The sequence below is a fragment of the Bifidobacterium sp. LH_417 genome, from assembly GCF_056357035.1.
Genome location: NZ_JBKEVI010000009.1, coordinates 57,672 through 107,193, shown reverse-complemented (window position 1 = coordinate 107,193; position 49,522 = coordinate 57,672). Strand labels below are relative to the sequence as shown.

Below are 49,522 nucleotides of genomic sequence, written 5' to 3'. Positions count from 1 at the left end.
CATTTCTTTGGTCGGAAAACAGAATACGCGGGAACGCCCCTTACGCTTACGGAATCAACGGCTCAACGACGAACTGGCTCAACGACGAACCGACACCCACGAAAACAGCAATAGCGCCACATAAAGAGCCAGAACACGGCAGAGGCGTTGTTAGGCGAAGGCGAACGACAGTGAGCCAGAGGATTGTGGCACGAAGTGCCCCCGCGGGCTGAGCCGTGAAGAAAACGGCAGAGGCGTTTTTAGGCGAAGGCGAACGACAGTGAGCCAGAGGATTGCGGCACGAAGTGCCCCCGCTGGGACTTGAACCCAGGACAAACACCTTATAAGGGTGCTGCTCTAACCGACTGAGCTACGGGGGCAACCTTCACGATTGTACCGGCGGCAAGGACTGCACGCGCCGGTCATACGCGACACGCCGACACCTCCCCCACGGCAAACAAAACTGTTCGCTTTTACATCACATCTACCATTATTAATGTGCGATTGCATACTTAACTTCACATCAAACCAAGAAGCCGCACAATACCGCCCAATAAAGTAACGCCCACGTGAACTCGATTGAAAATCGTTGATTTCCAATATGTTGAACGCTCACAACGTGCTAATCTGTATCGCAGATACCCACCACAGTATCCACACAGTCCACGTAATCACCACCCAAAACAAAACAACATAGTACTGCTGAAGCGAACATTATTCATGTTCACTTCAACTGCCGGAAGGGAATAGTCATGGCAGAAAACCCCAAGGAAATCACCGTCAACTTCGACATGTTCGACAAGACCCCGGAGGAGAAGACCGCCGAAGCCAACAAGGTCGCCAAGTCGTTCGGCATCAGCGACGCGGCACTGGCCGAGGTCGAGGAGTACAAGGCCAAGCTCACCCGCTACAACGCCTGGGACCTGCCGTTCATGGGCTACGTGAACGAGGACGGCTACGGCTACGCCTACGTGCCGGACGCCGCCATCGTGCGCGAACCCTACTGGGACGCCCACCGGGCGTTCCTCGCCCTGCCGGAGGACGTGCAGGTCGCGTTCGCGATCCGCATGCTGTTCACCCACCGCCCCGTCGACCGCTACGGTGCCAGCATGTTCCTCCACTACCAGCACGGTTTCAAGGTGAACTTCATCGGCGAAGGCGCCAACAAGTACTGATCGGCCGGATACCGGAGCGCAACCGGACGCTCGATCATCCTCCATATCGCAACGTCGGCGCGACGCAACGGGGCGTCCGCACAGACAACACCGAAAGGCCGTGAACACGGGCATCGCCCGGTTCACGGCCTTGTGCGTCATACGCGGCCGGACCACGACGTCCGGCCGACGCCCGACCAACGGTCATAGGCCGGGATGCGGCGCCCCTTCCCGCGCCACATCCTCCCAATCGACCTTGAGTCTGCGATCGCGCCCGTACAGCAGTCGCGCGTAATCCGCGTACCCCGGCTCCCACTCATGCAGGGAAGCCGCCACATGCACGCGGAACGTGTCATCGCACGGCGTATGCGCCTCATACAACGTCGGCCACGGCATGCGCCACACGCCCCGCACCTCGGCCAGCCGACCGATGACCGAGCCGCCGCATGCCCCATCGAACCGAGCCGCCGCCGCACGATTCCTCACCTCGAAAATGCCGCCACGCGCCAGATCCTCGACCACGAGCATCCCCTCGGCGGCGCACGCGCGACGCACCCAGAACCACGAGGCGAAATTCGACGCCGAAGTCTCGCACAGATCACGGTACTCGCGCTCCCCCACGCCATCGCGATCCTCACGCTCGTATGCGGCCGCCACCGCATATGGGGTCAAGCCGGAAACATCGAGATGATAATCGAACGCGAACCACTGCGCGAACGCCTCCTCCAGATGATCGTGAAACGCCCGCGAGCGCGTGCGGAACGGATTGAGGTTCACCTGAATGAAGAACTCCCGTCGCGCATCCCCGTACGTCACCACATCGCCTTCACGGAACATGGCGACCACCCGGTCCGTCGGCAACGTCGCCACCCCGGTATCGTCGCGATCGAGCTCGTCGACCGTCATCACATCGTTCATCGTCATGATATCCCCCTTCATCGGGTCCCCGTGGAGAGCACCGTCGCCCTCCTCGTGCGCCCAACGATAAGGGGCGTCGCAAGCCCACGCAAATCCTTCCGCGCAGCCGGGGATGATGGTGGATAACCCGGTGGACGGGCATCGGGTTATCCACCATCAGCGATGGAAAATCGGGGAAAAATCGGGGAAAGTCAAGGAAAGATCGATTGGGAAGGTCGAGGAAGAATCGGGGAAGATCAAGGAGAGATCGGGAAAGTCGGAGAGAAGCCAGAAAAGGAGAACCGACCAAGAACCGACAGGCAGCCGAACGGCGGAAGCCCACCCACCAAGGTCTCCAACGTGGCAGAACACGACGGAATGCGGCAGAACACGGCAGAACACGACAGAATGCCGCAGAACACGGCAGAGAACACGGTAGAATCCCATCCGGACCAGACGCATCCCAACCATTTGCACAACACGAAGGGACACCGGGACATGACGAACATGAACGACGCCACGAACGGAAGCCGGGGCGTCATCCAGACGCCGCGCGGCGTCGCCGCAACCCTCGCGCAGGCGTTCGTCTACGGCATGTTCCCCCTGTATTGGGCGGCGCTCGCGACCGTTCCCTCGATGAACGTAATGCTCTATCGCATCGTCACCGCCGCCATCGTCATGACGCTGTTCATGGTCGTCACGCGCCGCTGGCACGGATTCGTCCAGGCGGTGCACGCCATGTGGCGACGCCCCCGCGTCTTCTGGATGGAGGTGGCGGCGGCAGTGCTCGTCACCATCGACTGGGTCGTGTACATCCGGCTCGTCGCCGTAGGACGTACCTCCGAGGCGAGCGCCGCGAACTTCCTCATGCCACTCATCAACATGGCGCTCGCATTGGTCATCCTGCACGAACGCACCACGCGGCTCGGCATCGTCTCCATGGCGGTCGCACTCGTCGGCGGAGCGCTCTACGTGCTCGACACCGGCGCGTTCCCCGGCCTCGCCCTGCTGATGACGTTCAGCTACTCGGGATACTGCCTGATCAAACGCTTCATCCCGCTCGACCCGTTCCAATCATTGACGTTCGAGACGGGCGTGCTCGCACCGTTCGCCTTCGCGGCGCTCGCCGCGCAACCCCGGTTCGGTGTGCCCGACGGCGAGACGTGGTGGGTGTGGGCGCTGCTCGCCGGCTGCGGGCTGCTCACCGCGATACCGCTGGTTCTCACCTCATATGGCGTGCGCCACGCGGCGTTCCTCACGTTGAGTTTCACCCAATACATCACACCGACCATCCAGCTCATCCTCGGCATCGTCGTGCTCGGCGAACACGTGCCCGCCCACCGGTTCGTCTCATTCTCGGTGATCTGGCTCGCGCTCGTCATCTACACCTTCGACCTGGCACGCCGGCATCTGGAACGTCCGAAGCGTCCGTGACGCCGGCAAACGCCAATTGCTCCGGCATCGACGTCAATCACGCTGACGGCGAATCCACGAATCCGATCCACGAATCTGGAGATTATCCACCGGTTCCTCCACAGTTCCCCACCAAATCGGCAGGGGACGCACGAACTCTCCGGAAACCTTCTACGCTCATGCCATGGAGACCTTCGGATACAACACGTTCTACACGTTGAACGAGGCACGGGAACTGGCCGCACGTCGCCATGCGGAATGCCGCGCCGCGCTGCTCGACGCCTGCCGGCGGCGCAACCGGCGCACCTCCGGCAGGAACCCGCAGCCGCTTATCAGTCATGGCACACTATTGCAACTGGTCGGTATGGCCGCCACCATGAACACCTCTCCCGCCTACGATGACGACGCCATCCACGTCACCGTGCATGACATGAAGGACCTGCGAAGAACACCGGGGCTCCGATTCCACCATTGGAGTCACAGCAGCGAGATCATGCATGCGGACGAACTGGTGGCCGGAGTGACCCCTCAGCAGGCCATATGCCAGATGGCCCAGTACACCGATCTGCGCAGTCTGGTCATCGCCATGGATTGGCTGACCTGCGCCAATCCCGACCTACGTGCCTGCACCCATCAGGAATTAGTGGACTTCGTCGACGGCTGCGGACGGTTCACCGGAGCACGCCTCTGCCGGGCCGCGGTCGCACTCAGCCGCCCGGGTACGGATTCGCCGCAGGAAACCATACTCCGTCTCGAATGCAACGACTACGGGCTGCCGGAGCCGCAAGTCAACTATCCGATTCCCGACATGCTGAGAGGCACCGGGATACTGAAGGTCGATCTGGCGTTCCCGGAGGATCACGTGGTGGTGGAGTACGACGGCCGCTACCACTACACCTTGGATCGGTGGGAGGGAGATTTGGAAAAGCGCAATCGCCTGCGCGCACTGGGGTATGAGCCGTTCGTGGCCACCCGGAGGACCTTCGCCACACAGGCCAATCTCCAAGAGTTTCTATCCATGGTGGCGACGGCAATCATGCGATACCGCATGAGGGATCATTCCTTTGGTTCCTAAAGCATTCCTTTGGGAACCAAATCGAATCCTCCCCAGTTCAAGACCGCGGAACCGGCCGCATTCCGCGGTTCCCGATACGCATTCGCCTCCTATCCCCTGCAGCAGTTACCAAAGCAGTCTCTTCGGAACCAAAGGAATGAGCCGACGGTCTCCCATGAGCAATTCGACATGTACTCGGCACGCAATTCCCCGCGAATGCCCTTGTGGCCTCCCGTGTCGCGGTGAGACTACTTCACTCATCGGCGACCTCCATGCGAAAAATTCAACCTCCCTCATATGCAACCGTTGTCAAAATTTCCATGTAACACAATATTCAATGTGAACGCTCTCAATCGCACAAAGCGACAGAACGTGTCTCAACATGCGCAATCCGTGCTCCGCACGCCACCACTACGTCAGCCGTAAACGTTATGCTTTCCAGTGTCTACAACGTTCGTACACCAATCAAAGGAGAGCACATGACCACGCTGGCCATCGACATCGGAGGAACGAAGATCGCGGGTGCCGTCTGCGATGAAAACGATAGCATCATCCAGCGTTGGCGTGTGCCCACGCCGATGGATGCCGACGCCATCAACCAGCATATCGCCGAGATTTACCGCGAGGCCGTCGCCGCCGGCCACACCGACATCCAGGCGATTGGCATCTCCGCCGCCGGCAACGTGGCCGCGGACCGCAAGACCCTGACCTTCGCCGCGAACATCCCCGCATGGATCGACTACAACCTGTCCGAGCACGTGGGCGAACTCATCGACCACGCCGTGCCGGTCATCGTCGAGAACGACGCGAACTGCGCCGGCTGGGGCGAGTACGTGCACGGCGCCGGCCAGGGGCACCGCAACATGGTGGCGCTCACCGTCGGCACCGGCCTGGGCGGCGCGATCGTCATCAACGGCGAACTGTACCGCGGTTCCTTCGGCATGGCCGCCGAACTCGGCCATCTGCCGATGGTCCCGGACGGCGACCACTGCGGTTGCGGTCTGCGCGGCTGCGCCGAGCGCTACACCTCCGGCACGTCGCTCGAGAACTTCGCCAAGTCCGCCGTGCGCCGCCGCCCGCAGGACGGCAAGCGCCTGATGGAGCTGTGCGGCGGCGACATCACCAAGCTGGAAGGCCCGATGGTCTCCCAGGCGGCGCAGGAGGGCGATGAGCTCGGCCTGTACGCGTTCGGCAAGATCGGCGAATGGCTCGGCCGCACGATGGCCGCCGTCTCCGCCGTGCTCGACCCGGACATCTTCGTGATCGGCGGCGGCGTGGTGGCCGTCGGCGACATCCTGCTCGAACCGGCCCGCTACAACTACGCGCGTTTCCTCGAAGGCAGTGCCTACCGCGCCCACGCGGAAATCGTCGCCGCCACCGCCGGCCAGGATGCCGGCCTCATCGGCGCGGCAAACCTCGCCCTGCGCTGATCATCCCCATCGGCCCCCTCTGGCGAGGGGGTCCGATGGCATCTCGCCGCAAAAACACGAAAGCCCCGTCAATGACGGGGCTTTACTGGCGACCACGACCGGACTTGAACCGGCGACCTCCGCCGTGACAGGGCGGCGCTCTAACCAACTGAGCTACGCGGCCGTTTCGCACTTGCGCTGTGCAAGCACGAGTAGATATATTACCGACATCTGCGGTTCACGCAACCCTCGGCGTGTCGCACCACTATCCCAGCGCCGTCTTCATCACGACGGCGACGGCGATCACCAGCAGAAACCCAAGGGATACCAACGCATAACGCACCATCAGGCGTCGCTCGCGCTTTACCCTGACCATATCCAATCCCCATCCTTCGGAGGGAATCTGCGCTTCGTCGCGCGCCCGGCGCGCGATGTCCGCGTCGATGGCATCGCGTGTCGTCGGCACGATGACACCGCCCGGTAAGGCAAGCGGCGCGATTGAACGAACCGCGCGCGACGTATCCAGTGCGAACGCGACCACCGCGGCATACACCGCCCCTGCGGCGATGTCGCGCGACAGAACGCCCACGGCGATCAGCCCCAGCAGCCCGTATGCGAGCAGCGCCCACTGCATGCGACGCAACATGCGGATACGCGGTTCGGTCGGACCATGGTGGAACATCACGCACCACACGCCCACAACGCCCAGCGGGACGCACGCCAATGCGATGGCGACAGGAAACCCGCCCCCACCGATGCGCACGAACACGCCGGCCGCGACCATCACCACGTCGGACACGATCAGCAGAACCGCCACGGCGAACACGAGCACGCCCATCGCCAATATGCGACGCCGTTCCGATGACGGCCGAATCGGCGGCTGGGTCCACCACCAGTCGATTGTGCCCAGTTGCGGTCCGCGGCGCAGATACGCGACGGCCACACGGTCGCCGGCCGTCGCATCGCGGATTACGGCGGAAGCCCGATGCCATCCGATCAGATACGTCAGTGCGGCCACGCCGACGACGAACGCGCCGCCGGCAAGCCACGGATAGGCGCGCCCTGCCCATGCCGCAACCATCGATGACGACGCGTCAGCGGCACCACCACGCACACCAGCCGCGACCGCGCCACCCAACAGCACGAGAAACACGGATGTCCAAGACAGCGCCCGGATGCGGATACGACGTGCCGCCGCACGGTCGGCGACCGTCACCGGACCATCGACAAGTCCATCATCGCCCCACGCTTCGCCGCGACCGAATCCATCGCCACCGCCGAACCCGCTTTCGGCACCGTCCCCTTCACCGAACGCCGCCCGCCGTACATGCCCCATGCTTCCCCATCATCGCATCGGGAGTGCCGCGACGGCACGGCACGACGTGAACAGTGGCTGAACTTTCCTACGGCCATCCCACGGCCATTCCGCTTTCATTCCGCTTTCATTCCGCCGCCGTCTTGCATCCCCTATCCCACGCGCCCCGCAACGCACGCCACCACGCATTGGCCCACGGCGAGCGCGGTGAACAACATGAACGGCACGGTCCACGAGCCGGTCGTCTCGATCAGCGCACCGAAGGCGAACGGACCAACGGATGCGATGAGATAGCCGAGTGACTGGGCCATACCGGACAAGGCGACCGTCTCGGCCGACGAACGCCCACGCAGGGAGATCAGCGTGAGCGCAACGACCAGCGACGCACCTTGGCCGATGCCGCCGATCACGCTCCACGCGGGCGACCACGCCGGCATCAGCATCCAGACGAATCCGGCGACCACCATCGGCAGGCTGGCGGCGAGCGCCGCACACACCTGGTCGCCGCGCACATGCATCAGTGCGGGGATCAGCAGACCGGAGAGAATGCCGAGCGATTGGAAGACGAACAGCTGCACGCCGGCCTGCGAGTCCGTGAATCCGGCGGAGACGGCGACGGACGGCAGCCAGTTCGACATCGTGTAGAACGCGGCGGACTGCAATCCCATGAACAGCGTGACCCACCAGGTCATCGGGCGGCGCCACAACGGGGGACGCGAGGTCACGTCAGGCGCTGCGGTCGCGGCGGCATCCTCAGTCGCGGCGGCATCCCCGGTCGCGGCGGCATCCTCAGTCGCGGCGGCAGCGCGCCGTGCGACGCTCCCCCGCACCCCGACCCCGCAGCCGGAATCAGACGTCCTGCGGCCGTGCAGCACGCGGACCGACCACAGGCCGGCGACGACGACCGGCGGCACCGCCCACACGGCGAGCGATCCACGCCAACCACCCAGGGCATCCGCCAGCGAGGCGGACGTGAGTCCCGCGACCGCGGATCCCGATGTGATGCACGCCGAATACACGCCAGTCGCCACGGCGATATGACCGGCGTAGTCGCGTTTGGCGATCACCGGCACGAGCACGTTGCCCGCGGCGATGCCGGCTCCGATGGCCACGGTGCCCACCCAGATTCCGGCCGGGCCGCCGAACGAACGAACGAGATCGCCGGCTGTAATCGTCAGCAACGCCGCGAGGATCGTCGTATCCGCGCCGATTCTCGCCGTGGCGAACCGCACCAGTGGGCTGAACGCCGCGAACATCCACAACGGCATCGCGCCGAGCATGCCGAGCACGGTCTCACCCCAGCCCAAATCGTTGCCGATGCGGGTCAATACCGGTCCGACCGCGACGATCGCCGGCCGCAGGTTCAACGCCACCAGAAAGACCAACGCGGCGAGCAACGGCGTCGATGCCGTCGCCCGCCGCTCCCCATCCTCACTCAATGCACGCATTGTTCCATTGTAGGGACGGTTCCGCGCCGGTCGCAGGCCGATTCCAGAGGTTCCGTCTTCCACCGGCACCGACCAAACCGACTCGACCTACCATCCCCGAGGCAACCCGCCTCTACGCCGTCACCGCCTCCAGTTCGGGCGGGCGACGCGCGGAGAAGCGGAACATGAGCGCAGCGAGGATCGCGCCGCATACGGCCATGCCGGCGATGACCCACATGCTCCACGAGAATCCCAGCAGATAGGCGTCGGACTGCGACGCCCGCGGCACCTGAGACGCCCGCGGCACCTGAGACGCCCCCGAGCCACCGCGTGCGGCCGCGGCCGAGAATTCGGTGATCAGCGTGCTGGCGACGGCGGTGCCGACCGCGCCGGCGAGCTGCTGGATGGTGTTCATCACGGCCGACCCATCCGCGTTGAGGCGCGCGGGCAGTTGGTTCAGCGCGTGCGTCTGGTCGGGCACGAGCACGAATCCGGATGCCGCCATGAACAGCGCGTAGGCGACGGCGACCGCCCACACGTTGCGGTAGGCGACGATGAGGACGACGTCCATCACCGTGACTCCAAGGAATCCGCACAGGATGAACTTCGGCGGGAAATGCCCCTTGAGCGCGCCGCCGATCATCGGGGCGGCGATCGCGCCGACCACCGCGCCGGGCAGCAGGATAAGCGCGGCGACGAGCGAGCCGAAGCCGAAGCCGCGCTGCAGCAGGATCGGCAGCATGAAGTTGAGGCCGAGCACGCCGCCCGAGGCCATGAGCAGGATGAGCATGCCGAGCGTGAATCCGGAATAGCCGAACACACGCACTTCGACGAGTGGGTGTTCCGCCTTCAGCTGTGCAACCGCGAACACGGAGAGTACGGCGACGGATGCCGCGAGCGTCGCCCAGAACCGCCAGTCGCCGTTCCACGCGGCGAAGAAGCTCACCGCGACGATGAGTCCGGCAAGCCCCGCCGCGACGAGCAGCAGCGACGGCACGCTGATGCGCGCCTGTTCCGCGTCGCCCGGATGCCGGATCTCCGGTACGGTGGCGACGCCGAGCGCGAACGCGACGACGAGGAACGGCAGCATCGTGTAGAAGATCCAATGCCAGTCGAGCCATTCCATCACCATGCCGCCGAACACGGGGCCGATGGCGGGCGCGGCGCAGGTGACGAGGCTCACGATGCCGAGCATCGCGCCGCGCTGTTCGAGCGGCGCCTTCTCCAGGATGATCGTGGTGATGAGCGGCAGGGAGATGCCGGTGCCGAGCGCCATGACGAGACGCGCGGCGAGCAGCATCGGGAAGCTCACGGCGAGCGCGCCGATCAGCGTGCCCACGGTGAAGATCGCGACCGCCGTGACGAACAACGTCTTCGTGGCGAAGCGGCGCACCATGAACGGCGAGCTCGGGATCGCGACGGACAGGAGCAGCAGGTAGCCGGTGGTGAGCCACTGCACGGTGGATGCGCCGATCGAGAATTCGGCCATCAATGTCGAGTAGGCGATGTTGAGCGACGTTTCGGACAGGATGCCGAGGAACGTGAGGATGGCGAGCGCGACGACGCAGACGACGAGGCGCGCGGGAACGCCGCGTTTGGCGTTTCGCACGGTCTCGGAGTCACGCTCGGACGCGACGGCCCGCACGGATACGGAGTCCTGCGCGGATTGCGAGGTTTCGACGGACTCCCCCGCCCGTGCCGCTCGCGCGTTCTGCGTATCGTGTCGCGTATCGCGTCCGTTCCGTCCGTCCATGCGTGAGGTTCCTCCGTTCCGTGACGATTGTTGTATATCGAACAAAGGCAATCGTACGGGCGAATGTTACGCGAAACTCATTCGGACGGAAACGGGCGTCCGCCTACTTCTGCGGCACGAGTGCGCCGATGAAGCTGATGCGGCGGTTGAACACGTTGACCAGACGCCCCACAAGCAGCGCCGAGGCCACGGCTCCCAGGCCACTGATGAATCTGCATGATTCCCACTGATGAATCTGCATGATTCCCACTGATGAATCTGCATGATTCCCACTGATGAATCTGCATGATTCCCACTGATGAATCATCATTCAAGGAGGGACGATGATACCGAGGACACTGCCGAAGCAGCTCACTCCGATGCCGTCACGGTCCCCGTCGCATCGGCGACCGGCCCACGTCAAGGCGATGGGCCAACGACGGACCGATGACCTATCCGCCCGGCATCCGCACCCTCAGTGCTGGAAGATCGCCTTGAAGAAATCGATGTCGATGTTGAGCCCGTTGTTCATGGTCTTGCGGATCTGCCGGTACTGGGTGGGTGTGGTCCGCTGCGCGGCCTTGAACTTGCGGAAGAACAGGTCCGTGCTGCCGTATCCGCATCGTTGGGCGACCTCGGCGATGGCGATGTCGCTCAGGCTCAGCAGGTCGCAGGCCTTGGTCATGCGGATCTGGTCGAGATAGTCCCTGACGGTCATGCCGACCTCCAGACGGAATTCGCGCGACAGGTAACTGCGGTCGACGTTCAGCGCCCTGGCGACCTCGGCGACGCCGATGCCTTCCGCATAGTGCGCGGTCATGTATTCGATCGCGTTCCTGATGACGTCACTGGATGGCGCCGCCACCTCCGGCACGCTTTCCTTGAGCAGCTGTTCGCTCAGCAGGTGGAGGAAGTCGTAGGCGATGGAGTGCAGTTTGAGTTCGTCCTCCACCGATCCGCCGGCATAGGAGTAGCACTGCATGATCAGGTTCAGGAACGGCAGGGCCCCGCGCACGCGGAAGGCGTCGCGGCCGGGCCCCAATCCCAGGCTGCGCATGTAGAACTCCACGTCCTCGCCGCCGAATCCCATCCACAGGTACGTCCAGGGATTGGTGGCGGAGGCCTGATAGGACGAGGAGTCGTCGGGACGGATCACGAATCCCTCGTTCTGATGCAGCCGGTAACGGGTGCCCTTCGACCACAGTTCGCCCTCGCCGCTGAGGATGACGTGGATGATGTAGGTGTCGCGCATCGCCGGTCCGAAGGAGTGCGACGGCTGCGTCTGCGACAGGCCGCAGAACGAGAAGCCGAGGCCCCTCATCGGATGACTGGGGTGCAGCATGTAGAACAGCGCCTTCTCCACGATCGCCCTTCCTTCCGGATTGCCGTCGAACAACCTAATATTCTAGGATTCTAGGATGTCCATTGTAGGCCCGGCATGGAGGCGCCCGGGGCGGGGACATGTCCATCGGGAACATGGCTCCGGCCCCGGGCGCGGGCGGCGAACCGGTCGAAAGGCGGGATCGGACCGGGATCGGACCGGGATCAGGCGACGGCATTCCCCTTGCGCGACCTCACGTCATGCACGATCACACCGGCGAGAATCATCAGGAAGACGACCGCGTACACGGGGAACGGGACGGTCAGGGAATCGGTGCGCAGGATGGCCTGGATGCCGTTCATGACGATGGGCGCGGCGAAGTTGCCGATGTTGCAGCCCACGAAGATCAGCGACGTGGCCATCGTGCCGGTTTTGGGACCGGTGATGTCGCCGAGCGTGTTGAAGATGTACGGGAAGCACAGGGACCCCGGGAATCCGGAGAGGAACAGACCGGTCACGGCCAGCGCGAAGCTGTCGCCGGAGAAGCCCATGAGCAGGTCGGAGGCCGCGTAGATGACGAGCCCCAGATACAGCACGTACTTGCCCATGACCTTGTTGAGCAGACCGAACAGGAAGCCGGAGATGATGCCCAGCATCGGCATGAGGGACAGCAGGAAGCTGGAGTTGTAGTCGGAACCCATGATGCGGGCGGCGATCGAGGGGAATCGGACGGTCATGGACAGGGAGTTGAGCACCTGGATGACGGCGAACATCATCAGCGCGTACACGAACGGGTTCATTTTCTCGTCGGCGTCCACGGCGTCGCCGGCGGCGCCGGCCGAGGTGGAGGCACCATCATCCCGTCCGCCCGCTTCCGGCACGCTGAACCAGAAGAACAGCATCACGGGGAACGCGAACAGGTAGATGGCGAATGAGAAATGCCAGCCGAGGTTCAGCAGCAGTCCGGCGATGATGGTGAGCACGGTCTGGCCGATGCTTTCCATCGAATTGCGGAAGCCGAGCAGCGTGGCGCGGGTGTCGCCGTCGTACAGCGCGTTAATCAGGCTGACGGCCAGCGAGTTGTACAGACCCAGACCGCAGCCGAGCAGCAGCCGGCTGGCGAAGATGATCGGATACGCGCTGGTGAACATCGGCACGATGCCGGCCGCTCCGGCCAGCAGCAGGCCGAGGCAGATCACGCGCTTCATGCCGAGCATGCGCTCGAACCAGCTGGACAGGAAGATGAATACGACCACGGCCAGGCTCGGCAGCGTGGAGAGGATCTCGTTCTGCGCGGCGTTGGTGCCCATCGCCTCCTGCATGAACGGCAGGGCGCCGTTGATGGCCGGGGCGCTGGTCAGCAGCAGTGAGATGGATAGGACCGCGGCCTTGACGATCCATGATTGCGCGGTGGACTTGGACATGATGATGGCTCCTTCGCTACGGGAAAATCAATCGGGAAACGGACGAAAACGCGAATCAGACGAAAACGGCGACGGTCAGTCGACGGCGTCAAGCACGAACAGACGTGAGGTGAAGTCGGCGGTGCCGCCGAGCGGGTTGCCGTCGCCTGGCTGTCCGGACGAGGCGTCGGAGCTGACCAGACCGACATTCATCAGTTCGGCGCCGGTGAACATGCCGCCGTCGATGGAACTCGGACCGGTGCAGGAGACGCGGTACACAGTCTTCGGATCCAGACCGCGCGGATACAGGCGCGTGTAGGCGGTGTTCGGATGGGTGAGGATGCGGTAGTCCGCGACGATCGCCGTGCGACGGTCCCCGGAGACCACCATCCATGCGGTCTTGTCGCGCTCCCCTTCGAACGGGGAGACGAGACGGTGGAACGAACCGGTGTGAATCACCTCGCGATACCGCTTGAAGAACGCCGTCTCGTCCTCGACCCGCGCGTATTCGTCCGCGGTGAGCCGGGACAGATCGAGTTCGAAGCCGAACGTGCCGAACATGGCGACGTTCGCACGCGTATCGATCGGGGTGACGCGTCCGGTCTGATGGTTCGGCACGATGGAGACGTGCGCGCCGATCGCCGCGAGCGGGTAGAACAGGCTCGTGCCGTACTGGATCTTCATGCGCTCCACGGCGTCGGAATCATCGCTGGCCCAGATCTGCTGCACGTAGTACAGCATGCCGAGATCGAAACGGCCGCCGCCCGACGCGCACCCTTCGATGATGAGGTCCGGGAACACCCGGAGCAGGCGCTCGTGCAGCGCGTAGACGCCGAGGATGTAGCGGTGGAACACCTCGCCCTGATGCTCCGAACCGCGCGTGACGTCGTACGCCTCCGTGATGTTGCGGTTCATGTCCCACTTGATGTAGGAGATGTTCGCGCCGGACAGCAGCTCGTACATCCGGTCGTAGATCGCGTCCACCACCTGCGGATCGGCGAAGTTGAGCACGTACTGGTTGCGCCCGTGGGACTCATGGCGTCCGGGCGTGCGGATGACCCAATCGGGGTGCGCCCGGTACAGGTCGGAGTCCTTGTTGACCATCTCGGGTTCGAACCACAGGCCGAACTTCATGCCCAGATCGTTGATGCGGCGCGACAGACGGCCCAGTCCCTCGGGCAGGCGCGTCCTGTTCGGCGTCCAGTCGCCCAGACCGGCGGTGTCGTCGTTGCGCTCGCCGAACCAGCCGTCGTCGAGCACGAACAGCTCGACGCCGGCGTCCCTGGCCTTGGCCGCGATCGAGACGAGCTTCTCCTCGTCGAAGTCGAAGTACGTGGCCTCCCAGTTGTTGATGAGGATCGGCCGTTCGCGGTCACGCCACGGCCCGCGCACCAGATGGCGCAGCACCAGACGGTGGAACGCCTGGCTCATGCCGTCGTAGCCGTCGCGGCCGTACGTCAGCACCGCCTCCGGCGATTGGAGGGATTCGCCGACGCCCAGATGCCAGCGGAACGTCAGATCGTCGAAGCCGACCTGGAGACGGGTCACGTCGTACGAATCGACCTGCGCGCCGATCGTGTAGCTGCCCGAGTATACGAAGCCGACGCCGATGACCTCGCCGTGCGCCTCCGTCGTATCCGGGCGCGCGAACGCCGCGACGGGGTTGGCGAAGTGGCCGCTGGCGCCGCGCAGCGATTCGATGGCCTGCGTGCCGTGATGCAGCCGCTGGCGGCGGATGGCGCGTTCGCGCGCCCACGCGCCGGTCAGTTCGGTCATCTCGTAGTCGCTGTCCGGCAGGTCGAGGTTCAGGCTTTCCAGGCGTTCGACGACCACCGGTTCGGTGCCGTCGTTGCGCACGCGCACGGACCTCGCGATGACCGGCAGATCGCGCATGATGGTGTAGTCCAGCGTGACCACGACGCCGGTGGGACCGTCGCGCAGGTCGATCTCCAGCGTCGTCGCCTCGGACTCGTCGTCCACATAGGTGGCGGGCAGTCCTTCCAGAGCCGGTTTGCCGGGGATGATGCGGTGGCCGGCATACCGGAGGTCGGTGATGGTCGACCCGTTGCCCTGACGGATGGAGATCGCCGGACGACGGTAGTCGGACGTCCCGTATTCGGGGAACTCCTGACGCAGATGCTCCAGCGAGTACATCAGGTCGCCCTCGATCGGGCAGGACGACACCGGACGGTGCTGCAGTTCGACGAGATAGCCGAAATCCTCACGATCCGGCACCGCGGCGCCCACGTACAGGTTGAGGAGCTTGCCCTCGTCGTTGGCGGCGAGGATGTAGCTCACCGCGCCGTTGGTCAGGTGGAACTGGTCGCCGTGCACAAGCACCAGCGCCGTGCCACGGGTCATCGCCACGTTGCGTTCCGTTGCGTTGCGTTCCGTCATCGATACCTCTTTCGTAGGGGACTTCGTTGTTCGATGCCCCCATGATATGGATTCGCGGAATGCCGCAGGGCGGCCGGAGGCGACCATTCGTGTCCCGTTTGCGACGATTCGTGCAGCGGGCCGCAACATATGCGTGATAGCGTGGAACATGTTACGGCAAGCGGCATGACGAAGTGACGCGGAAGGGGATAACGCCATGACTTCGACAACGGCAATCACGGAGACCGAAACCAGACGTTTGGAACATTCACCGATCACCTACTATGTCCGACGCCCATCGACGCCGCGCGACACGGACGGCGATCCCGCCGGGCGACGTCTCGCCGGGCAATGGGCGCTGCTGCTGCATGCGGCGTTCGTGGATCATCGGATGTTCGACGACCAGAGCTCCTATTTCGCAGACCGTCTGGGCATGAACGTGATCGCCGTGGACATCATCGGGCACGGCGCATCCATTCCGGAACGCGGAACCAAGGGCGGATTGACCGACATGGCCGGCTGGCTGGAACGCATCCTCGACGACGAACAGGCGCCGAAGGCCCATGTGGTCGGCGTCTCGCTCGGAGCCGTGCTGGCGCAGGATTTCGCCAACGCGCACCCGGAGCGCATGGCGTCGCTGGCGTGCTTCGGCGGATACGACATCAACGATTTCGACGAGAACCTGCAGAAGGCCAATTCCGGCAAGCAGCTCGGCATGATGCTCAAGGCGTTGTTCTCCGTGAAGATGACTCCGAGATAACCGGCCATCCACCGTGGAGGGCGACGCGCTCGATCCGCCGTGCCGATCGCCGTGAACGCAACCCTGCGGGATCGCCACATTCCAGCCCTTCCGATAGCATGGTGGGCGGTGGTTTGGCACGGATACGACCGCTATGCGGACAACACGCCGCGCAGTGGACGGCACCCGGGGGAGACACGCCACGACGCACGTCACCCACGGCGTGGATCACGCCCGGCCGAACCGAAGACAGACTAGCAAACAGCGGAATTCCAACACTCTGTAAGGAGAAGCTGCAACCAATGGCAGAATTCGTGTATCAGATGATCAAGGCGCGCAAGGCGTTCGGCGACCGCGTCATCCTCGACGACGTGACCCTGAGCTTCCTGCCCGGCGCGAAGATCGGCGTGGTCGGCCCGAACGGCATGGGCAAGTCCACGCTGCTCAAGATCATGGCCGGCCTTGAGACCGTGTCCAACGGCGAGGCCACGCTCACCCCGGGCTTCACGGTCGGCATCCTGCAGCAGGAGCCGCCGCTGGACGACACGAAGACCGTGGGCGAGAACATCAAGATGGCGTTCGGCGACATCGCGCAGAAGGTCGACCGCTTCAACAAGATCGGCGAGGAGATGGCGAACCCGGACGCCGACTTCGACGCGCTCATGGAGGAGATGGGCAAGCTCCAGACCGAGATCGACGCCGCGAACGGCTGGGATCTCGACTCGCAGCTCGAGCAGGCGATGGACGCCCTGCAGTGCCCGGATCCGGACACCCCGGTGAACGTGTGCTCCGGTGGCGAGCGCCGCCGCGTGGCCCTGTGCAAGCTCCTGCTCGAAGCCCCCGACCTGCTGCTGCTCGACGAGCCCACCAACCACCTCGACGCCGAGTCGATCCTGTGGCTGGAGCAGTTCCTGCACCAGTACAAGGGCGCCGTCATCGCCGTCACCCACGACCGTTACTTCATGGACAACGTGGCCGAGTGGATCTGCGAGGTGGACCGCGGCCACCTGTACCCGTACAAGGGCAACTACTCCACGTACCTGGAGACCAAGGCGAAGCGTATGGAGATCCAGGGCGCGAAGGACGCGAAGCTCGCCAAGCGCCTGAAGAACGAACTCGACTGGGTGCGCTCCTCGCCGAAGGCCCGTCAGGCCAAGAACAAGGCCCGTCTGGAGCGTTATGACCAGATGGAGCAGGAGGCGCGCAACAACAAGAAGCTCGACTTCTCCGAGATCCAGATTCCGGCCGGCCCGCGCCTGGGCTCCACGGTGCTCGAAGCGACGCACATCCACAAGGCGTTCGGCGACCGCGTGCTCATCGACGATCTGTCCTTCACGCTGCCGCGCAACGGCATCGTCGGCGTGATCGGCCCGAACGGCGTCGGCAAGTCCACGCTGTTCAAGACGATCGTCGGCCTCGAGCCGCTCACCTCCGGCGAGCTGAAAATCGGCGACACGGTGAAGATCAGCTACGTCGACCAGAACCGCGCGGGACTCGACCCGAACAAGAACCTGTGGGAGGCGGTCTCCGGTGGCCTCGACTTCATCGAGGTGGCGGGCGTCGAAGTGCCGACCCGCGCCTACGTGGCGAGCTTCGGTTTCAAGGGCTCCGACCAGCAGAAGCTGACCGGTGTGCTCTCCGGTGGTGAGCGCAACCGACTCAACCTGGCCCTGACCCTGAAGCAGGGCGGCAACCTGCTGCTGCTCGACGAGCCCACGAACGACCTCGACGTCGAGACGCTGGAATCGCTCGAGAACGCGCTGCTCGGCTTCCCGGGCTGCGCCGTCGTGATCTCCCACGACCGTTGGTTCCTCGATCGCGTCGCCACGCACATCCTCGCGTGGGAGGGCGATGACGAGAACCCGGCCAAGTGGTACTGGTTCGAGGGCAACTTCCAGGCGTACCAGGAGAACCGCGTCGCCCGCCTCGGCGAGGACGCGGCCCGCCCGCACCGCCTGCACCGCAAGCTGACCAGGGTCTGATCGTCCCCGCTGCCTGCGCTTTACCAACCGGAAGGGCTCCCCTCTTGGGGAGCCCTTCCGCATTCCGGCGGCATAACCGCATGTTCACATGGCTCACACGCTCGTTACAATCGTCCCCGATGTCCTTAACGCCCGGCCGTTACAGTCGGAGGCATCGGATAATCGAAGAACCATCGAAGTACAAGGGAGACGAGCATGACCGACGACACCATCACACCGCTGGAACATCTGGTGAAGGTGCTCAGGCTGGGCAGGCCCTCCGACTACCGCAACCACACGTATGTGAACGGCGAAAGCCTCTACTTCCCCACCGGTCGCGTGTACGGCGGCCAGGTGATCGCCCAGTCGTTGATGGCGGCGGCGAAGACGGTGCCGGCGAACCGTCTGCCGCATTCGATCCACGGGTATTTCATCGCCCCCGGCGACATCCGTCAGGACCTGCTGTTCGACGTGGAGAAGCTGCGTGACGGACGATCGTTCTCCGCACGCCGCGTGAACGTCACGCAGGCGGAGGGGTCGATTCTCACGGCGATCGCCTCGTTCCAGGTGACGGGTCAGGAGGGTGTCGAATTCTCCGATCCGATGCCGACCGACCTGCCCGATCCGGAGTCGCTCACCAGCGCGAAGGAGCTCATGGAGCCGTTCGCCGGCAAGTCGCCGTTCGCGAACTACTATGTGAGGAAATCCCCATTCGATATCCGGCACATCACGCCGACGATCATGCTTGGTCCGGACAAGGAGTCCGCGGAAGCCGATTCCGGCAAGCAGATGGTGTGGATGCGCGCCGATGGGGAGATCGAGGCACCGCAGCTCATGCATCGTGCGATGCTGGCGCTCGGATGCGATCAGGTGATGATGGAACCGGTGCTGCGTCGCGCCGGACTGTCGATTTCCACGCCGGGCATCGCCTACGCGTCGATCGACCATTCGATGTGGTGGTATCGCGACGTGGACATCTGCCAGTGGCATCTGTACGTGCAGGACACGCCGACCGCCGCGCACGGCCGCGGGCTCGGCACGGCGAAGGTGTATTCGCAGGATGGCGAGCTGGTCGCCGCCATCGCCCAGGAGGCGATGATCCGCGTGCCGCGCGACTAGACACCGCGCGACTGAAAGGAATCGGCCCCTAACAGAAATTCGCCCCCGCTGGCGGGGCTGTCATGCATGGCATGACTGGGGGTGGTCGTTCGGATTGCCAACCGTGACCACCCCCAGTCGGCTATCGCCGACAGCCCCCGCCAGCGGGGGCGCAATCATCAAAGGCTCATGCCTCGCGATGCTCGCCAGATCGCATTGCGCAGCACCTTTCCCAAGCGGGGGCACGATCGTGAAAGGCTCACGCCTCGCGGGAGGCGCTCGCGGCGGCGTATGCGGCCAGCGCGCGCGGCGCGTGGAAGCCACGCTGCTCGAACTCGTCGGCGATCTTCTGGGCAACCTCCTGGGAGCGGCCCTTGTCGACGAGCGCGATGATGGAGCCGCCGAAGCCGCCGCCGGTCATACGGGCGCCGTAGGCGCCGTTGTGGCGGGCCACGTCCACGGCCACGTCGAGCTCCGGCACGGTGACCTCGTAGTCCGCGGCGAGCGAATCGTGGGACGCGTTGAACAGGCGTCCGGCGGATTCGATGTCGCCCTGGGCGAAGGCGCGCACGAAGGAGCGCACGCGCTCGATCTCGGTGACGACGTGGCGCACGCGCTTCTTCATCGTCTCGTCGGGCAGCGCGTCGAGCGTCTCCTTGAGCGCCTGGAACTGGTCGTCGGCCTTGGCGATGCCGTCGGCGGCGACGCGCAGGTTGGCGACGCCGAGGACCTTCGCAGCCTCCTCGCAGGTGGCGCGGCGCTGGGCGTACTGGCCGTCGTTCAACTGGTGCGGGGCCTGGGTGTCGACGACGAGCAGTTCGAGACCGTACTTGTCGAGGTCGAACTCCTGCTGGGAGACGTTCTCCAGCGGCGTGAGCTCGGGACGGCAGTCGAGCAGCAGCGCGTGTCCGGGCGTGCAGCGCATCGAGGCGTTCTGGTCGAGGCCGCCGGTGGAGGCACCGGCCATCTCGTTCTCGGACTTGATGGCGGCGTTGATGAGGGTCACGCGGCCGGCGTCGGAGTCGCCGTAGCCGAGGCCATACACGTCGTCGAGGGCAAGCGCGGTCGAGCAGGTCATGGCGGCGGAGGAGCTCAGGCCGGAGCCGAGCGGCACGCAGGAGACGAACGCGGCGTCGAAGCCCTTGACCTGGGAGAAGCCGGCCTCGCGCAGCGCCCACGCCACGCCCACCGGGTAGGCGGCCCAGCCGTCCACGCCGCGGGCCTTGAGCCCGTCGAGGTCGGCTTCGGCGACCTTGTCCGGGGAGATGGACGAGACGACGCGCACCTTGGTGTCCTCGCGCGGCTTGAGCGCGATGAACGTGCGCTGCGGCAGCGCGATCGGCAGGCACAGGCCCGCGTTGTAGTCGGTGTGCTCGCCGATCAGGTTGACGCGGCCCGGGGCGGCCCACACGCCTTCCGGCGCGGAGCCGTAGGTGTCGACGAACAGCTTCGTCGCCTCGGAGACGCCCTCCTCGTGGGAAATCGGTTCGATGAATTCAACAGCAGCCATTGGTGTTTTTGTCCTTCCTTGGTTTGTGGAACATGTGGAGTGCCCCGGCGACCCCTTCCCCTCCCCGCGGAGGGGGTGCAGGGAGCCGGGGCGGATGGGATCAGTCGGCGATGTCGACGTCGCCGAGCTCGTGGAAGCGCTTCGCGATGAGTTCCGGGGTCGTGTCGGAGATCCAGGCGGCCATGCCGGATTCGGAGCCGGCGAGGTACTTGATCTTGTTGGCGGCGCGGCGGAACGAGAAGAACTGCAGGTTGAGGCGGTAGTTCTCGCGGCGCGGATCGTGGATCGGGGCCTGGTGCCAGGCGGCGATGTACGGCAGGTCCATGCCCTTGCCGTCACCCTTGTCGAAGAACGCGTTGCCGCGCTTGAGCAGGTGCGAGTACATGGAGGCGAGGTCCCAACGCTCCTGGTCGTCGAGCTGGTCGAGGGTGAGCACGTCACGCACCGGCGCCACATGCACTTCGAGGGGCCAGCGGGCGGCGGCCGGCACGTAGGCGACCCAGCTGTGGTTGCGCATGATGACGCGTTCCTCGGCCTCCAGCTCGGCGTTCATCAGGTCCTTGAGCAGGTTGCCACCGGTCTTCTCGTGGTATGCCTCGGTCTGCTTGAGCTCCTGCTCCATCTTCGGGGCGATGAACGGGTAGCAGTAGACCTGGCCGTGCGGGTGGGCGAGGGAGACGCCGATCTCGGCACCGTGGTTCTCGAACGGGAAGATCTGCTCGATGCCGTCCATCTTCGAGATTTCGGCGGTGCGGAACGCCCACGCCTCGACGACGGTGCGCAGACGGCTCACCGGCAGGTCGGCGGGCAGGCCATGCTCGTTCGGGTCGAAGCAGATGACCTCGCAGCGGCCGGCGGCCATCTTCTTCTCCCACAGCGGGTTGCCGTCGACGTAGGTGACGTCTTCGGAACGGCCGGGCACGCGCACCATCGACGGGAATCGGTTCTCGAACACGACGACGTTGTAATCGGTGTCCGGCACCTCGCCGTCCTGGTACGGGTCGCCGGGCTTGCGGGCGGCCAGCGGATTGCCCTTGGCGGTGGCGCCGGGGCCGGCGGTGATCGGGCGGTTCATGCGCGCGGTCGCCATCGGGATCCAATCGCCGGTCAACGGGTCGCGGCGCATCTCGGGGGCCGCGTACGGCACCTCTTCGCCGGCGGCGTTCAGCTGGTTGCTGAAGCGGTAGGCGAGGTCGCGCGGATCCTTGAGCTCGCGGGTCTTCGCACCGGAGACGTATTCGGGATCGTCGTCGAGGTAGAAGAAGTCGCGTCCGTCGGCGAGCGTCGTCGGCGTGATGCGGATGTGCTCCTTCGCGTATGCACCCGGCTCGTAGGCTGCGAATTCGGTCATGGTTATTCCTGCTCACTTTCCTGTACGGGCTCGGTCTGTTCGGCCAGCACGAGCTCTTTGACCAGTTCCTTCGTTTTGGCGGCGGTATCGGGGTCGAGACCGTCGTCGGTGATGACCGTGTCCACCTGGTCGAACCGCGCGAACAGCGACAGTGATGTGCAGCTCCACTTGGTGTGGTCGGTCAAGATGATGGTGCGATCGGCGATGTCCATCATCGCCATATCGGTGGCGGCTTCCAGCGAGTTGGGCATGAGGAAGCCGCGGGGGATCGACACGGAGTGCGTGCCGAGGAAGACGGTGTTGACGCGCAGCGAGGCGACGACCTTGTCGGCGATGGGGCCGACAAGCGAGTTCGACCTCGTGATGACGCCTCCGGTGACGATCACCTCCACGTCCTTCGATTCAAGCGCCTGCACAAGCTCGGCGACGGGAATCGAATTGGTGAGGATGGTGATGCCGGCGGCCTGCTGGCTTTCCAGCAGGTGCTGAGCGAAAACGTAGGCGGTGGTGCCGCCGCCGATGGCGATCACGTCGCCGGGGGCCACGTATTTGACGGCCTCCTGCGCGATGGCGTCCTTGAGACCGATGTCCATCTGCGACTTCACGGAGAACAACGGTTCGCTCAGCAGCGTGCTGGTGGTGACTGCGCCGCCATGGACGCGTTTCAGCAGTCCCTTGTCGGCGAGTTCGGCGATATCGCGGCGGATGGTCATCGCGGAAACGCCGAGTTCCTTGCTGAGGGCCGTGATACGCACGGCACCTCTGGTGCGTAGCCTGCTCAGTATCAGGTGTTGACGTTGTGACGATATCATGTGAACATTATCGCACACAATCGCCCATACATCAAACCGAGTTGTGCGTTTCTCGTCCCATTTCCGTAATTTTGCAAACGTTAGCGCACAAAAAACAACATAGGCCGGTCACATAGCATACGTGACCGGCCTGAAGCGCACACCCGTGGTTCACATAGGAACGTCAGTCGACGTCGACGCCGACGGCTTCGGAGACCGACGAGAACCCGTCGCGGCGCAGCAGCTCGGCGAGACCACGCTTCAGGACCGTGATCTGCTGGGGTCCGCGGTACATGAGCGACGAGATGAACATCACCAGGTCGGCGCCGGCGCGAATCCTCGCGTACGCCTGTTCGGGCGTGAACACGCCGCCGATGCCGGCGATCGCGAACCGGTCGCCGTACTCGCGGCGCACCTTCGCCACCAACGCCTCGCTGGGCGCCGTGCACGGACCGCCGGACAGACCACCCTCCCACTCGTGCGGAATGGCCAAACCGGTGCGGTCCTTGTTGAGATTGGCGAGCGAGACGCCCTGCACGTTGTGCTCGGCGAGCACGTCGAGCAGGTCACGCAATTCCTCCCACGGCTTGTTGAGCGGCATCTTGACGAGCGTCGGCTGCGGTCGGTCGATCTTGTCGAGCGCGGTGAACAGCTTGTCGAGCGCCTCGGGCGAAGCGGTGAACGGTTCGCCCACGTGCGTGTTCGGGCAGGACACGTTCACTTCGACCATCGCGGTACGGCCGGCGGCGCGGCGCATCGAAACGCAATAATCCTCGATGCCCTCGTCAAGGTCGCCGCAGTACCGGTCGTTGGTGCGGGCGATCGACACGGACACCTGCATGTCGTGCGCGTGGGTCCACGCCTTCTCCGCGCGGTCGATGACCTTGTCGGAGCCGATGTTCGCCAGTCCCACGTGCACCATCATCGAATCGTATTCGGGCAGACGATGGAACCACGGCTTCGCGTTGCCGGGGCACGGGCGGGACGTGGTGGAGCCGACCGTCTCGAAGCCGAAACCGGCGTTGTCGAGCAGAACCGGCATATCGCAGTTCTTGTCGAGTCCGGCGGACAGGCCGAACGGATTCGCGAAGTCGACGCCCATCACCGTGGTCTCAAGAATCGGATCGGTGTAGTTGAGCATCGTGCGTTCCGCCCACAGCAGCGGCGGGACATGCTTGACCACGCGGCAGAACGCGATCATACGGTCGTGCGCCTCGTCCGGCGGCACGTTGAACACGAAATTGGGCTTGATGACGTGCTTGTAGCCGAAGGTGAACAGGTCGCAGGTCGCCTTGTTGACCGCGTCATGCCAGAAGCTATCCGAAACGTAACTCATGGTCGTCCAGTCTAGTCGGTTCCCGGCCAGACTGGTAGGCCAGACTGGCCGGCCAGGCTGGTAGGCCCGGCCGGGAGCCCCGGTCAGTAGGCGCCGCGCACGTACTGCGGCTGATAGGGAGCCTCGGTGACGGGCACGCCGAGTTTGGCGGCGGCGCGCAACGGCCAGTACGGGTCGCGCAACGCGGCGCGTCCAATCTCGATCGCATCTGCCTTGCCCTTGGCGAGCACCTTCTCCGCCTGCTTCGGCTTGGTGATGAGTCCCACCGCGGTGACCGGCACTTCGGCGCGCTTGCGCACCTGCGCCGAGAACGGTACCTGGTAGTCGGGCTTGACCGGAACCGTCACACCGGAGACGATGCCGCCGGTGGACACGTCCACCAGATCCACGCCGTGCTCCTTGAGGATCTGCGCGAGCGCGACCGTCTGGTCGAGGTCCCAACCGCCCGCCGCCCAATCGGTGGCGGAGACGCGCACGAGCAACGGCATGTCGTCCGGAATCACGCCGCGAATCGCGTCGGCGACCTCCAGTAGGAAACGAATACGCCCCTCGAAGCCTCGACCGTATTCGTCGTCACGCTCGTTGCTCAGCGGGTCGAGGAACTGGGAGATGAGATAGCCGTGGGCGGCGTGGATCTCGATCGCCTGGAATCCGGCAGCCACGGCACGCCCCGCGGCGGCGGCGAACGCGCCGACCAGTCCGTGGATCTCGTCGATGGAGAGAGCGCGCGGCTTCGCATAGCCGCCGAACGGGATGGCGCTCGGGGCGACGGTCTGCCAGCCGCCCGCTTCGGCCGGCACGGTCTCGCGCTCGTAGCCGACGGTGAACGAGCCGGTCGACCCCTTGCGTCCGGCGTGGTTGAGCTGGATGGCGGCCACGGCACCGGTCTCCTTGATGCCGTCGACGATCCACTTCCACGAATCGATCTGCCAATCGGCCCACAGTCCCACGTCGTTCGGCGAGATACGCCCCTCAGGCGCGACGGCGGTCGCCTCGGCGATGATCATGCCGAAGCCACCCATCGCGCGCGACACGTAATGCTGGTAGTGGAACGGCGTCGGACGGCCGTCCTGTGCAAACGCCGAATAGGTATCCATCGGCGGCAGCCAGATACGGTTGCGGATGGTCAGACCGCGCAGCGTCATCGGACGGAACAGCAGCGGGCCGTTCCCGTCGATGTCGCGCTCGGAGCCGTCGGTCTTCACCGTGGACTTGGCGGTTTTGCCGGACTTACCGGCGGACTTACCGGCGGACTTGCCGGTTTTGCCGAGTTTGCCGGCGGACTTGCCGCTGCCGCCCTTCGATTTCTTGCCCTTCCCCTTGCCGCTGCCGTCCGGCTTTCCGGCAGGATTGCCTGCCGCATCGGAATCTGCCGCTGCGCTGATGTTCGGCACGTCAAGGCCGCGGAAATCGAATCCGCTGGGGCCTTCGACGCTCGCTGCGCCTTCTCCCGCGTCACTGCCGTATGCCGTTGTGTTGTCCGTCATTGCGATCCCCCTGATCCGTGATTGACTTCCCTTGATTATTGTACGAACGCGGCTGAATGAACGCCGAACGCCCACCGTATGGATATACGGTGGGCGTTCGGAAGCAGGAAGCGATCACAAAAACCGGTCACTGCCCCTGTTGGGTGGTGGTGCCTTGCTGGGTCGTCGCATCCTGCTGCGTGGTCGTACCCGTCGTGCCCTGCTGTTGGGTGGTGGCCCCCGTCGTGCCTTGCTGGGTCGTCGTACCCTGCTGCGTGGTGGTGCCGCTCGACCCGGTGTTGCTGTACGTGGTGCCGCCGCCCGTATACTTCGAGCTCGGGTTACCGTAGCTGTTGTCGATCGGGATGCCGGCCGTATCCACGTAGGTCTGCATGAACTGCTTCCATGCGGGCTCCGCGACGTACATGCCGTACCAGGTGGGATGGTAGATGCCGTTGATGGTCTTGTAGTTGAACGACTGCGGCGACTCGGCGTTGCCGACGGCCACGAACGCCGCCACCTGCGGGATGAATCCCGCGGTGAGCATGTACGTGTCCTCGTTGGTGCCGGTCTTCGCGAAGGTCTTGCGCCCGCCGCTCAGCTGGGCGTCCACGGCGTTGCCGCCGGAGCGGACGACGCCCTGGTTGATGGCGTATGCCGCGGTCTCGGCGATCTCCGGATCGATGGCCTGATGGCAGTTCGCGGACGGCACCTTGTAGTTCTTGCCGGCGCGGTCGGTCATCTTGGTGATGGCGATCGGGGTGCACTCCACGCCCTTGGCGGCGATCGTCGCGTACACGTTCGCCATGGTCAGCGGCGAGGCCTGCACGGTGCCGATCACCATCGGCGGCTGGAACGAGTTGGAGTCGTAGACGTCCTCATGGCCCTGGATGGAATTGTGGTAGCCCATCGACTTGGCCGCGTCCGCGATGGAGCACAGGCCGATCTGCTGGGTCATCGAGGCCTGGGTGGTGTTGTGCGAGAGCACGAGGCCCTGCAGCGGGCTTTCGTTCGAGGTGCCGCCGCCCGAGTTCTGCACGTTCCACGTGCCGGCGAACCCATAGCCGTTACAACTGAAGCTGGCGGTGTTGTAGGCGGTGTACGTGCGCAGATACTGGTTGATGGACTTGCCCTGCTGCATCCACGCGACCAGGTTGATCGGCTTCCACGTGGAACCAGGCTGGAAGCCCCAGCCGCCGCCGTCCTGTTCGTCGACCGCATAGTTCACGGCCGTTCGCGTCGAATCGATCTTCGCCAGATCGGTGGCGTCATAGGTGCGGTTGATGCCGAAGCCGAGCACTTCGCCGGTGCCGGGCCTGATCGCGGCGATGGCGATCTCGAAGCCGGTCGGATCGTTCGGAGGCACGGTGTCGCGAGCCGCCTGCATGGCGGCGTTGTTGGCGTTCACGTCCATCGTGGTGACGATGGACAGGCCGCCCTCCTTGAGCAGCTTGTTGCGGTCTTCCTCGGTGGCGCCGAACTCCTTGTTCTTGAGGATCTGACGGGTCACGTAGTCGCAGAAGAACGCGGCGTCGCCGGCCACCTGGCAGCCGGAGTCGATGGACTGCACGTTGAGCGTGTCCTTGAGCGGCGTCTTGTAGGCCTCGTCATGCTGCTTCTGGGTGATGTAGCCTTCCTGCAGCATGAGGTCGAGCACGATGTTGCGCTGCTTCTCGGACTCCTTGAGGTTCTCGTCGCTCGTCGGATCGTACTTCGCGGGGTTCTTCGTGATGGCGGCGATGGTCGCGGCCTGCACGACGTTGAGGTCCTTGGCGGAAGTGTTGAAGTAGCGCTTCGCGGCGCTCTCCACGCCGTACAGGTTGTGGTTGCCGAACTGGGCGATGTTGAGATAGCCCTGGAGAATCTCCAGCTTCGAATACTGCTTCTCCATCTGCACGGCGATGAGCATCTCACGCACCTTGCGCGCGACGGTCTGCTCGGAGGCATGGTACTCGGCGATCGGGTCGTCGTCCTCGCGGGCCTGCATGGCGAGCACGTTCTTCACGTACTGCTGGGTGAGCGTGGAACCGCCCTGCGTATCACCCTTCTTCACGAACGTCTGGAAGAAGGCGCGCATGACGCCCTGCACGTCGACGCCGTGATGCTTGAAGAAGCGGCGGTCCTCACGCGCCACCACGGCCTGCTGCATGACTTTGGAGATGTTCTTGATCGGCACGACGGTGCGGTTGTCGGCGTAGAACTCCGCGATCTTCGTGGTGCCGTCGGAGGCGTACATCACGGATTTCTGCGGCAGGGAGGTCACATCGAAATCGACGCCCTCGACCTTGAGCGACGGCACCACGGCCTTGGCCACCGAATTCGCGGCGAATACGGCGGGGGAAACCAGCGTGGCCACCACCACGCCACCGCCGACGCACAGCATGATATAGGTCAACAGCAAAGTGAGCACACGTCGAACGGTAAGGGACTTCTTTTTCGGCATGCGCCCCATTCTAAGTGGGTGGGTCTACCGGAGTCGTCCTCATGCCACGACACATGGAATCATTCACAGGAACCGCACTCCCTGAACGCCGCCGGGGAGGGCGCCGAAAGGTCAGCGCCGTGAACGGCGGATCAGCATGCCCGGCTGGTAGATGATGATCGAACGCCCCTCACGCGCGATCCACCCGCGGTTCGCGAAGTCCATCAGCGCCTTGTTCACGGTTTCGCGGCTTGAGCCGACGAGCTGCGCCATCTCCTCCTGCGTGAGGTCGTGCGGCACCTTGAGCCCCGCCTCGACCGGCTCGCCGAACCGGGAAGCGAGGTTGATGAGCGTCTTGGCCAGTCGAGCGGGCACGTCCATGAACACGAGGTCGGAGATGTGCTCGTTGTTGGATCGCATGCGGCCGGCCATCACCTGCAGCATGTCGATGGCGACGCGCGGATGCTGGTCGAGCCAATGGAACAGGGCGTCATGTTCGAGCCATACGACGCGCGTGCCGCGGTTCATCGCCAATGCCGAAGCGGTGCGCGGCCCGCCGGTCGGATCGAACACGGGAATCTCGCCGAGCACCTCGCCCGGCGCGTGGATGGACAGCAACTGGATGCGATGGTCATTCGATTCGCGCACGAGCTTGACGCGGCCGTGTTCCAGCAGATACATGCGATGGTCAGTGCCGCCCTGCTCGAAGATGGCCTCGCCTTTGTCGTACACGGCCTGGTTGAGATGCGGAATCAGTTCCTCCGCCTGTTCGGGCGACACCTGCTTGAACAGCGCGGTGTGCAGCAGCACGTTCTCCTCTTCGGGCATCGCGTTCGGCCTCTGCGCCAACTCACATCACCATCCCATCATCATGTCGTCGGATTCCGCCGTCGGCACGCGGATATCCTCGACCATCGTCCGCAACATTGTACCGCACACCTTGCGGCTCACGCATGAACGTACCGTAAGCGGTCACACACGTGCCGATACGACGGGCGCACGCCGTCACGCATACAGTCGGCGCACGCCGTCACGCGCGCGACCGGCGCACACGGCAATAATCGAGCAGATGCGCGACGACTTCGGCACGCATCATGCCGGTCTGGCTTTTGAGCGGGTCGACGCGCTTGACGGCCGACCGGACCGCCTTGTCGCGCATCTTCTCGCGACTCACGTTGAGCACACGCGCCATCTTCGCCGCGTCGATGTCGTACGCCATCGTCACGTGATGAAGTACGGCACCGGACGCGCACGTCACGTCCGACGCCGACGCGCTTCCCCGCGCCGCCTCGCGCGTTTGGACGCGCGGCGCGGGGAAACGACGTTGCGCGGCGCCGCCGATCTTGCCGTGCTGCGACGCGAGATCGTTGAGACCGGAGAAACGCACGTCGAGCCCCAGCCCGCGCAGCGCCTCGACGAGCCACCGGTCGCACAGACGATACGACGATTCGACGGACAGTCCCGCGACGAACGACAACGGCGCATACAGGGAATAGGTGATGGTGTTGCCGGGTTCGATGAACATCGCGCCGCCGCCCGTGCAGCGACGCACCACCGTGATTCCCTCGGCGCGCGCGACGTCCTCGTGGACTTCGTCGCGGATGGACTGGAACCGTCCGACGACCACGCACGGCGCACTCCACTCCCAGATGCGAAGGGTGGGCGGACGCGTTCCCGCGGCGACCTCGCGTGTCCACCGCTCGTCGACCGCCATCTGTTCGGCCGGTTCGCGCGGAATGTCGTGGATGATGTCGAGCCGCGGCCAGAGCGCGGACCAGCGGGCGGCGAAGTCGGCGGACTCGCCGGGAGCGATGACAGGGTCCGCGGCGGCCACCCCCAGCAGCTGCGCGGAAGCCTCCGCCGGTGGGGGCGAGATGGAAAGATCCGCGGCAACGGCCGCAACGGCTGGAGAGTCGACGGCGTCCCCCCTCTCCCCCTGAGCGGAAGATTCCGCAGGCGGGGGCGAGATGACGGCGCGGGCGTAGGCGGCGGCGATGGCGGCGGCATCGGTGCCGACGAGATGGGCGTTCGGGTGGCTGGCGATCGCGTCGCGCACGACGGTCGCCACAGCGGCCGGCGGCATCCGGTCGGGAGGCACTGCGGAAGGAGCCATGATTCGAGAGAGCGACCGTTCGATGTCGCGCAGAAGCGCGTCGGCCTGCGCGTCGGAGCCGGCCTCGATAAAGAAGTCCCCGTCGATGCGCACGCGCGTCTTCCCCGCCGCCGCGACCCGCCCTGATTCGACGGTCACCGCGACCAGTTTGCCGCCAGGCGTCTTGCACTCCCCACGCATCATGTTCTCCATGCCCATGCCGCCACCATAGCAAAACGCCCCGCTCCTCCGTGGAATCCGCCGCTGGGCAAGCGCCAGCGACCGGGAAAACGGAGCAACGGGGCGTCGGGGAAAATCACGCTCACATGCGGGCGAGGATGTCCTTGCCGACCTGGTCGGTGGTGCGGACGGTGGAGCCGAGCTCCTCGATGTCCGCCTCGACGGCCTTGTGAATCCGCTGCGCGGCCTCGTCGAAACCGAGATGCTCGAGCAGCATGGCGGCGGAGAGGATCGCGGCGGTCGGGTTGGCCTTGTTCTGGCCGGCGATGTCCGGCGCGGAGCCGTGGATCGGCTCGAACATGGACGGGTATTCGTCGGAGGCGTTGATGCAGCCGGAGGCGGAGTAGCCCACGCCGCCCACGACGGCGCCGGCCTCGTCGGTGAGGATGTCGCCGAAGAGGTTGTCGGTGAGGATCACGTCGAACTTCGACGGGTCGGACACGAGGAAGATCGTGGCCGCGTCGATGTGCGAGTAGTCGTGCGTGACCTCCGGGTACTCCTCGCCGACCTTGTCGACGATGCGCTGCCACATGTCGCCGGCGTTGACGAGCACGTTCTTCTTGTGGACGAGCGTGACGTGCTTGCGGCGCTTCATGGCGAGCTTGAACGCGTAGCGCACGACGCGCTCCACACCGTACGCGGTGTTGATGGACACCTCGGTGGCCACCTCGTTCGGGGTGTTGCGACGGACTGCGCCGCCGGCGCCGCAGTACAGACCTTCGGTGCCCTCGCGCACGACGACGAAGTCGATGTCGCCGGGGTTCGCGAGCGGCGAGGTGACGCCCTTGTACAGCTTGGACGGGCGCAGGTTCACGTACTGGTCAAGGTCGAAGCGGAGCTTGAGGAGCAGGCCGCGCTCCAGGATGCCGGCCTTGATGCGCGGATCGCCGACGGCGCCGAGCAGGATCGCGTCGGTCTTCTTGATGCGCTCCTCCTCGTCCTCGGGCAGGATGGAACCGTCGCGCAGGTAGCGCTCGGCACCAAGGTCGAAGGGCTCGTAGTCGAATTCGGCCACGCCTTCGGCCGCCTTCTCAAGCGCCTTCTGCGCCCACGGGGTAACTTCCTTGCCGATGCCGTCGCCGGGGATCACGGCGATTGTGTACTTCTTCGTTGCGGTGTTTTCGCTCATGGCACGAGACGTTACTCGCGGCCGCCCGGCACCCACGGCGGCCGTTCAGCAATTGGACACGACTGCGGACAGTATGTTGGCACAACCGGAATGGAAAAGGAACGAGGCACGAAGCCGAAGGAAAGAGACGAGATAGTGAACAGGGGGTGAACATAGGCAAGGGGGCACGTTGATTCTTGGCTGGCAATAAGCCCGGTGATAGGCTGAAAACAGCCTCCCGGTGGTTGGAGCGTCATCATCGCCTGATGACGTGGCGAGGAGGATAACGAAAGGAACGCTCATGAGCGACCCCAACGCCAGCGGCGGCGACACAAACCCCACGGACAACGGACAAGTCCCCTTCGATCAGATTCCGAACACTCCGTCCTACGGGCAGCAGTACGGCCCGTCCTACGGGCAGCAGTACGGCCAGCAGTACGGCCAGCAGGCTTATGCCCCGCAGTACGGCGGATACGACCAGCAGACGCCGCCCGCCCAGGCGATGCCGGCACCGTGGCAGCCTGATGGCGCACAACAGGCGCCAGGAGGCTCCCAATCCGGCGCCCCCACCGACCCGAACGGATCATCACAGCAGCCCCCGTCCGACGGGGGTGCGACCGGTGCCGCGCCCGGCCCCGTCCCCGGCGCCCCCGTCCCCGGCGCACCCGCATACCCCGGGCAGCCGCCGGTTCCGGGAGCGCCCGCATACCCGGGTGGACCCGTTCCCGGTGCGCCCGGCCCCGTTCCCGGTGCACCGGCTGCTCCCGGCGCTCCCGCATACCCGGGTGCTCCCATGTACCCCGGCCAGCCCCCGAAGAAGAAGGGACTGTCGAAGGGCGCGCTGATCGGCATCATCGTGGGCGCGATCGCCGCGGTGGTCGCGATCGTGCTCATCGTCGTGTTCGTCGTCGTCCAGCCCGGCAAACTCACGTCGGACGATTATCTCGACGGTCAGAAGCAAACGACCACGATGTACACGAAGTACAGCAACGTCAGCTCGAAGATGTCGAAGGCGTTGGCGACCACGTACGACAGCAAGTCCACGTTCGATAAGGACGATGCCGCGAAGATCAAGGAGTACATCAAACAGTACGAGGACGCAAACAAGGAGTTCACCGACCTGAAGGTCTACAAGAAGGACGACAAGGTCAAGGAATCGTATGACAAGTACGAGAAGAAGGCGAAGAAGTTCGTCACGTTCGCCAACAACATGGCGGATACGGCCATCGCGATGAGCGCCGTCACCAAGGCATGCGATTCGACGCCGACCGCCTCCTTCACGGACGACGACTACTACAGCCAGTACAACTCGTATGTCAAGGGATGCACGACGGCGCTCGACGAGCTCGGCAACTCCAAGATCAAGCCGATCGCCGAATACGGCACCACCATGAAGGACTATCTGACCAAGCTCGGCGACATCATGTCGAAGATGGAAGCGCTCGGCAGCGCCGACTCCATCTTTATGGACGACGCCAAGTACCAGCAGTACAGCGATCTGACGGATGAACTGTATGCTCTGGACAGCCCGTACAACGCCTCGTCCGATCTCAACGATGGTCTGAACGACATCGAGAAGGAGGTCACGCCGACCGAGGAGCTCAACGACCTGTCCGATCTCGTGCAGGACGGCTTCCGCGACAGGATCTAGCGCGGGAGCCGCCCTGCGCAGCGGGATTGAGGATGGTTCCCTATATCAGACGTTGGGGGTGGGCGCATTCCAGCGAATGCACCCACCCCCAACTCTATTGGTCACGTTCCCTCACGGATTTCACCGAACCGACCACGATCTATGCATTGCTCGGAGACTGGCCCCGAGTCACCGTATAGTCGCCGTCATCAGTCATGTACAGCATCCACGACATGTGCGTGTGGTCGAGGTGACCGGTATCTTCCGAGGCCGGCAGCAGGTCGAACGATCCGACCGACTTGCCCTTGCGATCCACGATGATCTTCTCGTCCGTGGTCTGCACGTAGATCTCGTCGGTCAGATAGTTGACGCCTTTGAACGAGCCGCTGCTGAGCAGCAGTCTCCCCCACTGGTCCTTGTCGAGCACTTCAGTGGATTTGAGGTCGTCGTCGATGAGGAAGATTCGTTTGGCGTAGTCATCGCCGAAATCGACGGCTTGCACGTAGACCGTTCCGTCCGAGAACTGGTCCAGATCCAGTTGGGAGTCCTCGCTCACGCCGACGATCGATGCCACCGACTTCGCGGCACCGGTCGAATCGACCATCCAGCCGTTGAACAGCCAATGATCGTCGCCAACGCGGCGGATCGTATCCGCGCCGCAACCGTACGACCTCCCGCAATACGTTTCGGGCACGTCGACGAGCTTCTTGTTCCCGTCGATGGAATACAACTGGTAGGTTTTCGTGCTGACGGTCGTTCCCGGCCGCTTGACCGTGGCCAGATACGTGTCGTACACGGACACGTCCTTCACCTCGGTCTCGGTCATGTCGACCGACTGGTATCCGCCGCTGTCGCTGGTGACCGCGCCTTCATCCTTGAACGTCTGCAACGTCGTCGCCGTCTTCCTGCCATGGGTCAACGCCATCACCTGCGCATGGTCGATGCGCTCCCTGTCCTCTCTGCCGTTCACGGTGAACGTCTCCTCCGTGTGCCATGTCTTCTGCACCGCCACGCGTGTGTCCGAGGCCCCGATCACGGCGTACTGATAGTCCTGATCGCGGTCGGCGAGATTGTCCTCCTCGGTCTTCAGATCGATGCGTTTGCCGAGTTCGCCGGTCTTCACATCCACTTCATGCGCGTACAGGTGCACGGTTTCGGGAGTGGTGCCGACGGCTTTCGTCTTGACCGCGTAGATCACGAACACCGCCGGATTGTCGCCGTATGTGGCGGCGACAATCGGCGTGGTCTCCGCTTTCTCACCGGATTCCAGCATCGAAACGTGGACCACTTCCGAGGCGTTCAGCGCGGGAGTCCATAATCCGAACGAGTATTCGCCTTCATCCCCGGCCTGACTGCCGTTCGACGCGGTCTCGCCGTCGGTGGCGTAGCCGTCGTCCGCGCAGCTGATCAGGTTGGAGACCATGGCGCCACCGCTCCAACTCCACCTGCTGGCGCTTGACCCGCCGCATTGGAAGTCGGTCATCGTGACTTCGCTGACCTTCGGTTTCGTTGGCTCCTCCGTGCTGTTCCTCTTCGTTTTCGGCTGCGCGGCGGTCTTCTTCTTCGTCGTCGTCTGCGCCTGCGTCTCCTGTTGCACGGCGGCCTGCGTGTGACGCCAATACAGGAATCCTCCGATTCCCGCAGCCGCCAGCACGATCGCGACGATCAGCACGATGACGATGGCACGTGCGCGATGCGGTTTCCGTGGTGCGCCGCCGTCACCGGGAGGGACCGGCGTGCCGGAGCCGCCCGGCACGGCCGGCGTTCCCGGTTGCGGTATGGACGGCACCGCCGGTCGCGGCACGGACGGCGGCGCCGGTACGGTAGGCACGACCGGCTGCGGTATGACCGGCTGCGAGATACCCGGTTGCGGGATACCCGACTGCGGCATTCCCGCAAAGCCGTTCCCTTGTGATGTCGCCGCAGGTGCCGGAACCCCGCCTGGCACCGGTGCGCCGCATCGCTCGCAGAACATCGCGCCGTCAGGCACCGTGTTGCCGCATTGTGTGCATCGTCTCATCGTCTTTCCCCTTCCGCTCGGACCGCTTCGTCTCTCCTCCCATTGTAAAGGCGGCACGCCGCCGATATCGTTGCGGCAGTCAGCCGGATGGTCGTTCTTGAACGTACGGACGGTCAGCTAGAACGAGCGCGCGGCGACCGGCTAGAGCGCGCGGATGACGAACGTGTCGTCGGCGAGCGCGAAATCCTCGCCGCTGGAGAGGTATTCGGTGCCGCCGGACGCCATCTCGCGCCCGCGCACCGAGGTGCCGTTGGCGGAGTCGTTGTCGGTGATGGCGAACCGGCCGTCGTCCATCACTTCGATGGTGGCGTGGATGCGGCTCACGTTCGTGTTGCCGCCCATGTGCAGGTCCGCGGTCTTGGAGCGTCCGATGGTGGCTTTTCGTGCGATCGCGCCGGTCGCGGTGAGTCTGCGCCCGTCACGCAGGCGCGTCACTTCGAATCCGTCGTGTTCGGTCGCGCCGAACAGGCTGGTTTCGCCTTCGCTGTTGTCGGAGTCGGAGCGCGATGCGGCGGCGCCGGTGGTCTGTGCTGCGGGGTTGGTGCGGATTACGGGCTTGTAGACGGACTGGGGGCGCGGTTCGTCGCCGTTGAGTACGGCGGAGAAGTCGCGTTGAGGAGCGTGCCGGGCTTGCGTGGAGACGGGTTCCGGCGTGGGTTCCGGCATGCGCACGGGTTTCGGCGTGGATTCCGACGTTGGTTCCGGCGTGGACGCATGATTCGGCATGGTCTCCGCCCGTACAGGCGCCGCTTCACGCGCAGGCACCGCCGATGCCGCCTGCGCGCGGGACGGCGGCATGGACGGCGCGACCGGCCGGGACGGCGTCGGTTCGGGCGTCCTGACCGGCTGCGGGGTCGCGACCGGTTCGACGGGTCGGGACGGTTCCGCGACCTGCGGCGGCTTCACAGGAGACGGTGACGCTTGTTCCGTCGATTGCGCCGGCCGCGTCGGCTGCGTATGACGGAGCAGGACCGATGCCACGGTCTCGTCGGATGCGACCGGATCCTGGACGACCGGCGACGGTCGGACGATGGGGTTCCGTGCGGCGACCGGCTGCGGCTCGGAGCCGACATGCCTCGGCAGAGAGGACGCCACGGTCTCGTCCGCACCGGACTGGCCGGAATCTGGCACGGTGCGCCGCGGCAGCGAGGATGCCACGGTCTCATCGGATATGACGGGCTGGGGCATGGGACGTTGCCCGAACGATTCGGTCGGACCGGTGGAACCGGTGAAACCGGAACCGGTACCCGTATACGATCCGGTGAATCCCGATCCGGTACCGCCGGTCATATCCGCGACGCCGCGCAACTGCTGCAACGACGACTGTGCGGGCGCGTTCGTGACGACGGCGCTCGCTCCCGGCGCGTCGCCGACGATGGTCGCGCCGAAAGGATCGTCGTCAACAGGAGCACGACGCACGCCGGCGGCGATGGTCGGGGATGCCGCCTGCGTGGGCGAGGATGCCTGCGTGAACGAAGGCCGCGCCGGGTCGCGTCCGGCTCCGACCGGCGAGATAAGTCCCATCGAAGCGAGGAACCCGTTAAACTGGGCGGCGCTCACGGTGGGGTTCTGCGCGAGGAATCCGCCCAATGCCTGCTGCAATCCGATGCCGTTCTGCGATTGCATGCGCACGCGGCGGGCATCGGCGAGGAACGCGAGCAGGGTGTGAACGGTGTTCTTCCGTCCGGCGTCCGCGCCGAAGAACGGAACCAGCGCGAACCGCACGCCGCCGTCAGGACCGACGAACACATGTTTGGGCTCCCACAGCACGCAGACGACGGCGATGCCCTGCGACTCGCACTCCCCCAGCACCGCGGCGGCGGACAGCAACGCGCCCATGTACACGGTGTCGTTCAAGCCGGAACGTGCCGCATCCTGCAATGGAACCGATCCGGTCACATCGTAGTAGCACAGCGTCTCACGGTCGTTCGCCTCGTAACGGAAGGCAAGCATCGCCATCTGGCCCATGCCCAGCCATTGGGCACGCGCATAGTCGAATTCCTCCCCGCGCGTGGCCGTCACCGTCAACGTCTGCGAACCGACCTGCCGGTTCCTCACGATTTTGACCTTCATGGCTCCAGACTACGCCCATCACGGCATGTTTTCAGGTTTCTTCCGCAATCCATCAAGCCTGCTTCCGACGGTCAGACTCCGGTAGTCAGATCCCAGCAAGCGCGACCATGATCGCGGTGAAGACGAGCAGCGTCTCCAACCAGATCAGGGATGCCGCATGCCACATCCACGAGGCTTCCACGCGGTTCTCCGCACATTGGCGTGCCTGCAGCACCTCGCCCGGCAGCCAAGCCCAAGCGAGCCCCATGGCCGATGCCAGCAGCAATCCGGACACCGGTGCCCAACCATGCTCCACGAGCACGATGCCGACCAGTCCGATGGTGGTCGCCATGCCGCCGCCGACCATCGGCTTCGGCGTCGGAGCCCGCTTGCCGCGGGGCATCCATGCGAACGTGAACGCGACCATCATCACATGGAACAGCCATGTCACGCCGGGCAGCAGGAACACGGGCAGCATGAGCGCCATGCCAATCACGGGGGGCGACGCCCAACACGCCCGCCACCAACGACATGGCGTCGAACCCGCCCGAATCGATTCCGAACACGCCGAGCCACCATGGATCCCAGCCGACGTTGCGGCTCGACACGACCCACCACGCCTGGGCCAGCAGGTCGATGACGGTCAGCACGCCAATCATGGCGAGGCGCCAGACCACGCCAGTCATCGTGAACACGCGCCCCGGGGCATCGGACACGATCCGCATATCCTCGTCGAACTGCTTCAACGCGCCGAATCCCCTGAGTCTCACAGACTCTCGCCACTTCGTCGTGAACGTTTCGCCATATCGATACCACCTGTCACCTGTCGGCACGGAAGCGAATCCACGCCGGTACGTCATCGCCGCCGTCGGACGACGTTATTCCACGATTTTCCGAATCTCGCCGACCTTATCCTTGATGGTACCCACATTCGATGTGTCTGATGAGCTCATACGACAACGCGGCGGACCTCAGTGACGGTGATGAACCGTATGATTGCCCCAAGGACGATTTCCAGGGGCAGGGAAGTGAGGGATAGCGGTTGGTGTTGTTCATGCGGTATGTGCTGGTGGGGCGTCTCGAGGACGGTGCCCAGGTGTTCTGGGACACACGGGAGAAGACACCCGTCAAACGCGTGCTGGATCTCGGCGGCGGCCCCGGCTGGGCGCAGGCCGGAGCCGCCGCCGGAGCCGCCGCCGCAGGCGCCGTGCCCGGTCTGATGGTTCTGGTCCATGAGATCGGCCAACTGCTCGCGCCGGAGAAGGGAACACATCACACGTCAACAGTGGATGACGTGACGCTGCTGGCCTTCCTCAAACCGATCACCATGGATCGCGACGAATGGAACACGTACGTGGCGGCGGTCGTGATGTGGATGGTCGGGTTCCTGCTGTATTGGTGCTTCTGCCGTCTCGTGTTCGGCCGTGAGACGACTTATGTCCCGGCCTCGCCCGAGGAGCTGGCGTTCGCCTCCTCCATGCCGGCCACGCAACTGCGCTACATGTTCGGCGGCCCCATCGTCGGCACGCTGTTCCTCATCGCAATATCGGGCTTCCCCATAGCGATGACATGGATGTTCTGGTCGAGCGCGTAATGGGTCGACACCGGCAGATCCACACCTGACTGGATTGGATGGTTGGCCTTCTTCTGGGCGTTCCTCGCCGCATGCTCCCCGATTCTGTTGGCCTTGCGTTTCGTCGGACCGTGGGACTGGCGGGGACGTTTCAGCCCGCACGCGGGCGCCGAACGCTGGAGCCGGCTGAAATGAGCACACTGTTGATGGGGGCCGGGATGGGCCTCATGGTCGCAATCTCGCTCGCATTCATCCTCGCGTTCAACATGAGCCGATTCCGCTGGATCATGGACCACGACATCCACCCGCTGCTCGAAGAACACGGACTACGCGAGCCCGACGACGGATTCGAATCCTCCGGCATCAAGGAGCGCATGGCCGCGTTCCACGCGGACGTCGCGGAGGCATTGGCCGCACCGGAACGCGAACGCGAGGCGCGCGAACGACGGCAGTCCATCACGTTCGACCCGATGGTCGACGAGTCGCCGCTGCCGGCGGGTCCCTACCCGTTCAACCGCCCGACGGCATCCTGGGCGCGCGACATCTACGAGGAAGGCGACTGGACGTACGCCGCCGCATGGGTCAAAGGACGAAGGAAACCACGCGTGGTACGCGAGCAACGCTACGACTCATGGCGCAACGAGGTTCTCGCACGTCATGGCCTGACCGACGCATCGCCCGCCACACTCACACGCATCGAGCACGCCACCACCCGCATACGCATCCTCCACCACACCAGCCAAGCCGAAGCCTACCAACAAGCCTGCCGTAAAACGGCAATCGCAGACAAGAGATAAGGCCGACCGGCACCGGAGCAATCTCACCGTTACCTGCCATCCGGCCGCCAACCTAGCGCACGGCCGACGATCTCGTACATGGTCTTGACGTCGCCGCTGTCGGGCTCGTCCACGACGATCACGCGGTGACCTGCCACATCCTGCGAGGAGAGTCGTCCCGACGAGACCTCCGCCGCGAATCCTTCGCGGATCGTCGTCTCGTCCGCGCTGAACGCGGCGGGATTCGTCCCGTTGAACTGCATGTCCACGATGAACGCGGTTGGATGGAAATCCATGCCGACACGTACCGGCTTGTCGTAACGCAGCCCGTACGCCTGAAGCCCGCCGTACGGGCGCGGCACGGCCATCCAGTTCAACACGTACCGGTTCACGCCGGTCGTGACGGGCGGCACGGGAGGCAACGCGAGTCCGGCGTTCGCCGCGTATTCGGCGAGATGGTCGTCGGCACGCATGTTCACCCGCATCGAGTTCGAATATGCGGTGGCGTCGACGCCACTGGACGCCTTGAACGCGCCCGGGTCGCCAATGGTCGGCTCATAGCGCGCGCCCACCGCTCCGGCGATGCGTTTCACGGTTTTCGCCGGCCATGCATAGGTGGTGCCGACACTCACCTTGCCGGTGGCCCGCCCTTTCGCCTTCGCACGGCTCACGCGGAGGACGACCACGACGATGAGCACAACGATCAGGATGATGAACAGGAACACTCCACCGATGATTGCGAACGGAATCCACAGTTCCTGCTGCGTCATCGGCCTGCACTTGCCGTTCACGCATATCTCACCATCGATTGCAAGATTCAATGCCGTCATCGCTGTCCCTTTCGCTCATCCGATAAGAAAGCGGCCGGACCCTTCCTTGTTCGGACTGGTCCGGCCGCATTCATCTACTCCCTGCCGAAGGGGTTGTCGCGGTAGGCGAGCGACTTCCTTCTGCGGCTGAACGCGACGATCGCGCCGGCGATCGCGGCGATCACGATGATCACGCCGAAGATGATCGTGTTGCGGATCCAGGCGGTGCTCATCGCGTACTGCCACCAGTTGGAGGCGATCGTGATGTTGTCGTAGACGGCGGTCGACTGGTTGCCGGCCTTGTCGACGGTGGTCACGGTGATCTCGTGGCTGGAGCCGTCGGCGGGCAGACGGAACGTCGGCGTGCTCTTGAGGAGCGTGCCGCCGTTCCACGTGGCCTGCGTCTCACCGTCCACGGCGATCTCGGCGGAGGCGACCTGCAGGTTGTCCTTCGCGTCGATGCCCACGCTGCGGCCGTTCTGGTCGAGGTAGACGTTGCCAGAGGTCACGCCGAGCGCGGCGGAGGTCGGGGCGGTCGTGTCGAGCGCGAAGTTGACTTCCGCGTTGGACTTGCGGTCCTCGTCCTTCTTCTCCATCGTGTTCTGCGACAGGTTGCCGGCCTTGTCCTCGGAGGTGAGCTGCACGCGGTAGTAGCCGTCCTCGTTGAACTGCTTCGCGGGGATCGTGTACTCGGTGCGGCTCCAGCCCTTGTCGTCGCTGGTCTTCATCGTGAAGTCCTTGTCGGCGAGCTGCTTGGCGGAGGCGTCCTTGGCGACGACCACGTGCGACTTGCCCTGGTCGAGGCCGGACACGTTGATCTCGCTGACGGTGACGGGCTGCGACTTCTTGATGAAGGCGCCGCGCAGGTTCTGCGTGCCCGCGGTGAACACGTACGTGGAGCCGAAGCGGTTCGCGGAGAACGTCTTCTGCGTCTTGTACGTGTTGCCGGCCATGTCGGTGGCTTCGGCGGTCAGCGTGTACACGTCGTCGATGGCGACCTTGCGCTCGAAGTCGGCGAAGTCGACGACCTGCGAGTTGTCCGTATCCTTCGTGGTGGACTGCGGGAGCTTCTTGTCCTTCAGTTCGCCGCGGTGGGCGCCCTTGAGGGTCCACTTGACCTTGCTCATGTCGATGTTCGTGTCGTCCGTGGTGATGAGCGGCGCGACGGTGCCCGCATACGCGGTCTTGTCCTCCACGCGGTCGATCTTGATGGACGGCTTGGTCTTGTCGATCACGAACTCGGGCTCGCTGACCTCCTGCGCCACGTTGCCGGCGAGATCGGTCGCGGTCGCCTTGATCGTGTAGTGGAGCTCACCGGTGAAGGCGACGTGGTTCGTCCACTCGGTGGACTCGCGTTCGCCGCCCGTGCGGACCCAGCCGGACGCGCCCGGAGCGGGCTGGTCGGCCTTGTTGTCGTCCTTCGCGGTGGTGGTGATCACCGACTCGGATTCGGAGAAGTTGCGCTCCACCTCGCGCACGGTGGCGTTGCGGTCGGCCGAGTAGTACATGCCGTTCTTCACGTTGTTGTTGTCGAACGTGAGGGTCAGCACCGGGGCGACCGTGTCGACCGTGAACTCCTCGTGGATCACGTTGGAGGCGTGGTCGCCCGGATCCGTGTAGGAGGCGTCGACGGTCCAATCGCCGTCCTTGTCTGCCTTGAACGTGGCGACGTAGGTCTTCCTGTCGCCGCTCGGGTTGCTGAAGGAGGCGACGCCGTAGGTGCGCTTCTCCCCGTCGACCGTGGTGGTGACGACCACGCGCGCCGGCTCGTTCTTCAACGAGAAGTCGAAGTTCGATTCGACGAGCGTGACGGTGCCGGTGCGGTGCGCCTTGTAGTACTTGCCGTTGCGCACGTCGTTGTTGTCGTACGCGATGGAGATCGTCGGCGCGACCGTGTCGATGGCGATGCCTTCGACGCCCTTGACGTTGTTGGCGGCCTTGTCGCCGTTCACACCCTCATACTTGTTGAGCGCGCCGGTGTCGACCGGGTTGCCGGCCGCATCGGTGAGGGCGATCGAGGTGTTGCCGAGCGTGAGGCGCTGGCTGTCGCCGTCGAAGCCGAAGCTGATCGAACCGGCGGCGGTGGTGCCCGCGTAGACAGCGGCCGGAGCCGGATGCTCGCTGAGGTCGGAGATCCACTTGTCGAAGCCGAGCTGCGAGAACGCGACGCTCTCCTCGCCCTTGCTGGCGCAGTCATGGCCGTCGGGGCTGTTGGTCGCGGTGGCGGAGCAGATGCCGGAAATCGGGTCGCTGATGCCGTCGAGCGTGACGGTCACGCCGGTGGTCGCGAAGATCCAGTTCCACTTGGCCGGGCTCGTCACCGAGGAGGTGAGGGTGCCGAGCTTCGGAGCGGTCCAGTCCATGACGAACGACTTGTCGTTGGTCTTGGTTTCCGAGCGCAGACCGTTGTAGCTGATCTTCAGGTAATAGCTGCCTTCGACCTCGGCGTTGTTGCCCTTGAGCTGGATCGGCTGGTCGGCGAGCGTCCACGTATAGCCGTTCTTCGTCCACGTGCCGTCGGTGACCTTGAGCTCCTTGATATCGGTCACACCGGTGTTCGGATCCTGCGGCGCGACATCGCCGGTGCTGCCGGCGAGCACGTTGGAGTGGAGCTTGGTCAGCTTCTGGTACAGCGGGAACCACTTGTCGGTGATCTCGTAGGTGGCGCGCGTCTTGCCGCGGTAGTAGTAACCGGGCTCACGCGAGGTCGGGTTGCCTGCGACGTCGGTCACGATCAGCTTTGCATCGTTGTCGTCGTTCACGTCGGCGACGACGGCGGTGTAGTTGATCTTGTCCTTCACCGGGGCACTGAGAATGGGGGCGTTCTTGTGCTCGTTGCCGGCGGCGTCCTTGACGGTCACCGTGATGGCGTTCAAGTCGTAGAAGCCTTCCTGATCGAGCGTGATGGTGAAGACGCCCTTCGCGGCGTCGTAGTTGTCGGCCTGCTTGTCGGTGACGGCGTGGCCGCCGCTAATCGCGTTGCCTTCGAGATCGACCGGAGCCGGCACGGAGAACGTCACCGACTTGTCGTCGATGCCGGAGGTACCAACCTCGTTCTTGACGTTATCGTCGTCGCGCACGCCCGTGGCGGACTGGCCTTCCGGCAGGAGGTCCTTGACGTACAGTTTGATCTTCTGCTCGCCGGCGGCCGCGTACACGTCGTAGGACTTGCCTTTGACGTCGAAGCCCTTGACGAGGGACGTGCCTTCCACGCCTTCGGCACCGGAAATCTTGGCGATCTCGGGGGCGACCTCGTCAAGCGTGAACTTCACATCCTTCGGGGAGGCGAGCAGCACGACCGCACCGTCCGTGAACGGGGCCTTGATCGTGTAGTTGCCGTTGGTCTGGGTCTTGCCCGCGGCGATCTGCTTGGCGAGCGGGACGAACAGCTTGTTCAGCTTGGCGCCGGTCCATGTGAGCGTGGCGGCGTTCGTGTCGATATCGGCATCGGCGATGGTGGCGCTCAGACCGTTCTCGTTCTGGGTGGAGTACTGCACCGAGCTGCCGTCGAACACGTTCGTCGCACCGTATTTGGCCTGGAGGATGGCGGCACGGAACGCGAAGGCCGGATCGTTCTTCACCTTGATGGTGACGGATTCGATGTCCTTCGTGTAGTACTGGCCTTCGTCCTTGACCGACTTGCCGTTGACGAGCGTTTCGGCGGTGCCCTTGGACTTGCTGACGGCCACCTGGTCGGGGATGCCGGTGGCACTGAGCTGCTGCTTGATCTGGGCGAGGGTCAGCGTCTTCGAGTTGGCGTTCGCGCTGGTGGCGATGTCGTCGTCCTTGGTGAACTGCTTCGCGTTGTCGGACACGGTGATCTTCACGTTCGACAGCTTGTAGATGCCGTCACCGTTGTCGCCGAGCTTGGCGGTGTATGCACCGTTGTCGCCCTGCAGCTTGAGATCCTTGGTCGTGGACTTGCCGTCGAAGCCTTCGACGGTCACCTTGGCGGTGACGTCCAGCAGGCCGGCGACGTTGGCGTCGTCCTTGGTCTGGCCTCCCTTGTCGCCCTGCTTGAGCGCGGCGAACAGGTCGTGGGCGGAGAAGGAGATCTCTCGAGAACCGTTGGCGAGCACGTGCTCCTCGCCGTTCACGGTGCCGGTCAGATCGTTCTTGCCTGCCGTGTACTTGAGCGCGGTGAACGACGGCTCGACGTTGTCGATGCCGAGGGAGAAGGACTTGTCGGCTACCTTGTACTTGCCGCCTGCCCGCTTGCCGAGCAGCTGGCGCATGGCCTTGTTCCCGTTGAGCGCGGCGGTGTCGAGGCTCACCGTGTACAGCCCGTTGTCGGTGGCGGACATGAGGTCCTTGGCACCGGCGGCGGGCTTCAGCGTGATGATGTAGTCGTCGCCGCTCTTGACATAGGAGTCGAGCACGACCGAGCCGTAGGCCTGGGCGGCCCCCGTGCTGGCCAGCGTGCTGGCGAGCACCGGGATGCCGGTCTTGGCGGCGGCGTTCCAACGCTTGGCGAAGTTCTTGTTGCCGCTCACCTTGATCTGGATGGTCGGGGTCTTGTCACCCTTGAGGTAGATGGCCTTGTCGGCGGCGCGGTCGTACTCCTTGCCGTTCACGAGGAGCGTGGTGGTGACCTTCGCGTCGGCGGCGGCATCGGCGATGGTGATGGAGGTGATGTCCTTGAGCGGGCCGTCCGCGTCGAGCTTCTTGACGAGGTCGGCGACGGACTGGGAGGGGGTCGCGTTGCCGGTCTGGTCCTCGACGGCGATCTGGATGTCGGACAGCACGTAGGTGCCGGGCTTGTCGAGCGTCAGCGTGTAGGTGCCGTCGCCGTTGTCGGCGAGCTTCTGGGCGGTGCCGGAACCGATCGTGGCGGTGACCTGCTTGACACCCGAGGTCTTGCCGGAATCGTCGGTGCCGTCGGACAGCAGATCCTTCGCGGTGAACACGAGTTCACGCTTGACGTCGCCGTCGCCGGTGCTGAGGTCGCCATCGTCGATGGAATCCTCGGCGCCGTTGTTGCGGTATTCGAAACCGGTGACGGTGGCGGGCACGTCATCGAACAGGAACGTCTTGTCGCCGCCGGTGAACGGCGCGGCGATCGCGATCGTATGGTTGCCGTTCTTCTGCGCGGCGGCGAGACCATCGAACGCGGCGGTGCCGAGGGCCAGCGAGAACTTGCCGTCCTTGCCGGTGACGGTGCCCGCGGTCAGCGCGTACGAGGCGCCGGTGTCGGAGGTTCCGTTGGCGACGATGAGGTCGCCGCTGCCGTCCTTCGGCAGGTTGGCGACGATCTGCTTGAACCACGGGGACGTGGATTCGAACTTCACGGCGTTGACCTTGCTGGTCGCGGCGGAGTCCGGATCGATGGCGACGGAAACGGTGAAGTCCGCGTCCTTGTCGCCGGAGGTGGAGACGAACAGCGTGGTGTCATCGAAGGCCAGCGTGCCGGCGGCCGCGTTGGCGAAATCGAAGTGCGCGGTGTTCTCGGCGTTGTCGGTCGAATCGACGATGGCGTTGGCGAAATCGTAGGCGCCCTGCTCGTCGAGCGTGGCGACCCACGTGCCGTCCGCCTGCTGCTTGGCCTCGATGGCCTTGTTCTGCACGGCGGCGAGCGTGCCGTCCTCGTTGAGTTTCTGGAACTGCGCGTTCACGACGACCTTGGCCACGCCGCTGACGTCATCGGCGGTCTCGACGACGATCCGCGGGGCGGACTGCTTCGCGTTGGCGTAGAGCACCTTGCCGGCGAGCTGCTGGGTGCTGCCCGCGTCCGGCGTGTAGGTCACTTTGCTGATGGTGGGCACGCCGTCGTCGACGGTGAGATCGCCGATGACGGTCGGGTCGACGGTGTTCAGGTACGCGATGGCCGCGTTGGTGAGACGGAGCGAATACTTGCCGAGCTTGAGCTCCTGGTCGAAGCCGAGCTGGAATTCGTTGGCGCTCTTCTCCTGGAGCTTGGCGGCGGGGTATCCTTCCTTGACGGTTCCGTTCGCGTCGACTACTTCGACGACGTTGCCGTTGCCCAGCTGCGCCTTCATCAGTTCGATGCGCTTGGCGAAGTACTGGTCGTTCTTGTTGGACAGGGTGATGCCGCTGATCGAATTGTAGGTGCCGCCGGGCTTGAGGTCGCCGGTCGCGGCGAACGTGATCGTGCTCTTCGCGGCGTCTGAGGTGGCGACGATCACCTTGGCGGCGTTGAAGCCGTCGGCGCGGGCAATCGAATCGAGCGTGACCGGGTCGGAGACCAGTCCGGCGTTGTCGGTGACGGTGACCTGGTACTTGCTCAGGTCATAGGTGGCGTCCGCGGCGAGCGTCCAATGGTAGGTGCCGTCGGTGTCGGCCTTGAGGTCGGCGACCTTCTTGCCGTCCTTGTCGAGGATGGTCACGGCGGAGACGCCGGCGGTGTCGTCGGCGGGGGTGATGGTGAGCGCGTGGTCGCCGGTCACCAGCCATTCGTTGGCGTCGTCCTTGAGTACCGTTTCGCCGGCGGAAAGGGCGATGCCGAGCTTGGCCGGCTTGGCGGGCTTCTCGCTGTCGATGATGAACGACGTGGAGGTCTGGGCTGCGTCGGCGCCGAACGCAGTACCGTTCAGTGCAACCGTATAGGCGGCGTCTTTGGCGAACGCGTCGTTGCCGGCGGCCGCAGCGTCGATCGTCACCGTGTACTTGCCGTCCTTGGTCTGCGCTTCCGCGGCGTCGCCGAAGTTCGCGGACCCGACGGTCAGCAGCTGCGGCTTCGGGTTCTGCGCGGCGAGGATGCGCATGCGCTGGGCGAACAGCGGGTTGGCGTTGGCGATGGTGAACGAGTCGACCTTCTTGGACAGGCTGTTGCCGTTCTTCACCGGCGTCGTGTCGGCGGTGAGCGTGGTGGTTTTGCTGGCGTCGGTGTCGACGATGAGCTTGGCGACGTTCTTCAGCGTGGAGCCGGCCGTCTTGCCGGCGAGTTCGCCGAGGTTCACGGCGTCGGACGTGTTGCCGTTCGCGTCGAACGCCTGCACGTTCAGCGCGGCGAGGCTGTAGACGCCGTCGCCGGGAGCGAACGTGAACACGCCGTTGGCGTCCGGGTTGGCGACGATGCCCTTGTCGGCGGGAATCTGCGCGCACTTCTTGGCGTCGCCCTGCTCCTGCGCGGTGGCGCAGGCGGTCGTGCCGTCGAGGCTGTACCAGCCGGACACCTGCACCTGGGAGGCGCCGGCGGCCGTGATCTTCACGGACCAGCCGTCACCGTTCACCAGATTGTAGGTGACGTCCTGATCCTGGCCGTTCGCGTCCTTCTCCTTGAACGTGGCGGCGTAGGCGGAACCGTCGAGCGTGACGGCGCTCGGCGCGGCCACGCTTGCGGCGGCGCCGGAACCGGTGTTGCCGTTGTTGGTGCCGTCGCCGGTGCCGGTGCCGTCGTTGCCGCCGGCGTTCGTGCCGTCGGAACCGTTCTGCGCGCCGTCGCCGGCGTTCGTGCCGTTCTGCGTATTGCCGTCGCCGGTGCCGGTGCCGTTCGCGTCGGTGCTGCCGGCGTCGCCGGTGTTCGTGCCGTCGGCCGGCGTCTGGGACGTGGTGGCGTCGCCGCTCGTGCTCGCCGGGTTCGCGTAGGCGACGACGGCGTTCGTGCTGGCGATCATCGCGATGGACACGACGCCGCCGAGCAACGCCTTCCACAGCGTGCTACTGGCCTTCTTGGGGCCGGTGGATTGTTCGGTATTCGGATTCATCACTTGTTCTTCCCTCCACGTACCAGAATGGTGCGGGATTCATCATCGTCTTCGGTCGTGTGCTGGTCGGTCTTGCGGAACTGCATGAGCGAGGTCTCCCCCTCGTCGGCGAGTTCGGCGGCCGACGCCATGGCGACCGGGATCTCCACGAAATGATCGTCTAGGTTCGGCGCGTCGAGCTTGGCGCGTGAGCCGAGCACGGTGGATTCGCCGTCGTCCGCGATCGGGGACGGCTTGTCGGCCTGGGACTTGGACTTGGGCGCGGACTTGCCGCGCGTCTTGCCGGACTTGCCGGCGGGCTTGGCCGTATCGCCGTGCGCGTGCTTGCCGGACGCGGCGGAGGCGGCCTGCGGGGCGACCTTCGCGCCCGCGCCGGCGCGCGTCTCGTCGTGCGGCTCCTGCGATTCGCGCGTCTCGCCCGGGTTCGTCGGGAACGAGCCGGAGCCGGTGCCGGTGACCGGACGGAATTCGATGTCGCTGGAACCGGTGCCGGTGCCGGTGCCGGTCGAGCCGGTGCCGGTGCTGCCGTCGGACGCGGAGCCGCGCTTCGCGCCACGCTTGCCGATACGCGCGAACTCGTCGGCGTGCTGCCACTGGCCGCGGCGCACGTGCCGGAGGTCCGCGATCTCGCGGGCCGCGGTGCGGCCGCTCAGCGCGTCACGCACGGCGCGGATGTCGAACACGCGGTACAGCACGACCGCGACGACCGCCAGCACGATGGCCAGCGCGAGGAAGACGACCGCTAGGGTCCTGAAGGTATCGGCGTTCACTTGGCATCCCCCTTGATATCGACGAAGGCGTTGTTGATCGCTTCGATCGTGGGTTGATAGGCCTCGACGGCCTCCTGCTTGGACTTGTCCTGCGCGTCGGTGGTGGGCTCGACCTTGCCGGCCAGATCGTTGGCCTTGCGGGCCAGATCGGCCATGTCGCGCTGTCCGATGCCGTCGGCGCGGAACTTGCGCGGGTAGACGCGCAGCGCGTCGAGCGCGAGGTTCGAGGCCTCGAGACGGATCACGTCGTTGTTCTCCTGGTCGGCGGAGTCGACGAGATCCTTGAGCTTGTTGAAGTACGGCTTGTACTTGCCGCCGTCGTTGCCCTCGTTGATGAGCGGCACGATCTGCGTGTTGAAGTCGGCGATGTCGGCGTACATCTGCGCGACGGACGCGTTCCTGTAGCCCTTGTCGCCGGCAGCGTTGTGCATCCACTGCGAGGCGGCGCGGATGCGCGCGTAGCGCAGCGGATCGGTGTCGGACGAGGCGCCGGCGGACTTGATGCGCGAGCCGGAGTAGTAGTACCAGTACATGCGGCCGGTCGCGTAGCTCAGGTCGGCCCACGCGTTCTCGTCCTTCGTGAGGTCGGAGGCGTGCGTGGTGATCGCCGTGTTGTACGTGCGCTCCTCCTTGT

At 64.8% G+C, this 49,522-nt stretch carries 34 protein-coding genes, 2 tRNA genes and 1 pseudogene (1 of these 37 running past the window's edge); 10 read left to right on the top strand and 27 right to left on the bottom strand.

Features of this window, described 5'->3' with window-relative positions:
• Positions 1-285: 285 nt before the first annotated feature.
• Positions 286-359: transfer RNA gene (locus AC1AYR_RS07070), tRNA-Ile, on the bottom strand.
• A 372-nt stretch (positions 360-731) separates the two neighbouring features.
• Between AC1AYR_RS07070 and AC1AYR_RS07065 the strand changes: the two genes are divergently transcribed.
• Positions 732-1,154 carry a glycerophosphodiester phosphodiesterase gene (locus AC1AYR_RS07065; RefSeq protein ID WP_476512090.1) on the top strand — a complete coding sequence of 141 codons (423 nt, stop codon included), beginning with the start codon at positions 732-734 and terminating at the stop codon, positions 1,152-1,154.
• Positions 1,155-1,337: 183 nt separating this feature from the next.
• Here the strand turns inward: AC1AYR_RS07065 and AC1AYR_RS07060 are convergent, their stop codons facing one another.
• Positions 1,338-2,057, bottom strand: a complete 720-nt coding sequence (locus AC1AYR_RS07060) for a hypothetical protein (RefSeq protein ID WP_476512089.1) — start codon at positions 2,055-2,057, stop codon at positions 1,338-1,340.
• A 471-nt stretch (positions 2,058-2,528) separates the two neighbouring features.
• Between AC1AYR_RS07060 and AC1AYR_RS07055 the strand changes: the two genes are divergently transcribed.
• The 3 genes from AC1AYR_RS07055 (at position 2,529) to AC1AYR_RS07045 (ending at position 5,927) form a co-directional block, all read left to right on the top strand.
• Positions 2,529-3,464 carry an EamA family transporter gene (locus AC1AYR_RS07055; protein ID WP_476512088.1) on the top strand — a complete coding sequence of 312 codons (936 nt, stop codon included), beginning with the start codon at positions 2,529-2,531 and terminating at the stop codon, positions 3,462-3,464.
• Between the two features lie 163 nt (positions 3,465-3,627).
• Positions 3,628-4,518 carry a hypothetical protein gene (locus AC1AYR_RS07050; RefSeq protein WP_476512087.1) on the top strand — a complete coding sequence of 297 codons (891 nt, stop codon included), beginning with the start codon at positions 3,628-3,630 and terminating at the stop codon, positions 4,516-4,518.
• A 458-nt stretch (positions 4,519-4,976) separates the two neighbouring features.
• Positions 4,977-5,927: an ROK family glucokinase gene (locus tag AC1AYR_RS07045; protein WP_476512086.1), complete on the top strand. Its 951-nt coding sequence runs from the start codon at positions 4,977-4,979 to the stop codon at positions 5,925-5,927.
• An 86-nt stretch (positions 5,928-6,013) separates the two neighbouring features.
• Here the strand turns inward: AC1AYR_RS07045 and AC1AYR_RS07040 are convergent.
• The 8 genes from AC1AYR_RS07040 to AC1AYR_RS07005 all read right to left on the bottom strand — a co-directional run bounded on the left by AC1AYR_RS07040 (position 6,014) and on the right by AC1AYR_RS07005 (position 15,501).
• Positions 6,014-6,090, bottom strand: a tRNA-Asp gene (locus AC1AYR_RS07040).
• Positions 6,091-6,171: 81 nt separating this feature from the next.
• Positions 6,172-7,122, bottom strand: coding sequence for a hypothetical protein (locus AC1AYR_RS07035; protein ID WP_476512085.1), 951 nt, complete (start codon positions 7,120-7,122; stop codon positions 6,172-6,174).
• Between the two features lie 251 nt (positions 7,123-7,373).
• The gene (locus tag AC1AYR_RS07030) at positions 7,374-8,669 is read right to left on the bottom strand and encodes an MFS transporter (protein ID WP_476512084.1); all 1,296 of its coding nucleotides are present in this window, start codon (positions 8,667-8,669) and stop codon (positions 7,374-7,376) included.
• 112 nt (positions 8,670-8,781) lie between these two features.
• A complete protein-coding gene (locus tag AC1AYR_RS07025) occupies positions 8,782-10,401 on the bottom strand; it encodes an MDR family MFS transporter (RefSeq protein WP_476512083.1) in 1,620 nt (539 codons plus the stop codon).
• A gap of 103 nt (positions 10,402-10,504) precedes the next feature.
• Positions 10,505-10,642: a hypothetical protein gene (locus AC1AYR_RS07020; RefSeq protein ID WP_476512082.1), complete on the bottom strand. Its 138-nt coding sequence runs from the start codon at positions 10,640-10,642 to the stop codon at positions 10,505-10,507.
• A gap of 213 nt (positions 10,643-10,855) precedes the next feature.
• Complete coding sequence (locus AC1AYR_RS07015) at positions 10,856-11,776, bottom strand: AraC family ligand binding domain-containing protein (RefSeq protein WP_476512081.1); 921 nt, start codon at positions 11,774-11,776, stop codon at positions 10,856-10,858.
• Between the two features lie 149 nt (positions 11,777-11,925).
• Positions 11,926-13,125, bottom strand: a complete 1,200-nt coding sequence (locus AC1AYR_RS07010; RefSeq protein WP_476512080.1) for an MFS transporter — start codon at positions 13,123-13,125, stop codon at positions 11,926-11,928.
• 75 nt (positions 13,126-13,200) lie between these two features.
• Positions 13,201-15,501 (bottom strand): alpha-galactosidase, encoded by a 2,301-nt coding sequence (locus tag AC1AYR_RS07005; RefSeq protein WP_476512079.1) that lies wholly within the window; start codon positions 15,499-15,501, stop codon positions 13,201-13,203.
• 196 nt (positions 15,502-15,697) lie between these two features.
• Here AC1AYR_RS07005 and AC1AYR_RS07000 point away from each other — a divergent pair, with 196 nt between their 5' ends.
• The 3 genes from AC1AYR_RS07000 to AC1AYR_RS06990 all read left to right on the top strand — a co-directional run bounded on the left by AC1AYR_RS07000 (position 15,698) and on the right by AC1AYR_RS06990 (position 19,299).
• Positions 15,698-16,240, top strand: a complete 543-nt coding sequence (locus tag AC1AYR_RS07000; protein ID WP_476512078.1) for an alpha/beta fold hydrolase — start codon at positions 15,698-15,700, stop codon at positions 16,238-16,240.
• Positions 16,241-16,521: 281 nt separating this feature from the next.
• Complete coding sequence (gene ettA / locus AC1AYR_RS06995) at positions 16,522-18,201, top strand: energy-dependent translational throttle protein EttA (RefSeq protein WP_476512077.1); 1,680 nt, start codon at positions 16,522-16,524, stop codon at positions 18,199-18,201.
• Positions 18,202-18,396: 195 nt separating this feature from the next.
• Positions 18,397-19,299 carry an acyl-CoA thioesterase gene (locus AC1AYR_RS06990; protein WP_476512076.1) on the top strand — a complete coding sequence of 301 codons (903 nt, stop codon included), beginning with the start codon at positions 18,397-18,399 and terminating at the stop codon, positions 19,297-19,299.
• Positions 19,300-19,537: 238 nt separating this feature from the next.
• Here AC1AYR_RS06990 and galK read toward each other — a convergent pair whose 3' ends face one another.
• From galK to AC1AYR_RS06945, 9 genes are all read right to left on the bottom strand, one after another.
• Positions 19,538-20,788, bottom strand: coding sequence for a galactokinase (gene galK / locus AC1AYR_RS06985; protein ID WP_476512075.1), 1,251 nt, complete (start codon positions 20,786-20,788; stop codon positions 19,538-19,540).
• Positions 20,789-20,888: 100 nt separating this feature from the next.
• Positions 20,889-22,139, bottom strand: coding sequence for a galactose-1-phosphate uridylyltransferase (galT, locus tag AC1AYR_RS06980; protein WP_476512074.1), 1,251 nt, complete (start codon positions 22,137-22,139; stop codon positions 20,889-20,891).
• Between the two features lie 2 nt (positions 22,140-22,141).
• Positions 22,142-22,951, bottom strand: coding sequence for a DeoR/GlpR family DNA-binding transcription regulator (locus AC1AYR_RS06975; RefSeq protein ID WP_034526657.1), 810 nt, complete (start codon positions 22,949-22,951; stop codon positions 22,142-22,144).
• Positions 22,952-23,114: 163 nt separating this feature from the next.
• Positions 23,115-24,266 carry a quinone-dependent dihydroorotate dehydrogenase gene (locus AC1AYR_RS06970; RefSeq protein WP_476512073.1) on the bottom strand — a complete coding sequence of 384 codons (1,152 nt, stop codon included), beginning with the start codon at positions 24,264-24,266 and terminating at the stop codon, positions 23,115-23,117.
• A gap of 83 nt (positions 24,267-24,349) precedes the next feature.
• Entirely contained in the window at positions 24,350-25,753 is a 1,404-nt protein-coding gene (locus tag AC1AYR_RS06965) for an NADH:flavin oxidoreductase/NADH oxidase (protein ID WP_476512072.1), read from the bottom strand.
• A 127-nt stretch (positions 25,754-25,880) separates the two neighbouring features.
• Positions 25,881-28,175, bottom strand: coding sequence for a transglycosylase domain-containing protein (locus AC1AYR_RS06960; RefSeq protein WP_476512071.1), 2,295 nt, complete (start codon positions 28,173-28,175; stop codon positions 25,881-25,883).
• A 111-nt stretch (positions 28,176-28,286) separates the two neighbouring features.
• Positions 28,287-28,982, bottom strand: a complete 696-nt coding sequence (locus AC1AYR_RS06955) for a Crp/Fnr family transcriptional regulator (protein WP_476512095.1) — start codon at positions 28,980-28,982, stop codon at positions 28,287-28,289.
• 202 nt (positions 28,983-29,184) lie between these two features.
• Positions 29,185-30,465, bottom strand: a complete 1,281-nt coding sequence (locus AC1AYR_RS06950) for a lipoate--protein ligase family protein (protein ID WP_476555150.1) — start codon at positions 30,463-30,465, stop codon at positions 29,185-29,187.
• A gap of 103 nt (positions 30,466-30,568) precedes the next feature.
• Entirely contained in the window at positions 30,569-31,615 is a 1,047-nt protein-coding gene (locus AC1AYR_RS06945) for a 3-isopropylmalate dehydrogenase (protein WP_476512070.1), read from the bottom strand.
• Between the two features lie 280 nt (positions 31,616-31,895).
• Between AC1AYR_RS06945 and AC1AYR_RS06940 the strand changes: the two genes are divergently transcribed.
• Positions 31,896-33,245, top strand: a complete 1,350-nt coding sequence (locus AC1AYR_RS06940) for a hypothetical protein (protein ID WP_476512069.1) — start codon at positions 31,896-31,898, stop codon at positions 33,243-33,245.
• A gap of 139 nt (positions 33,246-33,384) precedes the next feature.
• Here AC1AYR_RS06940 and AC1AYR_RS06935 read toward each other — a convergent pair whose 3' ends face one another.
• The 4 genes and pseudogenes from AC1AYR_RS06935 to AC1AYR_RS06920 form a co-directional block, all read right to left on the bottom strand.
• On the bottom strand, positions 33,385-35,055 hold the full coding sequence (locus tag AC1AYR_RS06935) for a zinc ribbon domain-containing protein (protein ID WP_476555151.1): 1,671 nt from the start codon (positions 35,053-35,055) through the stop codon (positions 33,385-33,387).
• 120 nt (positions 35,056-35,175) lie between these two features.
• Positions 35,176-35,244: pseudogene (locus AC1AYR_RS06930) on the bottom strand (zinc-ribbon domain-containing protein); the annotation flags it as partial.
• Positions 35,245-35,385: 141 nt separating this feature from the next.
• Positions 35,386-37,317, bottom strand: a complete 1,932-nt coding sequence (locus AC1AYR_RS06925) for an FHA domain-containing protein (RefSeq protein WP_476512068.1) — start codon at positions 37,315-37,317, stop codon at positions 35,386-35,388.
• A gap of 85 nt (positions 37,318-37,402) precedes the next feature.
• Positions 37,403-37,783 (bottom strand): hypothetical protein, encoded by a 381-nt coding sequence (locus AC1AYR_RS06920; RefSeq protein ID WP_476512067.1) that lies wholly within the window; start codon positions 37,781-37,783, stop codon positions 37,403-37,405.
• A gap of 567 nt (positions 37,784-38,350) precedes the next feature.
• Here AC1AYR_RS06920 and AC1AYR_RS06915 point away from each other — a divergent pair.
• Together AC1AYR_RS06915 and AC1AYR_RS06910 are read left to right on the top strand one after the other, a co-directional pair.
• Positions 38,351-38,890 (top strand): hypothetical protein, encoded by a 540-nt coding sequence (locus AC1AYR_RS06915; RefSeq protein WP_476512066.1) that lies wholly within the window; start codon positions 38,351-38,353, stop codon positions 38,888-38,890.
• 170 nt (positions 38,891-39,060) lie between these two features.
• Positions 39,061-39,666 (top strand): hypothetical protein, encoded by a 606-nt coding sequence (locus tag AC1AYR_RS06910; protein WP_476512065.1) that lies wholly within the window; start codon positions 39,061-39,063, stop codon positions 39,664-39,666.
• A 29-nt stretch (positions 39,667-39,695) separates the two neighbouring features.
• On the opposite strand, the gene AC1AYR_RS06905 is transcribed toward AC1AYR_RS06910, so the two are convergent.
• The 4 genes from AC1AYR_RS06905 to AC1AYR_RS06890 form a co-directional block, all read right to left on the bottom strand.
• Positions 39,696-40,475, bottom strand: coding sequence for a hypothetical protein (locus AC1AYR_RS06905; RefSeq protein ID WP_476512064.1), 780 nt, complete (start codon positions 40,473-40,475; stop codon positions 39,696-39,698).
• Positions 40,476-40,549: 74 nt separating this feature from the next.
• Positions 40,550-48,118 (bottom strand): hypothetical protein, encoded by a 7,569-nt coding sequence (locus AC1AYR_RS06900; RefSeq protein ID WP_476555149.1) that lies wholly within the window; start codon positions 48,116-48,118, stop codon positions 40,550-40,552.
• Positions 48,118-48,888 carry a hypothetical protein gene (locus tag AC1AYR_RS06895; protein WP_476512061.1) on the bottom strand — a complete coding sequence of 257 codons (771 nt, stop codon included), beginning with the start codon at positions 48,886-48,888 and terminating at the stop codon, positions 48,118-48,120. The genes AC1AYR_RS06900 and AC1AYR_RS06895 overlap by 1 nt, the downstream gene beginning before the upstream one ends.
• On the bottom strand, positions 48,885-49,522 hold the end of the coding sequence (locus AC1AYR_RS06890) for a serine/threonine protein kinase (protein ID WP_476512060.1). The gene runs 1,081 nt beyond the window's last position; the window shows 638 of its 1,719 coding nt (coding positions 1,082-1,719); its start codon lies off the right edge, out of view — the gene reads right to left on this strand; the stop codon is at positions 48,885-48,887. The genes AC1AYR_RS06895 and AC1AYR_RS06890 overlap by 4 nt, the downstream gene beginning before the upstream one ends.

Coding starts and splice junctions, on each gene's coding strand:
- AC1AYR_RS07045 (WP_476512086.1), top strand. CDS start 4,977: ATGACCACGCTGGCCATCGACATCGGAGGAACGAAGATCGCGGGTGCC.
- AC1AYR_RS06905 (WP_476512064.1), bottom strand. CDS start 40,475: ATGACGGCATTGAATCTTGCAATCGATGGTGAGATATGCGTGAACGGC.
- AC1AYR_RS07025 (WP_476512083.1), bottom strand. CDS start 10,401: ATGGACGGACGGAACGGACGCGATACGCGACACGATACGCAGAACGCG.
- galK (WP_476512075.1), bottom strand. CDS start 20,788: ATGGCTGCTGTTGAATTCATCGAACCGATTTCCCACGAGGAGGGCGTC.
- AC1AYR_RS07060 (WP_476512089.1), bottom strand. CDS start 2,057: ATGACGATGAACGATGTGATGACGGTCGACGAGCTCGATCGCGACGAT.
- AC1AYR_RS06970 (WP_476512073.1), bottom strand. CDS start 24,266: ATGAGTTACGTTTCGGATAGCTTCTGGCATGACGCGGTCAACAAGGCG.
- AC1AYR_RS06960 (WP_476512071.1), bottom strand. CDS start 28,175: ATGCCGAAAAAGAAGTCCCTTACCGTTCGACGTGTGCTCACTTTGCTG.
- galT (WP_476512074.1), bottom strand. CDS start 22,139: ATGACCGAATTCGCAGCCTACGAGCCGGGTGCATACGCGAAGGAGCAC.
- AC1AYR_RS06975 (WP_034526657.1), bottom strand. CDS start 22,951: ATGATATCGTCACAACGTCAACACCTGATACTGAGCAGGCTACGCACC.
- AC1AYR_RS07055 (WP_476512088.1), top strand. CDS start 2,529: ATGACGAACATGAACGACGCCACGAACGGAAGCCGGGGCGTCATCCAG.
- AC1AYR_RS06965 (WP_476512072.1), bottom strand. CDS start 25,753: ATGACGGACAACACAACGGCATACGGCAGTGACGCGGGAGAAGGCGCA.
- AC1AYR_RS06945 (WP_476512070.1), bottom strand. CDS start 31,615: ATGAGCGAAAACACCGCAACGAAGAAGTACACAATCGCCGTGATCCCC.
- AC1AYR_RS06990 (WP_476512076.1), top strand. CDS start 18,397: ATGACCGACGACACCATCACACCGCTGGAACATCTGGTGAAGGTGCTC.
- AC1AYR_RS06920 (WP_476512067.1), bottom strand. CDS start 37,783: ATGGCGCTCATGCTGCCCGTGTTCCTGCTGCCCGGCGTGACATGGCTG.
- AC1AYR_RS07020 (WP_476512082.1), bottom strand. CDS start 10,642: ATGCAGATTCATCAGTGGGAATCATGCAGATTCATCAGTGGCCTGGGA.
- AC1AYR_RS07050 (WP_476512087.1), top strand. CDS start 3,628: ATGGAGACCTTCGGATACAACACGTTCTACACGTTGAACGAGGCACGG.
- AC1AYR_RS06915 (WP_476512066.1), top strand. CDS start 38,351: ATGCGGTATGTGCTGGTGGGGCGTCTCGAGGACGGTGCCCAGGTGTTC.
- AC1AYR_RS07000 (WP_476512078.1), top strand. CDS start 15,698: ATGACTTCGACAACGGCAATCACGGAGACCGAAACCAGACGTTTGGAA.
- AC1AYR_RS07010 (WP_476512080.1), bottom strand. CDS start 13,125: ATGTCCAAGTCCACCGCGCAATCATGGATCGTCAAGGCCGCGGTCCTA.
- ettA (WP_476512077.1), top strand. CDS start 16,522: ATGGCAGAATTCGTGTATCAGATGATCAAGGCGCGCAAGGCGTTCGGC.
- AC1AYR_RS06940 (WP_476512069.1), top strand. CDS start 31,896: ATGAGCGACCCCAACGCCAGCGGCGGCGACACAAACCCCACGGACAAC.
- AC1AYR_RS07065 (WP_476512090.1), top strand. CDS start 732: ATGGCAGAAAACCCCAAGGAAATCACCGTCAACTTCGACATGTTCGAC.
- AC1AYR_RS07030 (WP_476512084.1), bottom strand. CDS start 8,669: ATGCGTGCATTGAGTGAGGATGGGGAGCGGCGGGCGACGGCATCGACG.
- AC1AYR_RS06955 (WP_476512095.1), bottom strand. CDS start 28,982: ATGCCCGAAGAGGAGAACGTGCTGCTGCACACCGCGCTGTTCAAGCAG.
- AC1AYR_RS06910 (WP_476512065.1), top strand. CDS start 39,061: ATGAGCACACTGTTGATGGGGGCCGGGATGGGCCTCATGGTCGCAATC.
- AC1AYR_RS07005 (WP_476512079.1), bottom strand. CDS start 15,501: ATGACGGAACGCAACGCAACGGAACGCAACGTGGCGATGACCCGTGGC.
- AC1AYR_RS06950 (WP_476555150.1), bottom strand. CDS start 30,465: ATGGGCATGGAGAACATGATGCGTGGGGAGTGCAAGACGCCTGGCGGC.
- AC1AYR_RS06925 (WP_476512068.1), bottom strand. CDS start 37,317: ATGAAGGTCAAAATCGTGAGGAACCGGCAGGTCGGTTCGCAGACGTTG.
- AC1AYR_RS06900 (WP_476555149.1), bottom strand. CDS start 48,118: ATGAATCCGAATACCGAACAATCCACCGGCCCCAAGAAGGCCAGTAGC.